This window comes from Streptomyces sp. NPDC058457 (assembly GCF_042720695.1).
Lineage (GTDB): Bacteria > Actinomycetota > Actinomycetes > Streptomycetales > Streptomycetaceae > Streptomyces.
On record NZ_JBHXLU010000003.1, the window covers coordinates 163,512 to 218,412 of the forward strand.

The following is a 54,901-nucleotide window of genomic DNA, read 5'->3' on the forward strand; positions in this document are numbered from 1 at the left end:
GTGGGTGCGGCTGGTGGCGGAGCCGGTGCGCGGAAGGGGGGTGGCGCGGGCAGCCGGTCCGTCAGGCGGTGGGCCAGGAGGGCGGCGGGCCTGTGGAGCGGTTCGGCCGGCAGGTCTGCGGTCAGGGCGTGCCGTACGGCGCTGGGGGCGATGTCGCGTTCCAGCCAGGCGGCGACGCCCGGGGCCAGATGGTCGGCTTCGACGGCCGACAGCAGCAGCCGGGAGTCGTGGCGGCGGAGGTCCGCGAGCAGGTCCAGGGCCTTCTGAAGGAGCGCGGGGGAGGGGCAGGCCGGGCGCGGTACGGGTGGTAGGGCCTTGCGGGCGGGCTTCTGCGGTGGCTTCGGTCGTGCCGCGGCTTCGGGCCGGCGGGCGCCGCTGCTGTGGCCGGGCCGGTTGCAGAAGACCGTGCGGGTGATGATGCGGCCGTCGGGCAGGCGTACGCGTTCGCGGCGCAGGTACCCGACCGCCTCCAGCTCCCGCAACGCGGCCGCGATTCGGGTCCTGCCCTCCTTCAGGCGCTCCGCCAGCGTCTTGATGTCGACCCGGGCGCCGGTCGGAAGCGACTGGATGTGCACGCCGATCCCGACCGCGAGCCCCGACAGGTCGGGGTGCTGGGCGAGGTCGTTGCCGATCACCACGAAGTGCGAGGTGTGGCGGGTGTTCTCGTGAATGAGTCCACCGCCGGACCCCCGGTTCGGGTGCTTCTTCGCGGCAACACGGGGCTTGGCGCACGAGGGCGCGCTAGGGTTTTTCGTATCCATCGGGAAGGGCTGTCTTCCTAGGTGGTCAGGCCCTCGCACTGGGATTGCCGTCCCGGCGGGGGCCGAAGTTTTTCCGCGGTTGTTGCGCTGAGCGTAGGGCACGCAAACCGCCTCAAATCCAGCCCACTTGGGCATATTCACTCGTGGGAGTGACTCTGCGCGACGGGCGGGAGGGGTGGGGCTTGGCGGGGTTCTTTCTCCTCGTTTCGTTCCTTTGGTGGTGACGTCCCTCGCGACCGAAGCCCGCGTTTCCGGGCTACGGCGTCACACCGATCTCCGCCCACACCGTCTTGCGCGGCGACAGCCCCGGTGCCACGCCCCACTTGTCGGCGAGCGCCTCGACGAGGACCAGACCCCGGCCCGACTCGGCATCCGGCGCGAGGAGTCGGGTGTGCGGCAGGCGGTCACCGCGGGTGTCCGTGACCTCGATCCGCAACGTGTCTCCCACGACGTAGAGGAGGAGGCCGAAGTCGCGTCCCGACACCCTCCCGTGCGTCGCCGCGTTCGCCGCCAGCTCGGCCACGATCTGCCTCGCCGGATCCAACGGCAGCCCCCAGGGCGCAGTTGCTCGGTGGCGAGCAGACGGGCCAGGCGGGCGCCACGCGGCGTGGGCGAGAACCGCAGGCTCATGTTGCGGACGGGGGTGGAGATTTCATCGTTCACATCACTCAGCGTGGCCGGGCATGCATACCGTGAACAGTGACGAAGCCCTTGCGTACGGTGACTGTCCGGCGCTTGTCCGGTGCTGTCCTGGCTGTCGGGAGCGTTCGTACGGGTAGGGGCGGGGGCGCGGGTTCGGGCGTACGGCACGAAGGGGCGTGGGATGAGCGTGGACGGCGGCGAGGTGACCGAGCCGGGCTGGGAGGTCGACCCGGACGACGACTGGGGCGTGGCGGTCATCGCGACGGTGGGGCGGCAGCTGAAGCTGCGGCGGGAGGCGGTGGGGATGCGGGCCGCCGAGTTCGGGGAGGCGGTCGGCTACGGGGAGGACATGGTCTACAAGGTGGAGGGCGGCAAGCGGATCCCCCGGCAGGAGTACCTGAACAGGGCGGACGAGGTCCTGGGCGCGGGCGGGCTGATCTCGGCGACCTGGGAGGACGTGAAGAGGGTCCGGTATCCGAAGAAGGTGCGGGAGCTTGCCAAGTTGGAGGGGCAGGCCGTTGAGATCGGGGTGTACGAGGTCGTCAGCATCAACGGCCTGTTACAGACTCCCGAGCATGCGCGAGCGCTGTTCGAGGCTTGGCAACCTGCCTACTCGGAGGATGACTTGGAGCGCGTTCTCGCAGCGCGTATGGCCAGGCGATCCATCTTCGAGCGATCACCAGCCCCTGCGCTCGGCTTCGTCCTGGAAGAGGCAGCGCTTCGGAGGCGGGTCGGCGGCACAATGGTGTGGCGGCAGCAGCTCGAACATCTGCTGGAGGTGGGTCGGTTGCGGAACGTCACCCTTCAGGTGATGCCGACGAACGGCGGGGCTCATCCCGGTCTGGGTGGCAGGGTCGAAATCCTGAAGTTCCCCGACGGGACAGCGGTCGGGCGTTCGGATGGCGCGTTCAACGGCCGGGCCACTTCTGATCCGAAACAGCTCCACATCCTTGAGCTGCGATATGGCACCATCCGGGCGCAGGCTCTACCGCCCCAGGAGTCACTGGCCCTTATCGAGCACATGCTTGGAGAAACATGATCAGCAAGGCCTCTGCCGGAAGCCCCTCCGAGCTGGCGTGGTTCAAGAGCAGCTACAGCAGTGGCCCCGACGGCGACAGCTGCGTCGAAGTGGCCCTGGCCTGGTTCAAAAGCAGCTACAGCAGCGGCAATGACGGCGAATCCTGCCTCGAAATAGCCCCCACCCCCACCACCATCCACATCCGCGACTCCAAGTACACGCCCGCCACCCCCGGCCCCCAGCTCGCCCTGGCCCCCTTTGCCTGGGCGGCCTTCGTGCCGTTCGCGTCGGCGCACTGAGCGAAAACCAGGAGCCCCCGGCGTCACGCCAGGGGCTCCCGCACAGCGCAGCGTGCCGCGTCTGTCAGACGTTGACGCCGAAGTCCTGCGCGATACCCACCAGGCCGGACGCGTAGCCCTGGCCCACCGCGCGGAACTTCCACTCCGCGCCGTTGCGGTACAGCTCGCCGAAGACCATCGCCGTCTCCGTCGCCGCGTCCTCGGAGAGGTCGTAGCGGGCGATCTCGGCGCCGCCGGCCTGGTTGACGATGCGGATGTAGGCGTTGCGGACCTGGCCGAAGTTCTGCGAGCGGGTCTCCGCGTCGTAGATCGAGACCGGGAAGACGATCTTGTCGATGTCGGCGGGGAGGCCCGCCAGGTTGACGTTGATCGCCTCGTCGTCGCCGGCGCCCTCGCCGGTGCGGTTGTCGCCGGTGTGGACGATGGTCTGGTCCGGCGTCTGCTTGTTGTTGAAGAAGACGAAGTGGGCGTCGGAGTAGACCTTGCCCTGGGTGTTGACCGCGATCGCCGAGGCGTCGAGGTCGAAGTCCGTGCCGGTGGTGGTGCGGACGTCCCAGCCGAGGCCCACGGTGACGGCGGTCAGGCCCGGAGCCTCCTTGGTGAGCGAGACGTTGCCACCCTTGGAGAGGCTTACAGCCATGGTCGGGAGTCCTTTCCCTCGTTTCGCGTACGACCGTGCGGTGCGTACGGGCTTGAAGCTACAGCTACCCGTAAGAACGCCACGAGGGGTACCGAAGGTTCCACCACGCTTTACTTTCTTTACCAAACGGGTGATGAACGATATTCACGTGACGTGTGCCGGTCAGCCGCGCGACCATAGGGGCATGTCCGGTCCTTACGTCATCCGCGGCTCCGTCTCGCTCCCCGAGGCCGAGCTCCACTGGCGTTTCTCGCGGTCGTCCGGGCCGGGTGGGCAGCACGTCAACACCAGTGACTCGCAGGTGGAGCTCCGCTTCGACCTCGCGAACACCGAGGCGCTGCCGCCGGTGTGGAAGGAGCGGGCGCTGGAGCGGCTGGCGGGGCGGCTCGTCGACGGCGTGATCGTCGTACGGTCGTCCGAGCACCGTTCGCAGTGGCGCAATCGCGAGACCGCCGCCGTACGCCTTGCCGCGCTTCTCGCGGAGGCCACCGCGCCACCGCCCAAGCCGCGCCGCCCGACCCGCATCCCGCGCGGGATCAACGAACGCCGACTGCGGGAGAAGAAGCAACGCTCGGACACCAAGCGCGGGCGTACCGGCCGCGACTGGTCGTAACGCCGTCCCTGCGGCCTTCCGGCCGATCCTCCCGTCGGTGTATGCAGTCGAGAACGAGGATCTGTTCGTGGCAGTCGGCGACGAGGCCACCGGGCTCGCCCGCGGACCGCTCGCTGCCGGAATCCGGACCCGCGGCGGCGGACGAGACCCCGGACGCCTCGCCGACGGCATCTGAGCTGCTGAAATCCTGCCAGGTGGCTGGTTCATGGCTCCACCGCGACGACTGCCCGGAGAACCGGGCGGGCATCGGGCGGGCATCGGGCGGAGCGTCGCCGCCTTGGGCGCGGCCTCGGCGGTCGTTTTCGGCCGTTCGCAGTCGCGGTCGGACGAGGGTTCCGGACCGGTCGGCCGGGACTTCGCTGCGCCACCCGGCGGATCCGCGGGGTGAAGGCAAAACGCTTACGGGCTTCATTCAATGTGGCTACTATCTGCCACCAGTCGCCGGACTTTGGCGATTTTTTCCTCATGGATGCACCGAACGGTGGGGGGAGTGTCCCTAAGGTGACCGGATTTGGCAGGTTTGGGGGTAGACGGGCCGGAAGTGCGGCCGTCGAGAACCAGCCATCGGACGCTGTGCCGGCGTCAGCTGACCTTCTCTCACAGCCGGTCGGGTCGGGCGGCAGCCCCGGTCGACTGCCCCTGCGTACCGTTCTGATCATCCTCGTGGTCGTACCGAGCCTCGCGCTCGCGCCCCTGTGGGGCCTGAGCACGTACCAGCTGGCCACCCGCTGGCAGGCGGAGAAGACCCAGAGCGACCTGGCCGCCTCGTTGGGCCGGCCGTCGTCCGTCCTCTTCCAGTCCCTCGACGAGGAGCGGCGGCTCACCGCGGAGATGCAGGCCGACCCCGGCACCACCGCCCGCGGCAAGCTGGCCGCCGCGCGCGCGGCGACCGACAAGGCGGTGACCGGCTTCCGCCCGGCGGCGGACCAGAGCACCTCGCACGGACAGCAGGGACTCGGTACGGCCCTGTCCGGCACCGTGCGCGATCTCGACCGGCTCGCCGCGCAGCGCAAGGCGGTGGACACCGGGTCCGTTGGCCAGAAGGCGGCGTTCGACTACTACAGCGGCACCATCGACTCGCTGATCGACGTCTTCACCGCGCTCGGCCGCCGGAGCAACGCCGGTGCGGCCCTGCTGGCGAACACCCTGGTCGACCTCTACGGCGCCATCGACCGGATCGGGCGCGAGGACGCCCTGCTCGGCCGCGACTGGCAGACCGGGCATCTGAAGGTCAATGAGTACGACGTGTTCGTCGATGCCGTCGGCACTCAGGAGTACCTGCTCCAGCGGGTCGCCCTCGGCCTCACCGGTGCCGAACTCGACGCGTACAAGAAGGCGACGTCCGCCAAGTCGTGGGAAACCCAGCACAGCCTGGAGGAGCAGGTCATCGTCGCCGGCCCCCACCACTCGCAGGGTGAGCTGGAGCTCGGCCGGATCCACACCCAGTGGCGCACCTCGCTGGACGCCAACCGCCCGCGGCTGCTGAATCTGGTCCAGGTCCGGGTCGCGCACCTCGACAAGGTCTCCGCCGACGACGTCAGCCGGCTCCAGTGGACCCTGGTCGTCGTCAGCGCCGTCGGCCTGCTCGCCGTGATCCTGGTCATCCTCACCAGTTGGCGTCTCACCGTCCTCCTGCGCCGCCGCATCTACGCCCTGCGCGAGGAGGCCGTGGAACTCCAGCAACGGCTGCCCGACGTGGTGTCCCGGCTGGAGCGTGGCGAGAACGTCGACGTGGACCGCGAGGTCCGGCTGGTCGAGCCCACCCCCGACGAGCTCGGCGAGCTCGGGCGGGCCCTGAACGCGGCCAGCCGCAGCGCCGTGGCCACCGCGGTGCGGCAGGCCGAACAGCACCGCGGCTTCGAGCGGCTGCTCCAGCGGATCGCCCGGCGCACCCAGATCCTCATCGGCCTCCAGCTGCGGAAGCTGGACGAGCTGGAACGCACGCACGAGGATCCCGAGGTGCTGGAGGGCCTGTTCGACCTGGACCACCTCACCGCCCGGCTGCGCCGCTACGAGGAGAACCTGGTCATCCTCGGCGGCGGCCAGCCGCAGCGCCGCTGGCGTAAGCCGGTCCGGCTGCTCGACGTGCTGCGCGCCGCGCAGGGCGAGGTGCAGGACTACCGCCGGATCTCGATCGACGTCGAGGACGAGCCCTGGGTGTCCGAGCGGGCGGTGGGCACGCTGGTGCACATCCTGGCGGAGCTGATGGAGAACGCCGCCGCCTTCTCCAAGCCGCCGACGCCTGTCGAGGTACGGGCCGCGAGGGTCGGCCGGGGCGTCGCGGTCGAGATCGAGGACCGCGGCCTGGGCATGGAGCCCGAGGACTACGCCGCCGCCAACGCCCTGATGGAGGCGCCGCCGCAGCTCGACGTGATGACCCAGGCCGACGACGTACGGCTCGGCCTGTACGTGGTCGCCCGGCTGTCGGCGGGCCTGGGCCTGCGGGTGGAGCTGCGGCCGTCCGCCTTCGGCGGCACCCGGGTGGTCGTGCTGCTGCCGCACCAGGTGGTGGTGGAACAGCCCGGCACGGAGCCCCAGCCGGTCGCGCTCCCTCCGGAAGTCCTGCCGCACCCGCCCGGTCCGCGGCCGCACCCGCACGACGCCGGTATCGGTCTGCGGGAGCCGTACGAGGGCGGGCGGTTGCCCACCCGCGCCAAGGGACACGCGATGGCGAACGTCACCGCCTCCGGTCTCCGGCCGTCGGACGAGGACGAGGCAACCCCGTCCGCGCCGACCGCGGCACGGGCGCTGCCCCAGCGGGTCCGCCAGGCCAGCCTGGCGCCCGAACTCCAGATCCCGGCGGGGCTGGAGGAACCGGATGAGCCGGATCTCTGGACGTTCCCCGACCGGCCCGGCCGGTCCGGGGCCGCGATCGGCGCGTTCCAGCGGCAGTCCCGGCAGTCCCGGCAGTCCCGGCAGTCCCGGCTGGCCCGCAGCGGGGGCGACTCGGACGACGGCACCGCGGGCGGCTTCGGCGACGGCTTCGGCGGCAGCACCAGCGGCGGCGTCAACGGGGCCTTCGCCAACGAGGCCTTCGCCAACGGCACCGGTGACAGCGGCGGTAGCGCCACCGGTTACGACACCGGCCGTAGCCACGACACCGGCCGCAGCCACGACACCGGCCGCAGCCACGGCTACGGCGGCGGCGACAACGACGGCGGCGACAACGACGGCAGCGGTGACGGTACCGGCTTCGGCGAAGGCAGTGGCGAAGGCAGCGGTGCAGGGCCCGCCTCGCCCGACCGGCCCGGCTCTCCTAGGACGGATGATCGAGAATGACGCAGCGTACGACGGCCACCGACGTGGATCTGGACTGGCTTCTTGACGGGCTGGTCGACCAGGTCACGGGCACCCGGCACGCCATCGTGCTGTCGGACGACGGCCTGGTGATGAGCCGTTCGCGGACCATCGACCGCTCGGACGCCGAGCGGCTCGCCGCGATCGCCACCGGCCAGCAGAGCCTGGCCCGCGGCGCCGGGCAGCTGTTCGGCGGCGGCCCGGTGCACCAGGTCATCGTCGAGATGGCCGACCTGTGGCTGTTCGTGATCTCCGCCGGCCGCGGCACCCACCTGGCGGTTACCGCCTCCCAGGAGGTCGACGCCGAGCTGATGAGCGTCGCGATGCACACCCTGGTCCAGCAGGTGGGCCAGCGGCTGGGCACCGACGCGCGTACTCCGCCGTCCGATGACGCGGGGAGAGCCGGATGAGGCACTGGACTGAGGGGTTCGACGACGATGACGCCGACGAGCAACTGGTCCGTCCCTACACGATCACCAGCGGGCGCACCACCCCCGAGCGGGCGGATCTGACGCTGATCACCCTGGTGACGACGCTGCCCGAGGTCACCACGCAGGCGGCGCTCGCGGTGCGCAGGATGCAGCCGGAGCACCGCACGATCCTCGGGCTCTGCCGGGAGTCCAAGGCGGTGGTGGAAGTCGCCGCCAAGCTGGGGCTCCCGGTGTCGTTGACCAAGATCCTCATCGGCGATCTGGTCGACTCCGGTTACATGTGGGCCCGTTCGCCGCAGCCGCTCGCCCGGGCCGGCGGCCTTCCCGACATGAATATCCTCAAGGCGGTGAGAGATGGACTACGCGAGCTCTGACCACACGGCGGGCCTTACGGACACCGCTCCCCTGGCGGCTCCCCTGGCGGTGAAGATCCTGATCGCCGGCGGGTTCGGCGTCGGGAAGACGACCCTGGTCGGCGCGGTGAGCGAGGTCGCCCCGCTGCACACCGAGGAGTACCTGACCCGGGCCAGCGTCGGCGTGGACGACCTGGAGGGCGTGAACGGCAAGTTCACCACCACCGTCGCGCTGGACTTCGGGCGGATCACCATCAGCGGCGACCTCGTGGTCTACCTGTTCGGCACCCCCGGCCAGGAGCGCTTCTGGTTCATGTGGAACGACCTGGTCAACGGGGCGATGGGCGCGGTGGTCCTGGTCGACACCCGGCGACTGGAGGTGAGCTTCGCCTCGATCGACTTCTTCGAGAGCCGCGGCATCCCCTTCGTCGTCGGCGTCAACTGCTTCCACGGGGTCCGCGACCGGACCGCGGAGGAGATCCGCGCGGCACTCGCCCTCGACCCCCAGGTGCCGCTGGTGCTCTGCGACGCCCGCGACCGGGGGGACGGCCGCGACGTGCTGCTGGCGCTCGTCGACCACTTGATGGCCGGTCGGCCCGCCACGTCCGTGTAGGCATGCCCGAGACCTGGTGAGCGGCCACGCCCACCGCCCTGGCCCCACCGCCCTGGCCCCACCGCCCTGGCCCCAGGGCGGTGGGCACTGCTGACGTCGTGACGAAAGGCCGTCAGAAAGCCGACCGTGGGGTCTCCGCCGACGATCAGGCGCGGCCGGGCGACCCACGCCGGACGCGAATGCGGAGTGCCGTTGTCAGATTTGCGGTGGTTATCTTTTCGAGGCGGAGCGGAGAAGGCATCCGTGCGCTGTGGAACGGCCGTTCAGTAACTGTTCGCGGAATTTCCGAAACAGACCGTGCGGTTTCATCCCAGCTGCCGGTAGCGCCCCCGGAAATACATCAGCGGGCCGCCTTCCGTGCTCGGCAGTTCGGCGGTGAGGACGCGGCCGATGACGAGGGTGTGGTCGCCGGCCGGCATCCGCTGTTCGGTGCGGCACTCCAGGGTCGCGAGGGCGCCGCCGACCAGCGGGGCCCCGCTGGCCTCGCCGCGGACGTACGGGATGTCCTCGAAGAGGAGGCGGTCGCTGATGCGGCCCTTCATCGCGAAGCGGCCGGCGATGTGGCGCTGGCTCTCGGTGAGCACGGAGACCGCCCACCGCGGCTGTTCGTCGAGCAGGTCGTCCATCCGGGAGCCCTCACGCAGGCTGACCAGCACCAACGGCGGGTCGAGCGACACCGACATGAACGCGGTGGCGGTCATGCCGACGTCCTCGCCGGCCGGCGCCAGCGGGTCGTCCGGGTCCAGCGACGGCTCCTGCGCGGTCACCAGGACCACACCCGCGGCCAGCCGGGACAGGGCGGCCTTGAACGCTTCGTTGCTCACCCCCACAGCATGCCCGGTGGCTTCTGCGGCGGCGGGGGAGGGAGTCTTCAGCACGCCGGGAACGCTAGTGTCGGACCCGGCACCACCGCATCGGCCATCGGCCCGATCCGGGTCCTAGGACCAAGGGCGGGTGAAAGGCCGTAACGTGCATCATGTGCACACGCCCGCAAAGGCTGTGTTCAGTAAGCACACAGGTAAAACGCAGAAACTCCACTCAATTGTTCACGTTCTCCTGTGACTTGAGTCACAAGGGGGGTGAATTGTTGACCCTGTGTACCGGGTGGGCAGCGCGCTGTGATTCAGTGGCGGGGAAAAGTAGCGCCGAAGCAGACCCTTGATTCGCTGCGAGGTCTCGGGGGGAGGGCGAGCATGGAGACCGAGTCGGAGCCCTACGTCCGTCTTGCGTCCCTGCGACAGCTGCACCAGGTCATGGCCGACATGAACACGGCCCGCAGCCTGGCGGACACACTGCAGACCGTCGCCGACGGCGTGATCACCGCTCTCGGGTACGAGATGGCGTGCGTCAACCTCGTACGCCCCGCCGAGGGCGACCTGGTCGTCGCCGCCTTCTCCGGCAACTCCGCCGCCGAGGCCCTGATCACAGGGCGGGTCGGCTCCCGGGAGTCCTGGGACCGGCGGCTGAACATGGGCGAGAACTGGGGCGACCTCGTCTTCATACCGCACACCGAGGGCTGGGTCCTCGACGACGACGACGTCCCGCAGTGGTACACCGACGGTCCCGCGCCCCGCTTCGAGGACGAGTGGCACCCCTCGGACCGGCTCTTCGCCCCGATGTACACGCCCGGCATATCGGGCAGCTCCTGCGGCGAACTCCTCGGCGTGATCTCCGTCGACCGCCCGCGCAACGGCCGCCACCCGGGCGCCTGGGGCCGCGAGGCCCTGCAGATGTACGCCTTCCAGGCCGCGATCGCGATCAGCAACGCCCGGCTGCGCGCCAACATGCAGCGCGCCCTGGTCCGCCTGGAGCGCGAGCAGCAGGCCCTGCGCGCCAGCGAGGAGAGCTTCCGGCAGGCCTTCGAGTACGCCCCCTCCGGCATGGCGATAGCCGAGATGGGCGGCGACCAGCACGGCCGAATACTGCGCACCAACGACGCCCTCTGTCGCCTCCTGGGCCGTCCCGCCTCCGCGATGCGCCGCTACTCCTTCTCCGACCTGGTCCACCCCGAGGACATCGGCACCCTGCTCCGCACCTCGGCGGAGGGCGGCCGCGCCGAACTCCGCCTCGGCCGCCGTGACGGCACCTACGTCTGGGTCTCGCTCCGGAACTCCGTCGTCGCGGACGCCGCCGACGGCCCCCGCTTCCTCCTCACCCACGTCGAGGACATAGAGGAACGCAAGCGCCGCGAGCTCCAGCTCGCCCACCGCGCCTCCCACGACTCCCTCACCGGCCTCCCGAACTCGGCGGAGCTGCGCTCCCGCCTCTCCTCCCGGCTCTGCCGGCGCGCCGACACCGGCGGCGGCCTGGAATCCCTGGACGCGGCCTACGGCCACCCCGCCTACGACGCCAACGGCCACGGCTTCGACTTCGCGGGCGCGGCGGGCGTCACGCCGTCCTACGAGGGCTACGACCACCACGTGCACACCGTCGCCCCCGAGGAGGGCCGCGACGACGGCGCCAAGGGGCTCGCGGTGCTCTTCTGCGACCTCGACGGCTTCAAGTCCATCAACGACCGGTTCGGGCACAACGCGGGCGACGCGGTCCTCATCGAGGTCGCCCGGCGCCTCGGCAGGGCCGTGCGCGACGGCGACACGGTGGCCCGCCTCGGCGGCGACGAGTTCGTGATCCTCGCCGACGGGCTCGGCAAGGCCGACGCCCAGGACCTCGCCGTACGCCTGCGCAACGAGATCATCCAGCCGATCCGCGCCGAGGGCCGGGCCGTGCGGGTGGGCGCCAGCTTCGGCATCGGATGGGCGCACTGCGGCATGACGGCGGACGAAGTCCTGAAATCCGCCGACGAGCGGATGTACGTAGAGAAACGATCTCGTCCCAAAGCACATCGCCGTGCCGGATGATCCGCAGGTCATCGAGCTGATGCGATCCGAGTCACCCGTTTGGCTCAGCCAGACCGGGTAGGCTCGACACTCAATACCTGTATTGCATCCGCCCGCACCTGTTGAGGAGTACCAAGGGATGACGCCCGGCGACAACGGCGCGAGCACGCCCGAGGACGACGACCCGTTCGGCTACCTGTACGCCGACGGTCAGGCCAGAGGGGCCCAGCCGCCGTCCGGCTCCGGTGGTTACGGCTACCCGAACGCCGTCAGCAGGGTGCGCCCGGTCGGCGAGCGCACGTACGGCGGCCCGCAGCAGGCACCGCAGGCGCAGTACGGCGGCCAGACCATCCCCCAGCAGCAGCCCGGCGGCGGCTACGGCCAGCAGCCGAGCGCGGCCTACCAGGCCCCGGAGACCTTCCCGGGCGGTGCCCCGACCACCCGCCAGGCCCCGCAGAACCCCGGCCGCGGCCGGGGCCCGAACACCAAGGGCCTCCTCATCGGCGCCGTCGCGGTCGTCGCCGCCGTGGTCATCGGCATCAGCGTCGCGATGATGAACGGCAACGGCGACGACAACAAGGCGAGCAGCGGCGCCTCCACGTCCCCGACCCAGTCCCAGAGCGCGTCTGCGAGCCCGTCGAGCACGAGCTCGGTGTCGGCGTCCGGCGATATCGCGCCGGTCGACGCGAAGACCTTCCGCCTGGACGGCGGCGCGAGCACGGCCTCGGACGTCAAGGGCGCGAAGGCCCAGGGCGGCATCTACGTCACCAACTTCAGCCAGACCGGCGCCGGCGTCACCTGGACGGTCAGCGGCATCCCGTCGGACGGTCTCTACACCGTCTTCGCGCACTACAGCGCCGTGCAGGACCAGGCCATGACGCTGTCCATCAACGGCAAGACGTTCGGCAGCAAGTTCCCCCTGAACAACTACACGGGCCAGAGCGACCCGACCAAGGCCTGGACAACCAGCTACACGTACCCCACCCTCACCAAGGGCACCAACGTCATCTCCCTGTCCTGCCAGAGCGGCGACAGTTGCGACATCCTGCTGGACCAGATGTGGCTGAGGCAGGGCAAGCACACGAACAAGGGCTAAGCGGCCGTCGGCCCGCCGGTCACGGTGATCTGGCCGAGCAGTTTCTCGTAGGTCGCGCGGTCGAACTCGCCCGCCGCCGGGGCCCGCACCGTCGCTGCCGACAGGGCTGCCGCGCGGGACAGGCGGTCCGGCCAGGGGAGCTGTTCGACGAGGGCGGAGAGCAGGCCGGCCACTGCCGAGTCGCCGGCGCCGGTGGGGTTGCCGTGTTCCCGGGTCGGGGGGACCGCGCGCCAGCGGCCCTCCTGGGTGTGGGCGAGGAGGCCCTGCGCGCCCAGGGAAGCGACCACCGTGCGTGCCCCGCGCCGCCGGGCGTCCTGGGTGGCGCGCAGCGGGTCGTGGGAGCCGGTCAGTTCCGCCAGTTCGTCGGCGTTCGGCTTGAGCAGGTCCGGGCGGGCCGCCACCCCGCGCCGCAGCGGCTCCCCGCTGGTGTCGAGGAGGACGGGGACACCGGCGGCCCGCGCCGTCTTTATCAGCCCCGCGTACGCGCCCACCGGCACCCCCGGCGGCAGGCTGCCGCACAGCGCCACCGCCGAGGCGCCGCCCAGCAGTTCCTCGTAGTGGTCGAGGAAGGCACCCCACTCGGCCGGGGCTATCTGCGGGCCGGGCTCGTTCAACTGGGTCGTGTCACCCGTCAGTTCGTCCACGACGGCGATCGTGCGCCGGGTCGGCCCGGTGACCGGGAGCAGTGCGTCCCGTACGCCTGGGCTGTCCGCGAGGCGCTCCCGTACCGCCCGCCCGGTCACGCCCCCGACGAAACCGGTCACCGTCGCCTCGTGCCCGAGCGCGGCCAGCACCCGGGCCACGTTCACGCCCTTGCCGCCCGGCCGTTCGGCCATGTCCGAGACGCGGTGCGAGGTGTGCGGGCGCAGGGCACCGACCCGGTAGGTGATGTCCAGAGCGGTGTTCAGCGTGACGGTGAGAATCACCGGGCGACCTCCCTCGCATCTGCCCGTGCCGTCGGTCGGGGGGCCTCGATCATGCCAAAGAGACGGCGACCGGCCTAGGGTCGCCGTCTCTCGACAGGGGGAGGGATCAGGACAGTTCGGGTACGACCACCCAGGCGCCCTGCCGCATCACACCCTTCAGCGTGAAGTCCGCGTCCAGGACGAGCAGGTCGGCGTCCTTGCCGGGTTCCAGGGAGCCGACCCGGTCGTAGAGGCCCAGCAGCCGGGCCGGGTTGACGGACAGGGCGGCGACGGCGTGCTCGACGGGGAGCTTGTCGACGGTCACCGCCCGCCGCAGCGCGCGGTCCAGCGTCAGCGTGGACCCGGCGATGGCACCGCTGTCCGCGAGCCGGGCGACCCCGTCGGTGACCTCCACCTCCAGCGGGCCCAGAAGATAGCGGCCGTCGCCGAAGCCGGCCGCGTCCATCGCGTCCGTGATGAAGGCCACCCGGTCCGGGCCCGCGTGATGGAAGGCCAACTGGAGTGCGGCTGGGTGGAGATGGGTGCCGTCGTTGATGAGCTCGACCGTCACCCGCTCGTCCTCCAGGAGGGCGGCGATCGGGCCGGGGGCGCGGTGGCCGATCTGCGGCATCGCGTTGAAGAGGTGGGTGGCGACCGTGGCGCCCGCGTCGATCGCCTCGACCGTCTGCTCGTACGTCGCGTCCGTGTGGCCGACGGCGGCGATCACGCCGTGCTCCGCGAGGAGCCGTACCGACTCGATACCGCCGGGGAGTTCGGTGGCGAGGGTGACCATCTTGGCGTGCCCGCGCGCCGCGTCGACCAGCTTGCGGACCTCCGCCGGGTCCGGGTCCCGCAGCAGTGCCTCGGAGTGGGCGCCCTTGCGGCACGGGGAGATGAAGGGGCCCTCGAAGTGGATGCCGGCGATCTCGTCCTGCTCGGCGAGCTCGGAGAGGAGACCGGCCTGACGGGCCAGGACGTCCATGTCGTCGGTGACGGTGGAGACGACGAGCGTGGTCGTGCCGTGCAGGCGGTGCGTGTGGACGCCGGTGAGGACCTGGTCCGCGGTGCCGGAGCTGAAGGAGGCTCCGCCGCCGCCGTGGTTGTGCAGGTCGACGAAGCCTGGGAGGAGCCAGTGGCCGGTGAGGTCGATGAGGTGGGCGTTCTCTGGGGCGTCGGCGGCGATTTTCGTGCCGTCCACGGCCAGTCGGCCATTTTCGATCACTCCGGTGGGGAGGACTACCCGGGCACCGGAGAGGACCAGTCCGTGGGCTGCGGGCTGCGGGTCCGTGGGGGCTGGTCGCGCCCGCGCGGCGGTAGCCGCAAATCGGACACTGCCCCGCGCCCCTGAAGGGGCGCTGTTGTGCGGCTCTTTCGCAGCCATCAGGGGGTTACCTCCGGAGTGGTCGTCGTTAGTAGGTCCTGGGCGAGCAGCCCCGCCCCCAAGCAGCCGGCCGTGTCTCCCAACTCGGCCGGGACGATCGCCGGCAGCTTCTGGAACGTCACCCGGCGCTCCACCGCCTCCCGCAGCGGGTCGAACAGGACGTCTCCCGCCTCCGCCAGTCCGCCGCCGATGATCAGGACCCGCGGGTCCAGCAGGGTGAGGGCCGTGACCAGGCCGTCGGCCAGTGCGGCCACCGCCTCCCCCCACACCCGGACGGCGTTCGGGTCGCCGGACGTGACCGCCTTCGCGCAGTCCGCCGCGTCCGCGTCCGGGTCGTCGCCGGCCTTCGCCCAGGCCTCGCTCACCGCGGCCGCCGACGCGTACCGCTCCAGACAGCCCCGCTGCCCGCACGGACAGGGGGCACCCTGCGGTCGTACGACGATGTGGCCGATCTCGCCCGCGAAGCCGTGCGCGCCCGGCTCCACCCGGCCGTCCAGGCCGAAGCCGCCCGCGATGCCGGTGCCGAGGGCCACGAAGAAGAAGCGGTCCGCGCCCCGGCCCGCGCCGAGCCGGCCCTCCGCCAGGGCGCCGGTGCGCACGTCGTGGCCGAGGGCGACCGGGATGCCGAGGCGGTCGGCGAGCAGGGCGCGCAGCGGGACGTCGCGCCAGCCGAGGTTGGCCGCGTAGACCGCGAGGCCGGCCTGCTCGTCCACTATCCCCGGGACGGCGAGACCGGCCGCCGACGCCGGCTCGCCGAGCTGCTGCTCGCCGTACGCCCGCAGCTCGGCCGCGAAGTCGAGGATGGCGGCGACGACGGCGTCGGGGCCGCGGCCCCGGCCGGTCGCGCGGCGGTCCTGGTGGAGCAGCTCGCCGTCCGGGCCGACCAGCGCGGCCTTCATTCCGGTGCCGCCCACGTCCAGGGCGATGACATGTCTCACGGGAACAGTGTGGCCCGCCGACCCACAAGAGGTCTAGTCCACTTGCGTGGTGTAGACCTTATAGGTCAGACATATTGAACGGCGAGACAGTTGGACAGGGGCAGTAGACGTGCGGCGGCGTAGGGCAGGAATGATCGCGGTGGTGTCCGCAACGGGCATGACAGCGGTTCTCGGTGGGTGCGGGACGACGGGATCCTCGGACGTCACCCTCAGACTCGTCGCCGCCGACTACGGGGACTCCGCCGCCAACAGCTCCCAGAAGTACTGGGACAAGCTGGTCAAGGCCTACGAGGCCCAGCACTCCGGCGTGAAGGTCGACGTCACCGTCTACTCGTGGAACGACGTCGACCGCAAGGTCAAGGACATGGTCGCCGCCGGCCAGGCCCCCGACCTGGCGCAGATCGGCTCGTACGCCGACTACGCTGCCGCCGGCAAGCTGTACGAGGCCGGTGACCTGCTCTCCATCCCGGTCCAGGCCGACTTCCCGTCCCAGCTCGCCGAGGCGGGCCAGTGGAACCACGCGCAGTACGGCATACCCTTCGCCGCGTCCACGCGCGTCCTCTTCTACAACAAGACCCTCTTCTCCGAGGCCGGCATCACCACCGCGCCCACCACCTGGAGCGAGCTCGCGGCCGACGCGAAGGCGCTCAGGGCGGACGGCGTGAAGTACCCGTACGCCCTGCCGCTCGGTCCCGAGGAGGCGCAGGCGGAGACCATGCAGTGGCTGCTCAGCGGCGGCAGCGGCTACACCGACGACACCGGCACGTACACGATCGACTCCTCGCAGAACATCGACACCCTCACCTGGCTCAAGGACGAGCTGGTCGGCAAGGGCCTGACGGGCCCGGTGGCCCCCGGCAAGCTGAACCGCGCGACCGCGTTCGCCGCGTTCGCCGACGGCCAGGTCGGCATGCTCAACGGCCACCCCACGCTCATCGAGCAGGCCGAGAAGAAGGGCGTGAAGTTCGGCATGGTCCCGATGCCCGCCCGGGCCGGCCAGAGCACCACCACCGCGTCCATGGGCGTCGCCGACTGGATGGCGGCGTTCAGGCAGAACGGCCACGCCGACCAGGTGGGCGACTTCCTCAACTACGTCTACAGCGAGAAGAACGTCCTCGCCTTCTCCCGCGAGTACGGCTTGCTGCCCGTCACCACGTCCGCGTCCCAGACGATGACCGACTCCACGCAGACCCAGGACAAGCAGCTGCGCCCCTTCCTGGAGCAGCTGCCCACCTCGGAGCTCTACCCCGCGGGCAAGACCTCCTGGGCCGCCATCAGCGCCGACATCAAGAAGCAGATCGGTACGGTGGTGAGCCCGACCGGCAACCCGACCGGCGTCCTCACCCGGCTCCAGGCCGAGGCGGCGACGGCCGACAGCCGTACGGCCGGGACCGGCTGAGCGCTACGGTTCTCGCCATGGACCGGCAAGAACTGGGCGAGCGCGAGCAGGCCGTCCTCGCCCTCGAACGCCGGGGCTTCCCCAGCCCCGGCGCGAAGGAACGCGCGATACGCGAGGAGCTGGACCTGGCGCCGGTGCGCTACTACCAGCTCCTGAACGCCCTGCTGGACGACGAGCGGGCACTGGCCCACGATCCGGTGACGGTGAACAGGCTGCGGAGGGTTCGGGACGCGCGCCGCTCGGAACGCTGAGCCGGGGATCTGCGCCCCCGCCGCCCCTACCCGTCCCGTCCTCCAGGGGGCTGCGCCCCCTTCGACCCCCCCCGTTCACGTGGAGACGGATCTGCGGGCCGGTGGGGGCTTGTCGCGCAGTTCCTCCCCCAGCCTTCGGCCGGGGGTACCCCCAGCGCCCCTTACGGGGCGCTGCTGTACGGGGCGCTGTGCGGGGCGTTGCTCGGATAGTGTCGGCCCATGGGAACCCACATCACGGAACCCCTCCCGACGCCGCGTACCCCGGCCGGTCGTGACGGCCTCGCCGCACTCCTCGCGCAGCCCCGCACGGCCCTCGTCGGCCTCGACTTCGACGGCACGCTCGCGCCGATCGTCGCCGACCCCGAGCAGGCCCGTGCCCACCCGGACGCCGTACCGGTGCTGGCCGCGCTCGCCCCGAAGGTGGCCGCCGTCGCCGTCGTCACCGGGCGCCCGGCCGAGGTGGCCGTCCGCTACGGCGGCTTCGCCGGCGTGCCCGGTCTGGAACACCTCGTCGTCCTCGGCCACTACGGCGCCGAACGCTGGGACGCGGCGACCGGCGAGATCACCGCACCGCCTCCGCACCCCGGCATCGCCGCCGTCCGCGCCGAACTCCCGGCCGTCCTCGACCGCGCCGGAGCCTCACAGGGCACCTGGATCGAGGAGAAGGGCCGGGCGATCGCGGTCCACACCCGCCGCGCCGCCGACCCCCAGGCCACCTTCGAGACCCTCCGAGCCCCCCTCACCGACCTGGCCACCCAGCACGCCCTGATCGTCGAACCGGGCCGTCTGGTCCTGGAACTCCGCCCCCCGGGCATGGACAAGGGCGTGGCCCTCCGCGAGTACGCCCGCCACATCTCGGCCGCCTCGATCCTCTACGCGGGCGACGACCTGGGCGACATCCCCGCCTTCGCCGCCATCGAAAAACTCCGCGAGGAGGGCGTCCCGGGCCTGTTGGTATGCAGCGGCAGCACAGAGGTGACAGAACTGGCGGACCGCGCGGACGTGGTGGCGGAGGGTCCGGAGGGAGTAGTACGCCTGCTGAGAAGCCTGGCCGCCCTGAGCGCCTCATGACTTGTAGCGCCCGTGACTCAAGCGCCCCTTCAGGGGCGCTGGGGGTACCCCCGGCCGAAGGCTGGGGGAGGAACCGCGCGCCAAGCCCCCACCGGCCCGCAGCTACGCCTCTACCCGCCCAACGCCTCAAGCTGCTCAAGAAACCACCGCGCCGGAGGCAACGCCGTAGCCGCCTCGGCCAGCCTCTTGCAGCGCTCCGCCCGCTCCTCCGCCGGCATGGCCAGCGCCCGCGCCAACGCCTCCGCCGTCCCCCCGATGTCGTAAGGGTTCACGACGACCGCGTCCTCGCCCAACTCCTCGTACGCCCCCGCCTCCCGCGACAGGACCAGGACACACCCCTCGTCCGACACCACGGGAATCTCCTTCGCCACCAGGTTCATGCCGTCCCGGATCGGGTTCACCAGGGCCACGTCGGCCAGCCGGTACGCCGCCAGCGACCGTGCGAAGTCGTCCTTGACGTGCAGCACCACCGGCGTCCAACCCGCCGTCCCGTAGGCCGAGTTGATCTCGTCCGCGACCCGCTGCACCTCCGCCGTGTAGTCGCGGTAGACGGACAGGTCCTGCCGCGACGGGTACGCGAACGCGACATGCACCACCCGTTCCCGCCACTCGGGGTGGTCGTCGAGCAGCTGCCGGTACGCCAGCAGCCCCCGCACGATGTTCTTCGACAGCTCCGTCCGGTCGACGCGGACGACGGTCTTCCGCCCGTCGCCGCCGATCTCCTCGCGCAGCGCCCGCATCCGCTCGTCCACGTCCGGCTCGTGCGACCGCTTCCGCAGGAAGTCCGCGTCGGCCCCCAGCCCGTGCACCCCGATCCGGGTCCCGCCGGACGACGGATCGGCGGCCGGGATCCCCGGGCCCAGCACCGTATGACAGCAGTCGACGAACGCGTCCGCCCACCGCCGCGTCAGGAACGCCGCGTGGTCGGCGCCCAGGATCCCGCTCAGCAGCTCCGCCGCGATGTCGTCGGGGAGGAGCCGGAAGTAGTCCGGCGGCGCCCAGGGGGTGTGGGAGAAGTGGCCGATCCGCAGGTCGGGGCGGAGGCGACGGAGCATGCGGGGGGCGAGGGCCAGGTGGTAGTCCTGGATGACCACCACCGCACCCTCGGCCGCCTCCTGCGCCAGCGCTTCCGCGAAGGCGCGGTTGTAGGCCTGGTACGAACCCCACTGCCGCCGGAACTCCGCGTCGAAGACGGGCTCCAGCGGGGTCTGGTAGAGCATGTGGTGGACGAACCAGAGGACCGAGTTCGCGATGCCGTTGTACGCGTCGGAGAACACGTCCGCGTCGATGTCGAGCATCCGGACCTGCTGCCCGCCGGTGTCCCCGGCCGGCAGCCGGCCGCCCGCGGCCCGCCGCACCGCCTCCCGGTCGCCGTCGCCCAGCGCCGCGCACACCCACACCGCGTTCGCGTCCGGCCCGATCGCCGACAGTCCCGAGACCAGTCCGCCACCGCCCCGTCTGGCGTGCAGCGAACCGTCCTCGCGCAGGTCGTAAGAGACCGGGCCGCGGTTGGACGCGACCAGCACCTCGGCACCGCCGGTGGAAGCCATGGGGGAAGTCACACGCGTCAACCTAGCCCGGCCCGTAAACGCTCAAACGTACGGCCGGGCCCGACGCGCCGCCGTATACGGCCGTACGACGAAGTCACGCCACCTTGCGCTCGGCGTACTCGGCGATCTCCACCATCGGCGGCCGTTCCTCCGTGTCCACCGAGTAGGTGCGCGGTTCGAAGCCGTCCTCGCCCCGTTCGAACTGGGTGAGGGAGGGGCGGATCAGGTGGCCGCGGGCCAGCCGCAGCTGGGCCGTGCGGTAGATCGCGGCGGACATCCGGCCGAGGGCCTGGCCGTCCTGGTGGCGGTGTTTGCGGACGCCGACGTCGACCTGCGCCAGCGCGTTGAGCCCCACCAGGTGCAGGGCGTCGACCAGCATGCCCAGCTCCACGCCGTAGCCGACCGGGAAGGGCAGCTGTTCGAGGAGCGAGCGGCGGGCCGCGTACTCGCCGCCCAGCGGCTGCACGAATCCGGCCAGCTGCGGCCAGTGCATGTTCAGCAGCGGGCGGGCCATCAGCTCGGTGACCCGGCCGCCCTGCCCGGCGGCGCCGCCGAGCGGGCGGTCGTACATCGCCTTGACCAGGTCCACGTCCGGGTCGGTGAGGAGAGGGCCGACGATGCCGGTGACGAAGTCGGAGGAGAAGTCGCGCAGGTCGGCGTCGATGAAGCAGACGACGTCCCCGGTGGTGACCAGGAGGGAGCGCCAGAGGACCTCGCCCTTGCCGGGGACGGTCGGGATGCGGGGCAGGATCTCGTCGCGGTGCACGACGCGGGCGCCGGCCGCCGCGGCGACGGCCGCCGTGCGGTCGGTGGAGCCGGAGTCGACGACCACGATCTCGTCGACGAGCGGCACCTGCTGCATGAGGTCGTGGCGGATGATCGCGACGATGTCGCCGACGGTCTCCTCCTCGTTGAGCGCGGGCAGCACGACGCTGACCGTCTGCCCGGAGGACCGTTTCGCGGCCATGATCCGGTGCAGCGGACGATCGGTTACGGACCAGGAGCGGGTGGCCAGCCAGCGCTCGACTTCTTCCAGCACGGTCAGCGGCTCCTCACTGTCACGGTCACACGGCGAGGTGTGATCCATCTCGCGGTTCGGACGACTCACTCAACTGTCCTGGCCTTCGGTTACAGTCTTGAACAACGCCGATGACCATCGCATGTCCTGGGGTCACCCGGTGTTGACAACCACATACCGCTCATCCAGAGGGGCAGAGGGAAACGGCCCGTTGAAGCCCCGGCAACCCTCCAGTCGGTTACTCGTAGATCGCCGATCAGTGTCGATCGCTCGCGAGGCTCCCGGCTAGGGAAGGTGCCAAATCCGTCTCACGGCGAAATGCGTCGTGAGGAAGATGAGGAGAAAGGGCCTCGCCTCACATGGCTGTGCAGACTGTTGCAAGCGCCACCGATTCCACCGTAGACCTCGGCCCCGCCGCCGCCCTGAGCTGCCGCGAGTGCGGTCACCGGGTGCCGCTCGGCCCGTTGTTCGCCTGCGAGGAGTGTTTCGGCCCGCTGGAGATCGCGTACGACTTCTCGGCCTACGACACCGAGGAGCTCCGCAAGCAGATCGAAGCGGGTCCCGCGAACATCTGGCGCTACGCGCCGCTGCTGCCCGTCCCCGCGGACGTGGCGACCAAGCCGAACATCAACCCCGGCTGGACCAAGCTCGTCAAGGCCGACAACCTGGCCCGCGAGCTCGGGGTGACCGGCGGGCTGTACGTGAAGGACGACTCCGGCAACCCGACGCACTCCTTCAAGGACCGCGTCGTCGCCCAGGCCGTCGAGGCCGCCCGCGCCTTCGGCTACACCACCCTCTCCTGCTCCTCCACCGGCAACCTGGCCGGCGCGGTCGGTGCCGCCGCCGCCCGGGCCGGCTTCCGCTCCTGCGTGTTCATCCCGCACGACCTGGAGCAGGGCAAGATCGTCATGGCCGCGATCTACGGCGGCGAGCTCGTCGGCATCGAGGGCAACTACGACGACGTGAACCGTTTCTGCTCCGAGCTGATCGGCGACCCGGCCGGCGAGGGCTGGGGCTTCGTCAACGTCAACCTGCGGCCGTACTACGCGGAGGGCTCCAAGACCCTGGCGTACGAGATCTGCGAGCAGCTCGGCTGGCAGATCCCGGACCAGCTGGTCATCCCGATCGCCTCCGGCTCGCAGCTCACGAAGATCGACAAGGGTCTGCAGGAGCTGATCAAGCTCGGACTCGTCGAGGACAAGCCGTACAAGATCTTCGGTGCCCAGGCCGAGGGATGCTCGCCGGTGTCGGTGGCCTACAAGGAGGGCCACGACGTGGTCCGTCCGCAGAAGCCGAACACCATCGCCAAGTCCCTCGCCATCGGCAACCCGGCCGACGGCCCGTACGTCCTCGACATCGCGCGGCGTACCGGCGGTGCCGTGGAGGACGTGAACGACGAGCAGGTCGTCGACGCGATCAAGCTGCTTGCGCGGACCGAGGGAATCTTCGCGGAAACCGCCGGCGGAGTGACGGTTGGAGTCACCAAGAAGCTCATTGAGAATGGGTTGATTGATCCGGCGAAGACGGTCGTTGTACTCAACACCGGTGATGGACTGAAGACGCTGGACGCGGTTGCGGGTACCGGGCTCACCGCGACCATTCGCCCGAATCTGGAGTCTTTCCGCGAAGCCGGGCTCGCCTGAGTCCCCCGAGAAATTGGGCGTTGCCCAGACCGGAGGTAAAAACGTGAGCGTCACCGTTCGCATCCCCACCATCCTGCGCGCCTACACCGGCGGTCAGGCCGAAGTCGCCGCCGAGGGCGCCACGCTCGGCGAGGTCATCTCCGACCTGGAGAAGAACCACGCCGGGATCTCCGCGCGCGTTCTCGACGACCAGGGCAAGCTGCGCCGGTTCGTCAATGTGTACGTCAATGACGACGACGTGCGGTTCGAGCAGGGCCTGGAGACCGCCACCCCGGACGGGGCCGGTGTCTCCATCATCCCGGCCGTCGCCGGCGGCTGACCTGCTGACCTGCTTGACAGGCTGATCGAATGACCGAACATTACCTTCGGTAACGCCGATCACCGACTGTTCATCCGATTGCCCCCTCCGTGAGAGAAGCGGAGGGGGCAATTCTGTGTGGTTGAGCGCGGTACAGTTGGGGAACGCGGTCCCGATCTCCAGGTCGGGGACCCCGTATTCGATACCGCGAGCCCGGCAAGAAGTAGCCAAAGTGTGCGGGTTATATGCGGCTTTTGAGGCCTTTCTGGGGCCCGACTTGCCCTGAATTCGGCCGAATTCTCGCTACATTCCGGACCGCTCCCGTCCAGAATTCTCGTCCGATTGACCTGTTGCAGACGGCAGTTGGACAGATACATTCAGCCGCGGTCGACGCGTTCCGGCGCACGCCCCCAACCAATGGGGGGTGAGGTCTGACCCGGATCCGCGAAGTGTGGATCTGTGCAAGGGCCAGTAATAGGGGAGTTAGGCATGGCTCAGGGCACCGTCAAGTGGTTCAACGCGGAGAAGGGGTACGGCTTCATCGCGGTCGACGGTGGTGCGGATGTTTTCGTCCACTACAGCGCGATTCAGATGGACGGCTACCGCACCCTGGAAGAGGGTCAGCGGGTCGATTTCGAGATCTCGCAGGGCCAGAAGGGGCCGCAGGCGGACATGGTCCGGCTCGCGACCGGCTGAAGCACGCGCCGACTGACTGCAGCGACGTTCTTCCGTTCTTCTGCTGAAGGGCTCGCACCCGCTGGGTGCGAGCCCTTCAGCGTGCCCGGGGTCCCCCTCCGGCGTGCCCGGGGTCTTGCCCCGGCGTGCCCGGAGGCCAGGCTCCGGCGCGCCCGGAGGTCCTGCCGGAGTGCGAGAGGCGCTTGCACTCGACCATGCCGAGTGCTAATCATTGGCGTTAGCACTCTGAAGGTGAGAGTGACAAAGAAGGACCGGGTCGGTGAGGCCCGCAGGCCGGGTGGGGCAAGGAACCCACGGGTCGGCGAGCCGTCCGTCGCGGGCGCGGGCGCGGTCCTGAAGACTCACCCCCAGTCCTGGAGGGACCACTTCACATGGCCAAGATCATCGCGTTCGACGAGGAGGCGCGGCGCGGCCTTGAGCGCGGTATGAACCAGCTCGCCGACGCCGTCAAGGTCACCCTCGGCCCCAAGGGCCGCAACGTCGTCCTTGAGAAGAAGTGGGGCGCCCCCACGATCACCAACGATGGTGTGTCCATCGCCAAGGAGATCGAGCTGGAGGACCCGTACGAGAAGATCGGCGCCGAGCTGGTCAAGGAAGTCGCCAAGAAGACGGACGACGTCGCCGGTGACGGTACGACCACCGCGACCGTGCTCGCCCAGGCCCTGGTCAAGGAAGGCCTGCGCAACGTCGCCGCCGGTGCCAACCCGATGGCCCTGAAGCGCGGTATCGAGAAGGCCGTCGAGGCCGTCTCCGGTGCCCTCCTTGAGCAGGCGAAGGACGTCGAGACCAAGGAGCAGATCGCCTCCACGGCCTCCATCTCCGCCGCCGACACCCAGATCGGCGAGCTCATCGCCGAGGCCATGGACAAGGTCGGCAAGGAAGGCGTCATCACCGTCGAGGAGTCCCAGACCTTCGGTCTGGAGCTGGAGCTCACCGAGGGTATGCGCTTCGACAAGGGCTACATCTCGGCGTACTTCGCCACCGACATGGAGCGTATGGAGGCGTCCCTCGACGACCCGTACATCCTGATCGCCAACTCGAAGATCGGCTCCGTCAAGGACCTGCTCCCGCTCCTGGAGAAGGTCATGCAGTCGGGCAAGCCGCTGCTGATCATCGCCGAGGACGTCGAGGGCGAGGCCCTGTCGACCCTGGTCGTCAACAAGATCCGCGGCACCTTCAAGTCCGTCGCGGTCAAGGCCCCGGGCTTCGGCGACCGCCGCAAGGCGATGCTGAACGACATCGCCATCCTCACCGGCGGCGAGGTCATCTCCGAGGAGGTCGGTCTCAAGCTGGAGAACACGACCCTCGACCTGCTGGGCAAGGCCCGCAAGGTGGTCATCACCAAGGACGAGACCACCATCGTCGACGGCGCCGGCTCGTCCGACCAGGTCGCCGGCCGGGTCAACCAGATCCGCGCCGAGATCGAGCAGTCCGACTCGGACTACGACCGCGAGAAGCTCCAGGAGCGCCTGGCCAAGCTCGCCGGTGGCGTCGCCGTCATCAAGGCCGGTGCCGCGACCGAGGTCGAGCTCAAGGAGCGCAAGCACCGCATCGAGGACGCCGTGCGCAACGCCAAGGCGGCCGTCGAGGAGGGCATCGTCGCCGGTGGTGGCGTGGCCCTGCTGCAGGCCTCCCAGGTCTTCGAGAAGCTGGAGCTGGAGGGTGACGAGGCGACCGGCGCACAGGCCGTGAAGCTCGCGCTCGAGGCCCCGCTGAAGCAGATCGCCGTCAACGCCGGCCTCGAGGGCGGCGTCGTGGTGGAGAAGGTCCGCAACCTCACCCCGGGTCACGGCCTCAACGCCGCGACCGGCGAGTACGTCGACCTGATCGCCGAGGGCATCATCGACCCGGCGAAGGTGACCCGTTCCGCGCTGCAGAACGCCGCCTCCATCGCCGCGCTGTTCCTCACCACCGAGGCCGTCATCGCCGACAAGCCGGAGAAGGCCGCCGCGGCCGCTCCGGGCGGCATGCCGGGCGGTGACATGGACTTCTGATCCGATCCCGGATCAGCCCGTCCTTTCCGAGGGCGGCACCTCCTGCCAATGGGCGAGGGGTGCCGCCCTCGGGCGTTTCCGGCGCCCGTGTCCGGGTGTCCGGGGTCACACCGCACTCGCGAGCGACCGGGAATGCGCACGAGCGGGCAGGTCGTTGTGCACAGACGTGCACTCGATGCGTGTGCACATACCGTCTGGTATACGACCCGTCCGGTATACGACCTACTCACGAGGAGCCCCCCACGTGACCGTCACCACGCCCCCCGCCTCCCGCGCGGCCGAGATCCTCTCCCGCCCCATCGCCCTGAACGGGCTCACGGTCCCCAACCGGATCGCGATGGCGCCGATGACCCGCCAGTTCAGCCCCGGCGGCGTCCCCGGCGAGGACGTGGTCTCGTACTACTCCCGCCGGGCCGCCGCGGGTGTCGGTCTGATCGTCACCGAGGGGACCTACGTCGGCCACGACTCGGCCGGCAACAGCAGCCGCGTCCCGCGGTTCCACGGCGAGGAGCAGCTGGCGGGCTGGGCGAAGGTCGCCGAGGGGGTGCACGCGGCCGGCGGCACGATCGTCCCGCAGCTCTGGCACATCGGCATGGTCCGCAAGCAGGGCCAGGCGCCGTACGCGGACGCCCCGGCCGTCGGTCCCTCCGGCATCCGCCTGGACGGCACCGAGGGCGAGGGCACGGCGATGACCCGGCAGGACCTGGACGACGTCATCCGCGCGTTCGCCGAGGCCGCGGCCGCCGCCGAGCGCATCGGCTTCGACGGCGTCGAACTGCACGGCGCCCACGGCTACCTGCTCGACCAGTTCCTGTGGGCCGGCACCAACCGCCGCACCGACGGGTACGGCGGCGACCCGGTCGCCCGTACGAAGTTCGCCGCGGAGATCGTGGCCGCCGTACGCGAGGCAGTGTCCCCGGAGTTCCCGGTCATCCTCCGCTACTCGCAGTGGAAGTCCGACAACTACGACGCCCGCCTCGCGGAGACCCCCGAGGAGCTGGAGGCGATCCTCACCCCGCTGGCCGCCGCCGGCGTCGACGTCTTCCATGCCTCCACCCGCCGCTACTGGCTCCCCGAGTTCGAGGGCTCCGACCTGAACCTGGCCGGCTGGACCAAGAAGCTCACCGGCAGGCCCACCATCACCGTCGGCTCGGTCGGCCTCGACGGCGACTTCATCAAGGGCTTCGCGGGCGAGGGCTCCCCGGTCAAGGGCATCGAGGACCTCCTCGACGGCCTGGAGCGCGACGAGTACGACATGGTCGCCGTCGGCCGCGCCCTGCTCCAGGACCCCGAGTGGGCGGCGAAGGTTCTCGCCGGCCGCACGGACGAACTCAAGTCGTACGACGCGGTCGCGCTCAAGACCCTGAGCTGACCCCACCCGTTCGCCCTCGGGTCAGCCGGCGACCCGGCCGAAGAACCCGAGGGCGAACGCGTAGGGCACCACGAGCAGCCGCGCCGGCCGCAGGGCAGGCCGGTGCTGCTCGCCCTCGCGCACCCAGGTGTCGTACGCATGGACGAAGGCACCGGCGACACACCCGCCGATGTACGCCGTCGTCAGAAACCCGAACACCCTGCCCCACCCCCCGACCACGGCGACCGCGGCCAGCGCGTGGCCCGCGACCGCCGCACCCGCCAGGGGGCAGCCCCCTTGCGCCCGCGGCCGGTGAGCCTGGTGAAGAGCGCGTATCCGATCGCGGGCACGCCCGCGAGTGCCAGCAGAGTGGCCCACAGGGCGCCGGTGTCCGCGGAGACGGTCATAGCCACCCCGCGATGCTCATGACCAGGGCGGCCACAAGCTGTACGAACAAGGACAGGACGCCGAAGATCAGGGCGCTGTAGCGCGCGGCGTCCGCGCCCCAGCCCCGGTGCCTCGCCCAGCCCCAGCTCCCGACGGTGGCCAGGAGGGGTATGAGGGCCAGGACGACGTAACCCGCCGCGAACAGCGGGACCACGTCGAGCGCCATCAGCACCCCCACCCCGGCCCGGACGCCCCGCGCCTCGCGCGTCTCCGGCCGGCCGAAGTGCATCGCGCCGTAGATCACCGAATGCACGACGGTGACGAGGGTGCAGATGATGGCCGCGCCCGAAGCCCGGTCGCCCAGAGTCGCGAGGAAGTCCCCCCGTACCAGCCCTTCCAGGAGGGGCCCCGACGCGTTGAAGGCCGACACCCCGAGGGTGATCAGGAGCGAGACGCGCAGCTGCTTGAGCAGGCCGGTCATCGCCGTCCGCCCGGCGTGCGGGTTGCGTGGGTCTCGTGCGTCATCACGGCTCGGCTCTCCGGTCGGCGGCTGATTGAGGCATGGGACGTCAGGAACCTGTGAGGGTGCCTCCCGGGAACGGTCACGAGATGCCCAAGGAGCGAGCCGCGGGTCTTCCCGACTCTTGACCTGGCTGAAAACAGCCGTTCCGGGTCGGCGCATTCTATGTGTCGGCCATGGTTCGCCTGTCGGGCAAACCGGTGCTGAGCTGCCAGAACGTCTCAAGTGGGGTACGGAGTCCGCCCACTTGCCGCACGCACTTCGTTATTGGCTTGTGACGACCACCGAGGTCACCGGTATCGTCCCGTCATGCGGATACTCCATCTCTCGGACACCCACCTGGACCGCACCGACGCCCCCAACAGACGGGGTGTCAACGCCACCGCGTCGCTGCGGCTGATGCTCGACGAACTCCGCCATCTCCAGGGCCTCGACGCGGTCGTCGTCACCGGTGACCTCGCCGACGACGGCTCGGCGGAGGCGTACACGGCCCTGCGCACCCTGATCGGCGCCTACGCCGAGGCCCGGAACATCCCCGTCCTCTGCACCACCGGCAACCACGACGAGCGCGAGGCCTTCGCCAAGGTGCTGGGCAGCGGGCATCTGGACGCCGACGGCACCGATCGCGCCGAGCTGGTGTTCGGCGCCCCGGAGCGGGCCGCCGTGAGCACGGTCGGCGGCTGGCGCTTCGTCACCCTGGACTCGCTCGTGCCGGGCAAGGTCCACGGCCGGCTCGGCGCGCCCCAGCTGGAGTGGCTGCGCGAGGTGCTGCGCACCCCGGCCGGGCACGGCACGGTCCTCGCCTTCCACCATCCGCCGCTCGCCCTGGACATCTCGCTGACCCAGCAGGCCTTCGGGCTGCGCGACCCCGGCGACCTGGCGGCGGTGATCCGGGGCAGTGACGCACGGGTGATCCTCACGGGCCACTACCACCTCCAGCTCTTCGGGGTGCTGGAGTCGGTGCCGGTGTGGGTGACGCCGGGGGTGGTCAACCGGATCGACCTCACCGTGGCGCCCGGCGGTGAGCGGGCGGTGCGCGGGGCGTCGGCGTCGCTGGTGGAGCTGGGCGGGCCCGCGAGCCCGATGTTCCACACCTTCCATGCGCGGGATCCGCGGGCCCATGAGACGGTGTACGAGATCGACGAGGCGGAGGCCAGGGCATTCGTGGCCCGGCACGGCTGACCTGGATTGCCTGGATTCACTCCAACGGGTGAGGGGTGTTCGGCACTCGTGCGAAGCGCCGGACGTTTCATCAGTGACCGGCCGTGAAACGGCGGCGACCAGCCGGAGAGGCGGCTGCGACCGCCGTCGGAGCGGCAGCGGTCAGTCGTCGGAAGTGGCAGCAACCAGCCGTCGAAAGCGAGCGATCATGATCACGAACGAGTCCGCCGAGCCGGCGCCCGCGGCCGAGGGCCCCGTCGTGCGCACCACCGCCGGTGCCGTGCGCGGCCTGCGGGAGGACGGCCTGACGGTCTTCCGGGGGATACCGTTCGCCGAACCCCCGGTGGGAGCGGCCAGGTTCGCGGCGCCCCGCCCGGCGCGGCCCTGGGAGGGGATCCGTGAGGCGTATGCCTTCGGCCCGCCGCCCCCGCAGGACCTGGGCATCCAGGGAGCCCCGGGCGTCCTGGAGGCTCCCGAGGGCGACGACTGGCTCACGGTGAACGTGTGGACACCCGCCCCGGACCCGGCCGCCCGCTGCCCGGTGATGGTGTGGATCTACGGCGGCGCCTACAAGCTGGGCCACTCCGGCAGCCCCGGCTACGACGCCCAGCACATCGCCCGCGACGGCGACGTGGTCGTGGTCTCGCTCAACTACCGCGTCGGCATGGAGGGTTTCGCCCATATCGAGGGGGCGCCCGCCAACCGGGGCCTGCTGGACCAGGTGGCGGCGCTGGAGTGGGTGCGGGAGAACATCGCGGCGTTCGGCGGCGACCCCGACCGGGTCACGGTCTTCGGCGAGTCCGCGGGCGCCGGGTCGGTGGCCTCTCTCCTGGCGATGCCGAGGGCGCGGGGCCTGTTCCGGCGGGCGATCGCGCAGAGCGTCCCGGGCACCTTCTTCTCCGCCGAGCTCGCCGAGGACATCGGCAGGGCCCTCGCGGCCGAGGCCGGCCTGCGTCCCACGGTGGCCGACCTGGCGGCGACCGACCCGCGCCGGCTGACGGAGGCCGGGCAGGCGCTCGGCGCCAAGATGCCCCAGTACGTGGACCGTTGGGGCCAGATCGCGCCGACGGTCACCCCGTTCTCCCCGGTGGTCGACGGCGAGGTGCTCCCCACCACCCCCTGGCAGGCGCTGGCGTCCGGCTCCGCGCGGGACGTGGACCTCCTCGTCGGTCACAACCGTGACGAGTTCCGGCTGTTCCTGGTCATGAGCGGGATGTACGGCAAGATCACGGAGGAGCAGGCGACCGGCGCCCTGCGCCTGTTCGCACCGGGCGGCACGGCAGGCGACCATGCCTACCGCGCCGCCCACCCCGACGCCTCGCCGAGCGAGCTGTACGAACGGGTCCAGACCGACTGGCTGTTCGCCATACCGTCCCTGCGCCTGGCGGAGGCGCAGACCGCGGGCGGCGGCCGGGCCCACCTCTACGAACTGACCTGGGGCGCCCCGGGCAACGGCGGCCTCCTCGGCGCCTGCCACGGCCTGGACATCCCGCTCCTCTTCGGCACGTTCGAGGCGGACCTCGCCAACCTCCTCTGGGCGGGCACCGGCGTCACCCCCGAGGCGAAGGAACTCTCCGCCCGCTTCCGCACCGCGTGGACGTCCTTCGCGGCGACCGGCGACCCGGGCTGGCCCGCCTACGACACCCGGTCCCGCCTCACCCAGGTCCTGGACACGACACCGAAGGCGACGGCGTACCCGGAGGAGAGCAGCAGGCAGCTGTGGGAGGGATACGACTTCGCTCCCTCACCACTGCTCGGCTGACTACGGCTAGGTCTGGCTAGGGCTGGCTAGGGCTGACCCGGCCTGGCTAGGCCTCGTCGGCGGGCCCGTTCAGGTCCGCCGCCTCGGGCAGGATCACCATGTCGATCTCAGGCCGCCCGAGCAGCGGGCCCAGCGCCATTCCGCGCTCCGGCGGCCAGAACTGCGGCTCCTCACCGGGGACGGGGTCGTCCCCGCCCTCCAGCCACAGTCCTTCGCCCCCGCCGGGGGTGAAGAAGGACACCATGCGCACCTGTTCCTCGGTGAGGTTGCGGAACCGGTGCCGGGTGCCCCGCGGGACGAAGACGAAGTCACCGGCGTGCGCCAGGAAGGTCTCCTCGCCGTTCAGGAACTCGACCTCGCCCGATATGACGTAGAAGGACTCGTCGGCGGCCTTGTGCACATGTGCCACCGGGCCGCCGCCCGGCGGCACCCAGCAGTCGGTGAAGCCCAGGATGCCGCCGGTGGAGTCGGCCGGTGCCAGGGTCGAGTAGACGTCGCCCGACATCCACTTGACCACGCCCTTCTCGGCGGGGACATGCATGACGCGCGGACGGAAGTAGTCCGCCGCCTGCGTGTCGTTGTTCGGCGGTGCAGAACTCATGTCTTGTCCTTGGAAAGAGAGGTACCTCGTGCGCCGGGCGAGGGGGCACCGCCCGGAGGTCTGTGGTGGTGCGACGCCGCGGACCGCGCGGCGGGTCAGCGGACGCCGTACTCGCGTGCCAGCCGGGCAGCGGCTCCGATGCCACCGGTGAAGGGCTCACCGTGGCCGGGTAGCAGCACACCCGCCGCGGGCAGTTCGTCGAGGCGGTCGAGGGCGGTGAGCGCGGCGCGGCTGTCGTGGGTGAAGCAGCGGCACACCAGCGTGGGCCCGGTGTGGCCGGAGAACGCGTCGGCGGTGACCAGGGCGTCGCCGGTGAAGAGCAGTCCGCGCTCGCTGAAGAGGTACGCGGTGCTGCCGGGTGTGTGTCCGGCCATCACGACGGCCCGCGGGGCGCCCGGCAGGTCCTTCAGCACTCGGTCGGTGTCGAATACCTTCGCCCCCTGCACGGCAGGCGCGGTGAACGCCCCGGAGCGGGCCAGCTGGAGGGGGAGGGCGAGCGCGGAGGGCCGGCGCAGCAGGTAGGGGAGCATCGAGCGCTCCGGCTTGGCGTGGCGGTTCGCGCTCCGCGGGCCGTCGCGCAGGATGCCGGCGTCCCGCTCGTGGATCCAGATCTCGGCGCCGGCCCGCTGGAGGGTGTGGGCCAGGCCGGTGTGGTCGAGATGGCCGTGGGTCAGGAGCACGGCACGGATGTCGGCCACGGAACGGCCGAGGTCGTCCAGCAGCCCGCCCAGCTGTTCCAGATGCGCGGGTAGCCCCGCGTCGATCAGAACGACGCCCTCGGGGTCCTCGATCAGGTAGAAGTTGACGCCGTGATCACCGAGGCGATGGACGCCGGGTGCCACCTGCACGGTCGCAGGACGGGACATGAGAGCCTCCGGCAACGGAGCGGGATATATTCGATACAGCTGACTGTAACAGATTGAGGGGGTGTGCCGATGGCAGGCGAGACGCCACGCCGGCCCTACAACTCCGAGCGCCGGCGCGAGGCCGCGCGCCGCAACCGGACGGCGGTCCTGGAGGCCTGCCGAGAACTGCTCTTCCGGGACGGCTTCCACGCCACGACCATCCGCGCGGTGGCCGAGCGGGCGGGTGTCTCGGCCGAGACGGTGTACAAGTCGTTCGGCGGCAAACCCGGCATGGTCAAGGCCCTGTGGGACATCACGCTGGCCGGGGACGACGAACCGGTGCCCATGGCGGACCGCCCCCAGACGCGCGAGATCCTGCGGACGGCGGACCCGGTCGCCAAGCTCCGGCTCTACGCCGCGTACGTGCGCGGCATCCATGAGCGCGTGGCCGCGCTGTTCGCCCTGCTGACCCAGGCCGGGCCGGACGTCGGGGAGATCCTGGAGACCGGCGAGCGGGAGCGGCTGACCGGTGTCACCTCCTTCGTCACGCACCTCGACGAGGCAGGTGCGCTGCGGCCGGGGGCGGATCCGGCCCACCTCGCGGACGCCGTCTGGGCGCTGGCCGGACCGCAGCTGTTCACCCAGCTCACCGCGGGACGGGGCTGGCCGCCCGGCACCTACGAGGAATGGCTGGCCGACACGCTCACCGCCACGCTCCTGCCCCGGGAGGGGTGAGCCGCGGGGCCGGGTCGGTCACGGCAGGATGGAGTCGACGTATCCGCCGTCCACCCGGAGGGCGCCCCCGGTGGTGGCCGAGGCCTGGTCGGAGCTGAGGTAGACGACCATGTGGGCGATCTCCTCCGGTTCGATCAGGCGCTGCAGCAGTGACTGCGGCCGGTGCTCGCGCATGAAGACGCGCTGGGCCTCGTCCCAGGGCAGGTCGCGGTCGACGAGTTCGTAGACGAAGTCCTCGACGCCTCCGGTGTGGGTGGGACCCGCGATCACGGAGTTCACCGTGACGCCGGTGCCGGCGGCCTGCTTGGCGAAGCCGCGGCCCACCGCGAGCAGCGCGGTCTTCGACATGCCGTAGTGGATCATCTCCGCGGGGATGACCACCGCCGAGTCGCTGGCGATGTACTGGATGCGCCCCCACCCGCGTTCGGTCATGCCAGGCAGGAAGAGGCGGGTCAGCCGCACGGCGGCCAGGACGTTCACCTCGAAGTAGCGACGCCACTCCTCGTCGGTGATCCGCAGCGGGTCCTCGGCGCCGAAGATCCCCAGGTTGTTGACGAGGATGTCGACGTCCGGCAGGACCTCGGCGGCCCGCCGAGCCCCCTCTTCACCGGTCACGTCCGCCGCGACCGGGACCAGATCGGCGCCGGGGGCCTGCTCCGCCAGCCGGGCGACGCTGTCCTCGACGCGCCGCGCGTCCCGGCCGTTGACCCCCACCCGGGCCCCGGCGCGGGCCAGGCCGACGGCGATCGCCGCGCCGATGCCCTGTGTGGAGCCGGTGACCAGTGCCGTGCGACCCGTCAGATCGATCTTCATTCCGCCGAACCCCTTCCGCGTACGTGTCACGGCTCAGGTACCCGGGCCGGCGTCCCGGCACAGAGGGTTCGGGCGTTCAGCGCCTGGATGGCGGCACCGGCACCGGCACCGGGCGATCCGGTAGGTCACTCCGGCGGCGCCGCGGTGATCCGCTTCTCGAACCAGTGGTGGGCGTACGGCTCGTCGTTGAAGGCGGCGACCTCCTGGAAGCCGAAGGAGTGGTAGAGGTTGATCGCGGCGCTCAGCGTCTTGTTGGTGTCGAGGCGCAGGGTGTCGTGGCCGTGCCGGGCGGCCCGCGTCTCCAGTTCGGTCAGGAACCGGCGGGCGAGGCCGAGCCGGCGGGCTTGCGGGGCGACCCACATGCGCTTGATCTCCGCCGGCGCCCCGGGCGGCAGCTTCACCCCCGCACAGCCGACGGGGTCGCCGTGCAGCCGGGCGACCAGGAACAGGCCGTGGGGCGGCCGGAGTTCACCCGCGTCGGGCAGCAGGCTGCGCGCGGGATCGAAGCCGGTGTCGAAGCGCTCCTGCAACTCGGCGAAGTAGGCCAGCAGGCAGTGCCGGGCGTCGGGGTGGTCGGGGTCGACGACGTCCAGCGTGACCGTTCCGGCGGTCAGCAGGCGGTCGACCTCGGCCATGGCCGCGACCAGCCGGGCACGCTGTGCGGCGTTGAGCGGCTGGAGCAGGGACCCGGCCAGGTCGTTGCTGCGGTCGTCGAGCAGGGCGCGCTCCGCCCGGCCCTTCTCGGTGAGCCGCACGGTACGCACTCGCCTGTCCTGGGGCTGCGGCTCCACCGTCACCAGGCCGGCGGTCTCCAGGGACCGCAGCAGCCGGCTGACGTATCCGGAGTCGAGCCCGAGCCGCTCACGCAGCCGGCGCACGTCATCGCCCCGCTCGCCGATCTCCCAGAGCAGCCGGGCCTCGCCGATCGGCCGGTCGCGGCCCAGGTAGCGGTCGTGGAGCACGCCCACGCGTTCGGTGACGGTCCGGTTGAACCGCCGTACTTCCTCGATCTGTGCCGCATCCATTCTCTGACTTTAGTCAGAGAATGCGGGGTGGCGCCACCAGCCGTTACAGGTTGCCGAGGGGCTCGATGTCCACGTGTACGGGAGTGCCCCATACCCGGAGCACCTCGTAGTCGGTGAACTCGTGGACCAGGCGGTAGGCCATCGCCGGCCGGGAACCGCGCCGCTGGGCGGCCAGGTACAGCTCGGCCTCCTGCCGGTCGCGCCGGGGGGTGCCGCACAGCTCCCACTCCCGGCCGTTCCACGACTCGGGCAGCCAGCGCTGCTGGGGCTGCGGCCGGTCGCCCCGCACGCCGTACCGGGACATGGACGGGCTGACGGCCTCGTCCGGCACCGGCCTGGGCCCACCCGCGTACTCCGACCGCCGCGCGGCCCGCCGCCGTGTCTCGCACAGCAGGCACAGATCAGGGGCGCTCTCGTCCACGGGACCCTGCGGGTGCTCGGCGCACCGGGTCGTGGGCGCGGCGCTGCTGACGCTCTCCTCCAGCAGGTCGAGCGCCCGCCGGAGGTCGTCCTTCACCTCGTGCAGCTTGGCGTCGGTGGTGTCGCCGGTCAGGGCCTCCCCGTGCTCCCCGAGCAGACGAAGGGCCCGGCCCAGGGCGGTGAGCTGGGAGTGGTTCATGGGGACCAGCGTGGCATACGGCGCTGACAACACCGCCGGAACATCGGAAGGTGATGTCAGGTGCTGCGGCCGACTTTGAGCACATAGACCGTGACGGTCTCGCCGTCCGGGCGGTAGAGCACCCGCCAGGTGCCGACGTGCAGGCGGCAGTACCCGGATGTGCCGAGTGCGCGAGCCGCTTCTGGGCGAGGCTCTTCGGCAAGTGCTCGAACCGCTGCGGCAGCCGCCTTGGCACCCACGGGGTCGATGGTCCGCAGCCGCCGGAACTCGTCCATGGCGTGGTGTTCCCACACCACCGCGTGGATCACGAAGCAATCTCTCGGCGGTCTTCTTCCTCCAACTGCGCCATGAACTCGTCGTGCGCCATCGCGGGCCCGGACTGAGCGGCTTCCCGCGTACGCGCTTCGGCGATGTCCGCTTCGTCCCGGAGCCTCTGGAGTTCCTCAAGCTCGCTTATGGGGATGAGCGCGGCGGCGGGCTTGCCGTACTCGGTGATCAGGATGTGCTCCTGCCCGTGCCGGACCCGGCCGACAAGCTGACCGAGCTGGTTCCGGGCCTCCACAAGCGGATACGTCTCCATGAGGAAACTGTACACACCTGCAGGTGCGTGCAGTGTGTGTGCGGGAGTGGTCATGCGGGTGTCCTCTCTCGTCGTTCGTTCATCGCGCCACGGATCTCCGCGACGCGGGACCGGACCTCGGAAGGCGACAGGGGCGTGTTGGGGCACAGCTGCCGCCGTCTCGTGCGCGGACGAAGGTTGCTGTTCAGACGGCGAGTCAGTTGAGGGAGAGTTCGATGTGATGACGGTGGCCGGGTGGCCCTCGAAACCGCCGGGCTGTGAGACCAGGTGCTCGCATCCGGGTAGGCGGTGGGGCGCGATTAGGCTGCCGGATGTGCGATAAAGGCGACTTCCTCGCGATCGTCGTCCAAGGCGATGCTGAGCGAGGCGTCCAGGGCCAGGGCCAGGCGCCGCAGCAAGGGGAGTGTCGGTACGGTGTCGGCGCCTTCCAGGCGGGAGATCTTCGCCTGGGTGAGCCCGGCGCGTTCGGCTAGGTCGGCTTGTGACAACCCCAGCTCCTTGCGGCGTTCGTACACGGCCTGGGCGAAGGCCATGGCCAGTCGGATCTCCGCGCGCTCGGCCGTGACCTCAGGGGACTCGGCGTGCTCCATGGCCAGTTTCTTCTCGCGCGCCAACCTCCAGCGGGAGTGGTTCATCGCGCGTCTCCTTCCTCGGCGTGGCTGTACGTGACGTGGGCCGGCTCGTGCTTTTTCGGCGCGCACCTTACGGGCGGCCACCGCGCGGGCGACCTGGTCCGCCTCATGCATGCGGGTCTTGCGGAAGACGGTGAGGAGCACGACGCGGCGCTCTGGCGCGAACCAGTACGTGATCCGTGTGCTCACCCCGCCCAGCGTGGGGCGCAGCTCGTACACCCCGTCTTCCAGAGGACGAGCGAACGGCATGGGCGTTCTGGGTCCGAGGGCAGAGAGCAGCTCGGCGTACTCCTCCACTTTGCGGTGTTGTTTGTCGGGGAGAAGCTCCAGCCAGGACCGCACCTCGGGCTCCAGCGCGATCACGTACAGGGCATCCATAGGGTGGACCGTATTATGTCGCCAACAGCATATCTCTGTCTGCTGAGCAGCGGTCACCGGAACGAGTGATGCTGAGCTTGAGGCGTCGGTCTTGGTCAGGGGGCCTCGGAGATGAGTGTGTAGAGGTCGACGATGACGCCGTCCTTGCAGTGGGCGATGTCCATGCCGGTCGCGACGGGCGGTTCGCCGGCCGGGCCGTACACCCATCCGAGATGGCCGAGGTCGTCGGTGACGGAGACGGGACCCTCGGGCCGGAAGACCCAGCCCGGCTGCTCCGCGAGCAGCTCCGCGGCGCGCACGGAGAGGGCCTCGCGGCCGCGGACTACGCGGTCGGGCTCGTGCCACACCACGTCCTCCGCGTACGTCTCGGCGATGGCCGCGTTGCGGCGCCCGGCATCCGGTTCGTTGAAGACGCCGAGCAGGTTACGGTGCATCAGGTCGGCGACGGTGCTGGTCATGGGCGGCCCTTCGGGTCGTGGAGGTCACTTCTTGACACTCTCCACGAAGGCCGACCAGACAGCCGACCGGAACACGAGCTTCGGGCCGAGGGGATTCTTGGAGTCTCGGACGGGGGTGAGGGTGGGGTGGGCGACGGCTACTTCGAGGCAATTGCCGCCGCCCTGGCTGTAGCTCGACTTGTGCCAGCTCAGTTCGTAGTCAGGGATGTACCTCATGGGCGTAATCCTGCGCCAACGCCTCGATCAGGGCCAGGGACTTCTGCCGCGAGAGTGCGGAGGCAGCGAGGAGATCAAACAGGAACCTCAGTTGGGTGACGGTGGCAGGGTCATCCTCCAGCCGCCCACTGCGCACCGCTTCGAGGTAGGCCAGCGGTGGGGCATCCTCGAACTCCATCAGCTTGAGGGCTCCGGCCATGCCTGCGTGCGCACCTGCGCTGAGCGGCAGCACCTGCATGATGACCCGGTTCCGGCGGGACAGACCGGCGATGTGGCGCAGGGCTTCAGCCATCACCGCCCGGCCACCGGTCTCCCGGCGCAGCGCCGCCTCGTCAAGCACGGCCCACAACAACGGCTTTGTCGGGTGGTCGAGCAGCCGGGTTCGCTCCATCCGGCCTTCCGTCCACTCCTCGATGACCTCTTCCGGCGCGGTCGGGGCGTAGGCGCGGTTCACGATCCGGGCATACGCGGGTGTCTGAAGCAGGCCGGGGATCAGGAGCGGTACGTATTCCCTGATCGCCGTTGCTTGAGCCTCGATCTCCGCTACATCTGCGAAGTGGTCCTCGTACTTCGACTTGGCCGCCGCCCTGCAGTTCCGCTTGAAGAAGCCGTCGGTCTCCAGGACTTCGTCCAGCAGGCGAACAGGGCGGGACGGCTGTCCTGTTGAAGGCCTCAGGTCTGTTTCCGGTCGGCTGTCCCGGAGAGCAGCCTGGCGGCCTTGCGGCGGTGCCGGCGGCCGAGCGTGGTGTCGTCGAGGAGCACGCGCAGCAGTTTCTGCCCTCGCTGCGGGTCGATCACCGTGAGGTTGTACGCGGCCTCCAGCCGGTCGGCGGACTTCGTCGCGGGGTCCCGGGCGAGCTTCTCGTACAGGTCGACGGCGACGTCGCGGTCGGTGTCGGCCAGCAGCGGCGCGACCGCGATACGGTCGCCGGCCGTCAGGGTCGTGTCATCGGCGAGGAATCGCAGCAGTTCCGCCCGGCCGGGCTGGTCGTCGAACCAGTTCAGCGCTATCACGGCCTTGAGCCGGTCGCGACGGGGCACCTTGCCGTCGCGGACGAGAGCGTGCAGTTCCCGGGTGGCGGCGGCAGGATCGACTTCGGTCAGCGCCAGCACCGCTTTCAACCGATGCGCGCTGTCGTTCGGTCTGCTGTCCCGGCGCGTCTCCTCGACGAGGTCGCCGAGGAAGCGGGTGGATTCCGCTGGAGCGAACATGGCGAACGTCTTTGCCGCACCGATGCGGAACGGTCCGTCCAGTTCGGGGTCCGCGGCGAGTTCTCTCAGCAGTTCGACGCCGTCCGCGAAGCGGATCATGATCAGTATCGTGGCCGCCTGCACGCGGTCGAACGACGTCTGCGACCGGTGCCCGCGGGCGACCTGGCGGAGCACGTTCGCGGTGTTCTCGATCACGTCCGCGGGAAGGCGGGCTTGCAGGACGGCCTGTTCGACCAGGAACCGGCAGCCGTCAAGGCCCGCACGGCCCGAGGACATCAGGGTCAGGAACTCGGTCTTGAGGGGGTGGTCGTCGGGCGTGAGGTCGAGGAGGAAGCCGCCGAACGGCTCGTACCTGGGCGGTGTCCAGTCTCTGCTGAACCGGCGGCGGGACTGGGACCGACGGAAGAAGGTCTCCCGGAAGACGACCTGGAGTCGCTCCTCGTCGTCGGTGACGTGGCGGGCGGCGAAGTACTCCAGGAACGTCTGGTGGGTGAAGGCGAGGCCGTCCGGGCGTCGGATCAGTAGTCCGGTACCGCACAGGACGGACTCCAGGAAGTCCCGCCACCGCTTCTCCGGTACCGATTCAGGCCGTTCGGCGTGTTCGTGGTCTAGAGCGATGTCGAGGGCGACGTCGCGGGTGACGTCGAGGGTGACGTCGAGGGCGGGCCGGTCCTCGTCTTCGGCGAGGAGGAGACGGTGGGCCAGGGCGGCGAGGATGTGCGGGAGGTTCTGCACGGTGTGCTCGGCCCGGGTCTCCGCCTCGGAGCCGTACGGCCGCATGGCGGCGCGGGCCTGTGTCACGGCACCAGCGGCGTACTGGCGTTCGCGCAGCAGGTTCACGAAGCCCTGGTAGATCTCGCCGCGACCGCGCGGGAGCGGCGCTCGGGAGTCGGCTCCGAGCTGGCAGAGCATGGACATGGTCAGGGGAACGCGGGCGAGGTCGATCAGTCCGGCCATGTTGAGCGTGCCGAGAAACTGCCCTGCGGTCTGGTCGGGTTCGGGGACACCGAGGGCGCGGAACCAGCCGCTCGCGACGCGCTCCAGGTCGTCGGTACCGAACGGCTTCAGCTCGTGGCGCGGGATCTGTGGGCCGATGATGCCGGGGTCGCCGGGCTCGATCTCGGGCACGGGGCGGGTGGCGACGATGAACGCGTAGTCGTCGCCGGCGTGCGCCACCATCCTGAGGACGTCCTTCCGGCCGTCGGCACTCGTGATCTCGTCGAGGCCGTCGACCAGCACCAGCCAGCCGTGCCCCGGGGCCGGACGGCTCTCGAAGAAGGTGTCGGGGAGGGGAGAGGTGAGGCCGTACTGGCGGAGCTGGGCGTTGACGGTGTCGACGAGGGCTCTGCTGAGGGGAGCGCCGACCAGGGCGGCGGCGGGGACCAGGACCGGCGCGGAGCCCGTGCCGGGGGTGCCGTCGAGCCACTGGGTGGCGCCGTGGGCGAGGCGGGTGCGCAGCAGGCTCGACTTGCCGCCGCCCGGTCCGCCGACGACCAGGCAGACGCCGTCCCCGGTCAGGACCTCGTCGGCCGGCCGGGGCGGGGAGGCGGGGAGCAGGCTGCCCGTCATGAGTCCGGTGTCCCCGGTTCTCCCCTCGGCGGGCGGCGGCTGGCTCACGACCTGCTGGCGCACGTAGATGTGGGACAACGGCGGCATGGTGCCGGGCACGACTCCGGGGTACGGATGCTCGGTGGCGGCGAGCCGGGCGGCACGCAGGTAGCGTTCCAGGTCGGTGCCGACCTGGCTCAGCCGGGGGCGGCCACCGCCGTGGCGTTCGAGTACGTCGGCGAAGCCCGGGGCGTCCACGAACGACCGGGCCGGACACGCGTGCAGCCGGCGGTTCCCGAACGCCTCGTCGTCGTGGATGACGACCCCGACGAGATGGTCCCGGCAGAAGACCGCGCTGCCGGAGGCGCCGGACCAGGCCCTGCCGCCGTCCCCGTCCCTGTCCCCGTCCCCATTCCCGGAATCGGCTTCCGGCGCGGGGCCTTGGTCGAGGACGTACCGGTCCTGGTCGCCGGTGCCCCCGCCCAGCACGGGCAGTTCGCCGCGCAGGTGCTCGACGCCGTACTGCCCGTTCCTCGTCGTCGCAGCCGGGAAGCCGAGGGCGTCGTAGGGGAGGGGGCCGTTGCCGACCGGGCGCCCCCAGCGCACCGCACCCGGTGCCTCGACGGAGTCGTCGAGCAGGAGCAGGGCGACATCGCCGCCGTCGGGGTGGACCCAGCAGACCCGGGCCGCACAGCGCCGCGTGTCGTCCTGAGGGTGCCCCACCCGTACGTCGATGCGCGGCCAGGAGGCTCCCGGGTCCTCCTCGACGACGTGCCGGGCGGTCAGCACCAGGCGGGGCGCGATCAGGTACCCGCTGCCGATACGGCGGAACCCGGTCTCCTCTCCGCCTCTGACCAGGGCGAGTCGGCGGCGGTCCACCTCAGCCCTCGTCGTCCCACGAGCCGGACCGCTGCCCGCTGATCTCGGGGCTGCCGCCACCGGTCGCCCGGTCCTTGATCTGAAGCTTCAGCGTCAGCTTGTGCGACCGGGCCGACGAGTGTCCGGCGCCCGCGCCCGCCGTGGCCACCCCGAACTGGAGCTTCCCGTCGCCCCTGACGTCGTCGCGAAGTTCCAGCAGCAACTCCAGCTGGGCCTCCTGGATCTCGAAGGCGAACTGTTCGCGCGCGCCCCGGTCCTGGGCCTCGTACAGCTCCTGCCGCAACTCCTCGATGGCTGCGGCCAACCCGATCGTCGCCATGGCAACTCCCCCTGATTGCACGCCTCGTACCCGGAAGTGTGCCCTCACAGTGTCAGGGACCGCTGAAACTGGCCAATTTCTGTGTCCCGGCTGTCCCCTGACCAGGCTGTGTCAACAATCCTGGCGGCAACTCATCGACTTCACAGCAACTCTTCAGCCTGTTCTTGCGAGGAACCCCGGGCGTTTAGGCCAGGGGCGTCGAATCCGGCGGAGCCGGGTGCGTGCGCGGCAACGGGTTCACTCGGTCGGGTGAACAAGGGTGAACGTGCGGCGGGTGTTCGTACGTGTGTGTACGTTGGGTGATCGTGAAGCTGACGGTGCAGGTGAGACTGCTGCCGACGCCCGTGCAGGCGGCGGCGCTGGAGGCGACTCTGCGCGCCTGCAACGAGGCGGCGACCTGGGTCAGTGGTGTGGCGTTCGAGAAGGATGTGAAGCGGAACTTCGCGCTGCGCAAACTCACCTACGACGAGGTCAGGGCCCGGTGGGGGCTGGGAGCGCAGGCTGCTCAGCATGTCGTGAAGAAGACGTGCGACGCCTACGCCACGCTCAAGGCGAACCTGAGGGCCGGGAACCTGGGCAGGCCGGGCTCGAAGCGCTACCGCCGGGCGGTGGAGAAGCCGGTCGCCTTCCGACCGGAGGGCGCGCAGCCCTACGACGACCGGATGCTGTCCTGGCAGATCGACCGGCGCCGGATCTCGATCTGGACTACTGCCGGGCGGGTCAAGGACGTGGCGTTCACCGCCGCGCCGGAGCAGATGGTCACGCTGGCCCTGTACCGCGGGGGCGAGTCCGATCTGCTGCTCCGCGACGGCATGTGGTTCCTGCTGGCTACCTGCGATGTTCCCGAAGCGCCGCTGAACACGGATCCGGTGGACTTCCTCGGTATCGACCTGGGCATCGTCAACATCGCCACCACCTCGGACGGCGAGATCATGGCCGGGCGGGAGCTCAACCGCATCCGCACCCGCGAACGCACGCTGCGCACCAAGCTGCAGAAGAAGAACACCCCTTCCGCCAGGCGCCGTCTGAAGCAGCGGCGGCGCAAGGAAGCACGACGGGCGAGGGACATCAACCATAGGATCGCGAAGCATGTGGTGGCCGAGGCGGAACGCACCGGTCGCGGGATCGCCCTGGAAGACCTGACGGGCATCCGCGAGCGGGTACGGCTTCGCAAGCCTGGGGGTACCTCCCACGCCCTTAAGGCAGTGGGGGAGGGCCACCCACTCCAGCTGGGCCTTCGCCCAGCTGGGGCAGTTCATCGCGTACAAGGCCCGCAAGGCAGGGGTGCCGGTGGTACACGTCGATCCGGCGTACACCTCCCGCACCTGCGCCGAATGCGGGCACATCGGCAGAGCGAACCGGGTCTCACAGGCCTGGTTCGCATGCCGGTCCTGCGGATTCGTTGATCACGCGGACCGGAACGGCTCCCGCAACATCCGTGCCAGAGCGTGGGAGTTGTGGCGACGCGGGGCGCCGTCAACCGCCCCAGAACCACCTCTCGAACCGGGGTGTGGGACAGGACGCAAACGCAGCACCACGGCCAGTGGCGCCCGTTGTGCAAGCCCGGGACTTCATTCCCGTGTAGTTGACTAACCGCTGTTGCACTTGTGCCCGCATGAGCCGTCTGGAGAAGAGACGGAAGTGAAGCGTGTGAAGTGAGTGAAGCGCAGAACTGTGGCCATGGGGTTCACCGCGGTCGCCGCGGTTCCGGCGGTCGGGTTCGCGACAGGCGCAGGCCGCCCTGCGGGCGACGGCGAGCGAGGCGGACGCGGCCACGGACTCGGCCCTGGCCTTCGACTGACTTGAGCGGACGTCACACACCAGGGGCTCAACGTCAGCGTTCCGGTGTCGGTGGCCGGGGTCGCCGTCGACGCGACCCGGGACACTTCATCACCTGGATCGCCGAGGTGACGGGTCACCCGGGCTACCGGCACCGCTGAAGCCGACGTAGGTCGCCAGGAAACCCACGGCGTAACCGGTCAGCAGGCCGCCCGCGTAGATCGCCACCGCCAGGGCCGGGCCCCTGTTCCCCGTGAGCAGGGGGAACAGGGCCCAGCCCGAGGGGCCGATGGCGGTGGCGCCCACGCGGTCGCCGAGCACCGCGAAGAAGCCGACGAAGGCACCGCCCGCCGCCCCGCCCGCACAGGCGGTCAGGAACGGGCGGCCGAGGGGGAGCGAGACGCCGTAGATGAGGGGCTCGCCGACGCCCAGCAGGCCCGCCGGGAGCGCCGACCTGATGGTCGTACGGAGGGCGGTGTCGTGACGGAGGCGGGCGTAGACGGCGATCGCCGCGCCCACCTGGCCGGCGCCTGCCATGGCGAGGAGGGGGAGCAGCACGGTGTAGCCCTGCTGCTGGATGAGGGTGGTGTGGATGGGGATCAGGGCCTGGTGCAGGCCCAGCATGACGAGGGGGAGGAAGAGCCCGCCGAGGATCAGGCCGGCGAGCGGGCCGGTGGTGGCGAGCAGCCAGTTCGCCGCGGTGCCGATGGCGGAGGAGACGAGACCGGCGCCGTACATGAGGCCGTAGAGCGTGGCCAGTCCGGCGACGAGGACGGTCACGGTGGGGGTGACCAGGACGTCGAGGGCGTCGGGGACGCGGCCCCGGCACCACCGTTCGACGTACGTCGCGAGCAGCGCCGCCGCCAGGGCCCCGAGGACCCCGCCCTGACCGGGTGCGAGCGCCACCCCGAAGGCCGTCACCTTCGCGACCCCCGGATAGACCACGATCGCCGCGACCGCCCCGCCGAGCACCGGTGTCCCGCCGAACACCTTCGCCGTGTTGTATCCGACGAAGACGCTGATCAGGGCCATGAAGCCGGAGGCGACGGCGGCCAGGGCGGGGGTCAGCCAGGGCAGCCAACCGGCGTTGACGAGGAGCCCGTTGAGGCCGGCGAGGACTCCGCAGCCGATCAGGGCGGGGATGAGCGGCACGAAGACGTCGGCGATACGGCGGAGGGCGGTCTTGACCGGGGTCGCGTTGCGCCGGGCGCGGTCCGCCCGCAACTCGGCCCCGCGGGCTGCCAACTGCCCGGCGGTGAACGGCTGCCCGGCGGCGAGCAACTGTTCGGCGGCGAGCAACTGTTCGAACTCGGCGGTCACGGCCACCACGGCCCCCGGCCCGATGACGATCTGCAAGGTGTCCCCGTCGGCCACCACCCCCAGCACACCCGGAACGGCCCGCACCGCCTCCGCGTCCACGAGCGAGGGCTCGCCCAGCCCCACCCTGAGCCGGGTCATGCAGTGGGCGACGGAGGTGACGTTCGCGGGGCCGCCGACCAGGGGCAGCAGCGCGGCGGCGGTGTCGTACGACGATCTCTGCACCCCCCGAGCGTGCGCGTCAGCCGCCCGTCGCGGTGAGCGCCGCGCGCAGATGACCCCCGGACTCCTCCAGAAGGCGGGCGGCGGCGGGCCCGTCGACGCCCGCCAGGACCACCAGAACGGCGTTCTTCACCTCGCCGTCGGTGGCGGTGAGGGCCGCCTCGATCTCCTCGTCCGGGGCGCCCGTGGCGAGGGCCACGATCCGCCGTGAACGGGCCCGCAGCTTCTCGTTCGAGGCGCGGACGTCGACCATCAGGTTCCCGTAGGTCTTGCCGAGCCGGATCATCGTGATCGTCGACAGCATGTTGAGGACGAGCTTCTGGGCGGTGCCGGCCTTGAGGCGGGTGGAGCCGGTGAGCAGTTCGGGGCCGACGACGACCTCGATCCCGTGCTCGGCGGCGGCCGCGAGCGCGCTGCCCGCGTTGCAGGAGAGGCCGACGGTCAGGGCGCCCAGGGCACGGGCGTGCTCGACGGCGCCGACGGCGTAGGGGGTGCGGCCGGAGGCGGAGACGCCGACGACGGTGTCGGAGGCGCCGATTCCGAGTTCGTCGAGGTCCGCGTGGGCCAGCTCGGCGGAGTCCTCCGCCCCTTCCACGGACGTGACCATGGCCTCCGGCCCGCCCGCGATGACCCCGACGACCTGACCGGGCCGGGTGTTGAAGGTGGGCGGACATTCCGACGCGTCCAGTATCCCGAGCCGCCCGGCGGTACCGGCCCCGGCGTAGACCAGCCGCCCGCCCTGGGCCATCCGGGCGGCGATGCCGTCGATCGCGGCCGAGATCTGCGGCAGCCGCTCCGCTACGGCGGCTGCCACTCCGGCGTCCTCGCCGTTCATGAGCCGGGCGATGTCGAGGGTAGGGAGGGTGTCGATCTCGGCGAGCTCGGGGCGGAACGCCTCGGTGGTGAGCGACTCCAGCTCGGAGCGGACGCCGCGGTGTTCGGTGGTCATTCGGATACGGCTCTTTCTGACGCGATCCAGTGCACCCCCTAGGGGCGCGGGGCTGTGTTCAATTTGCGGCTACCGCCGCGCGGGCGCGACCAGCCACATCCGGCCCGCAGCCGTCCCACAACAGTCAGCCCTACGTCCTGTCTACCTCGGCGTACTCCGATGCCGATGAGCCAACGCCTCATAAGACGCCGCCAACGCAGGAGCCGCCGCCTCGTACGTCCGCTGCGCCACCCCCACGAACAGACAGTCCACCACCAGCAACTGCCCGGTCCGCGACGACATCGCCGCCGGCCGCAGCTCGCTCTCCCGCGACGTCGACGTCGTCAGCACATGGTCGGCGTACTGCGTCACCGAGGAACCCGGCCGCCCGGTGACGGCGACGGTCGTGGCCCCCCGCTCGAAGGCCACCCGCAACGGCTCTATGACATCCCCGGTCGCCCCGGAGTGCGTGATCGCTATCGCCACGTCCCCGGCCCGCAACTGCACCGCGTTGGTGACCGCGAGATGCGGATCGCTGTGGGCGTGCGCTATCAGCCCTATCCGCAGCAGCTTCTGGGTGAGGTCCTGGGCGACAAGACCCGACGCCCCGATGCCGTACACATCGGTCCGCCGCGCCCCGGCGAGCGCACTCACCGCGGCCCCCAGCTGCACCGTGTCGAGGCCGGCCGCCGTGTCCGCGAGGGTCTGCTGCTCGTCGTGGGCGAGTTTCGCGACGACGTCGGCGATCGGGTCGTCGACGGCGATGTCGGTGGTGATCGCGGGCGCCCGGCCCGACTGCTGCTGCGCGGCGAGCCCGGCGAGGGCGAGCCGCAGGTCGCGGTAGCCGGGGTAACCGAGCAGCCGGGCGGTGCGGACGACGGTCGCCTCGCTGGTGCCGGTGAGCTCCGCGAGGCCGGTGACCGTGAGGGCCGCGCAGCCGGCGGGGTCGCCTGCGACGGCCTCGGCGACCCGCTGCATGGAACGGGTCATGGTGGGCGCGAGGGTCCGCACCTTGGCCGCGAGGGCGGCGGGGGCCGGCGGTGCGGCACCGGGTCCGCGGTTGTCGAAAGTTTCCTTCACGTCCTTGGTCACCCTTGAAAGATATTTTCGTTTCGGTCGCCGGGTCAAGACCGCGCACAATGGGACCATGGACCCCGTAAGCCCCTTGGAACAGGCGCTGCACGCAGCGCGCGCCCTGGTGCTCGCCGATCTCGTCGCCGGCGAGGTCGCCGAGGCGGACGTGGTCTCGCTGGTCGAGGACTCCGTCGTGCAGCGCCGCTGGTGGGTCCAGCAGTGGCCGGACGGCGCGGAGTACGTGGCGGGGCTGGTGGCCCAGGACGTGCAGGACGCGCTCCTCGAGCGGTACGGCCGCTGGCCGCTGTGCCCGGTGTGCGGCTCCGGCGACCCGCACGCGCTCGACGTCGAACCGGAACTCGGCCCGGATCCGCACTGGGTGTGCCACAAGGCGGGCGTGAAGGTCGCCTCCGTCGGTTCCCTGGGCAGCTCCCTGGGCGGGACGCCATCCTCATGACGGTGTTCTCATGACGGTGTACATCGACCCGCCCGACTGGCCGGGCCACGGCCGGATGTGGTCCCACCTGGTCAGCGATGTCTCGTACGCCGAACTGCACACCTTCGCCGAGGGCATGGGCGTACTCCGCCGCGCCTTCGAGCGCGACCACTACGACATCCCCTCCCACCGCTACGCGGACGCGGTGCGCGCGGGCGCCGTGGAGGTCAGCAGCCGCGAGGTGGTGCGGCTGCTCACACGGGCCGGTCTGCGGCGGCGGAAGGGGCGGGCGGCTCCGCCGGCGTGAGGGCGAACCAGGTCTCGGCCTCGTGGCGGATACCGATCGCCGTGGCGGTCTCGGCGACTTCGCGCAGGGACCTCCCGACCCGCATGGCGGTCAGGGCCAGGGCGGGCAGGGACATCGAGGGGCGCTCCGGGAAGACGAGCGTCTGGGCGTCGAACGGCCTGCGGGCGAAGGCGGACAGGATGTCCTCAAGCCGGCGTTCTTCGGTCCACTCCTCGCTGACCGGGGTGACCTGGTAGCCGAGTGCGGTGAGAGCGGCGGTGATCCTCTCGGGCTCCTGGCCGGTGTGGTGCGCGGCGGCGCGGACGGCGTCCGGGGAAACAGGGCCGAAGAGCTCCGGTGCCCGGAACCGCCCGAAGTAGACGACCTGGACATCCTGGTCCCGTAGTGCGGAAACCGCCTCGGGGTCGAAGGCGAAGCGGTAGCCCAGGGCACCCAGCCGGTCCGCGGCCTCGGCCAACGAGACAGCGGCTTGGTCGGCTGCCTCCGCCACGTCCACCAGGGGCAGCGGACGGTTCATGTCGTCCAGTTCAGGGCCTGTGCCGAGAAAGGTGATGTCCTCGCGGGAGGGCAGCCGCTCGTCGTCGGGTATGTCAGCCACCCCGTAGCCGAGCTCCCGGAGTCGCTCGCCGAGGACACTGGCAGGGCTGTTGAGCCGACGGACGGCGGATGCGATGGCGCGGAGATTCACGTCCCGGTCCACAGGACCTACCTCGGCGAGCAGCCCTCGATCGTCGTCGGTCAGTTCGGGCAGGTCGGCCGCGTTCGGCGGAAGGATGAAACCAAGCTCACCGAGGAAGTCCACGACGGTCCGCAGGGGCAGGTCCGTCACGCGCGCCACCCAGGTCAGCTGGGCCAGGGAAACCCGCTCCGCCTCGTCGGGCGAGGGCTTGGTCTCGTACCCAGGCCACAACCAGGCGACAATGCTGCACTCTTCCTCGCTCCACTGTTCCCGGGCGGGGAACTCCGCCGGCACGATGAAGCCCAGCTCAGCCAGTCGCTGGGCGGCCCATGCGGTGCTGCGTTCGACCCTGACGGCACTGACACCGATCTGGGCCGCCGAGAGCGCGGTTCCGGGACTCAGCCAGCCGCTGGGGTCGCCGAGTGGCCGGAGCATCGGCAGATCGGTGAACGCGGCCGCCGCACAGCCGAGCAACGGCTCGACCCTGTAGCCCAGTTCGGTCAGTCGCTCGGAGGTCTCGGCGGGTGAGCGCTCGGTCCGCGAACTCAGTTTGAAGATGTCCGCCGAACGGACCGGAATCGCGGGATCACGCCAGTCCGACAGAGCCATGATGCTGGGCAGACCGGTGCGGGACAGCTGTTGGGAAGGTGTGTTCACGCCGGACAGCGGCCCTCGCAACCAGCTGTCGCAGGCTTGCCGCCAGCCCCTGATGAACACCCGGGAATCGCTGAGCAGCAGTAGATCCGACGGACGCGCCCGTCGCGCCGTATCGGTGTCGTCCAGTACGGCCGGTCCGCCGAGCCCGGCCCGGTAAAGGGTCCGCAGCCGCCAGCGCAGGACAGGCGGCGGCACGGTGAGCAAGAACGAGGCGAGTGCCGCCCGGTCAAGATGTTCGCGGTAGTGGCCGGTCACCAGGGGCAGCAGGTCGGTGTCGGCCGGGAAGCCTCCCACCTGGCCGAAGGGCGCCATGATGTCCTCGTCGAGTGGCCAGGCCAGGTCGGCCCGGTGCGCCTCCTCGGCCACCCGGTCCGCGAAGGCCACGGACCAGTTGCTCAATTCCTCCAGCCAGTCGGGGCCCAGCGGACCGTCCCCACGGGCAATGAGGCTCGGCAGGGCGGCGGTCATGCGGGCCCGTACATGGTCCTTGTCGTAGGAGCGCACCTTTTTGCGGTCCACGGTGAGTTCCGGCGCGTGCTTGTCGGTGAGGTTGACGACCGCCCCGAACACCCGGTCGTTGTAGTCGGTTTCCGCCAGCAGCCCGTCGGCCAGCAGAATGCCCTCGCCCTTGATCCACCACACGTCCGGCTGATGCGACGGGATGCACAGCGCGTGGCCGTTGGGGGCATGGGCTCGGGGGCCGTGGATCTCCAGGCTCTCCGGAGACAACTCGCCCGGCAGCCACTCGCGCGACCGCGCACCATGGGTCGCCGTCGTGAGGTACGGCGCCACCCACAGCACTTCCTCCAGCGCCTCCACGCACGACACCGACCTGCGCCGATTGCTGAGCAGCAGCTGCACGGTGGTGCCGGAGCCGTCGCCCGGTCCCAGGTCCTCCACCCGGAAGAAGTTGCCCGGTCCGGCGATCGTCACCTGCAACAGCCGGCCTGGGTGGCCTTCGCGTCCCATTCGGCAGGTTCGTACGACGATCTCGTCGGCCAGCATGAAGTAACTGAGCACCCCGATGCCGAACCGGGAGTTCGGATACAGCTCCGGTTTGGGATCGGGCAGCTGGGACCAGGCGGCCTGCTCCTCGACGTACTCCGGGAGATCGACGAAGCGGGCGCCGCCCTGGGAGAAGACGGTGCTGAGTTCGGTGATGCCCATGCCGATGCCGTTGTCGCGGCACTCCAGGTAGGCACGGCCGTCGGAACGGACACCCTGCACGAACTCGATCCGGCCCTCCCAGTCCGCGACCGCATGGCCCGTGCGGCGCAGGTACTGGGTGCGGCAGTCCCGGTAGCGGAGGGCGTCCAGTGCGTTCTGGTACAGCTCGCGTACGGCCAGCTCGCTGTTGCCGTAGAGCTCCTCGCCCATGAGGAGCTCCTGGACCCGGTCCTCGGCCAGTTGGAAGCGGATACCGTCGGAGAGCTGGTCGGGGGTGTTGCCGTCCAGGCGGACCCGGCTGCCGTCGGCGTAGGGCGGCAGGGTCCGCAGCGGGGCGAGGGCGGGTAGGTCGCCGCGGTTGATGTCACGCAGCAGTACGTCGACGCGGGCCGCGTGTTCGCGCAGGGCGACCTGGACCGCAGGGTGCGTGCACACGGCGTTCAGCGAGCGGCCGAGACCGGAGACTCGCCAGTCGGAGCGCTGCACGGTGGCCAGCAGGCCCTTCGGATCCACGCTGTCATGGACGCCGATGTGCTCGACGACGATCTCGGGCAGGTCGACCGGATCGACGGCCATCGCATGGGCCGCCTTCACCAGCGCGGCTACCAGGGCGGTGCGCACCTCGTGTTCGTCGCCGGTGGTGGCGGCGATGACGTCGTCGTCGTACGCCTGGAGCCCGCCGGGCCGTGGGGCGGCGGTGGCGCGGCGCATGGTGAAGGGGGCTGTGCGGTGTTCGCGGAGCAACCCCGCCAGTCGCTCCCCGGAGAGGGCGTCGGCGACCCAGGAGGGCTGGTCGCGGCGGGAAGTCACCTCCCCCAGCAGCGACTTGAGGCGTTCGGCTGTGTACAGTTCGGGCTGCTTTATGAGCCAGCGATGGAACAGCCACCATTTGATACGGCGGACCGAGTCACCGGAGTCCTTGCGGTGTTCCAGGGCATCGAGTCGACGCTTGAGGCGGGGGAAGCCTTGGGCGAACTTGTCGAAGCTGTGCTGGTCCGGGCCGTCGTTCACAGTCGCGTCGGGTGCGGCCGGTGCGTTGCGGTGAGGGGATGCGTCCATGGTGAGGACGCCGATCCGCTGCGCCGCTTCCTGGGCCCAGAACGTCTGGGCGACCAGGGGGAAGAGGAAGGCGAGCGCTGCCTCGGTCGGCGACAGTGTCACGTCCTTGGCCAGCTGGCCGACCAGGAACGCCAGCCGTTCATGGGCGCGTTCGGCCAGCACGGGGTCATGCCATGGATCGCCGCCTGCCGCCCGGGTCGCGTCCTGAGTCGTCCTCCGATACGTCTCCGCCAGCTGCCCGGCGAGAGCCCGGCAGACTTCTTTGATGGTCTCCCGGGTCGTGCCCTCCAGGGTGCGGTGCCAGGGGAACTCGTCGATGTCCCGCACCCAGGCGTGCACCTCGGCCCGCCGTTCGGCGCCCGGCAGCAGCGGAAAGTCTCCGCCGTCAGCCCCGGACTCGAAGGTGACCTTGACCTGCTGCGGCTGTCCGGCCTTGCCGTAGGCACGGTGATAGAGGTCGACCCGTTCCTGTACCTGCCCGGACAACTGCCGCAGGGAGAGGGTGTGCGGGTCCATGGCGATCACGTCGGCGACCGCGCGGGAGAAGAGACTGAACGACTCGCCTTGCTGCACCTCCACTTCGAAACCGGGACGGGCCATGTCCGTGTCCCGTACGAACAACGCCGATTGGGGCTTCGCGCAGGCATGCACGTAGGCGACCTTGCGGCGCAGTGTGCCGATGATCTCGGGAGCCCGCCACGGTCGGGTGCCGGGCACCGACTTGGTGTCCGGCACCCGGCCCTCGCGACAGGCGTCGATCAGGAAGACGACGCGTTCGCAGAGGGACTTCTCGACTTCTTTGTGCCAGCCGATCTCGATGCAGCCGTCGGTGAACGGCTCGGCCTCGGGGGCGTCCTCCGGCACCAGGTAGTCCCTGCCCTCGATGTGGATCCCGTGCCCACTCAACATGATGAGCAAGGTGTCGCCGGAGCGAGCATCGGCCAGGAACCGGTGGACGGCGCCGCGCACGGTGTTCTGCGTGATGCCGCGCCGGTTCTCCAGGATGTCGGCCTCGAAACCGCGGCTGGTCAGGACTTCGCGCAGCCGCTGGATGTCGTCGCGGACGAAGGGCAGGTCGCCGTAGCCGGGGATGTCGGAGTAGTCGCTCGCTCCGATCAGCAGGGCCTTGTGCTTGCTCGCCATGGGAGGCGCCGGCTCAGGCAGGCCGCTTGAACGTCAGCGTCAGGCTCCGGGCGCCCTGCATCTGTCCGGAGCCGATGAACTGGACCCCGCCACTCGCGGTGACCTGGAAGGAGAGCTGTGCCTCGGCCAGGGGAAGGGGACCACCTCGGTCGGCGACCTCCTGGAAGACACGCTGAAGGGCGTCGACGGCATCGGCCAGGTTCTTGCGAAGAGGTCCAAGCGGCACCGAACGCAACACGGAGTCGCCGTCACGGCTGAAGAAACTGCCCATGGTGTCGCTGTCCTGCGCTGCGAGGGCGATGTCCTCCTCCGTGGCCACGACCCAGAACGGCAGGGTCCGTGCGTCCTCGGCGTCCTGGACCGTGGTGCTTTCCGTAGCTCCTTCGGCTTCTCCGACCCGGACCAAGGCCTGCTCGCTCATGCCGTCTGGCTCCCCTCAGCCATGTCACACCCGTCGCCAGCTACGCGGGGCAGACAACTCTAGTTCCATCAGGGGAGTTTGTGTTCGGCGATGCTCGACTTCGTCAGCGGTCGGCCGGCTCATCGCAGCAGTTCGAAGGCCATCTCGTTCTCGTCCTCGCTCACCTTGGCGAAGCCGGCGCGGGTGACGACCGCCTGGGACGGGGTGTTGGCCGTGTCTATGGTCGCGAACAGGGAACGTACGTCGTCCCGGGCGAACGCCCAGTCGGCCAGGGTGCGGAGCGCTTCGGTCGCGTAGCCGTTGCCGCGGGCGGCCTCGGTCAGGTCGTAGCCGATCTCCACGCGGCCGTCCTCGTCGGGGGCGGAGTGGAAGCCCATGCCGCCGATCGCCCGGCCGTCCTCCCGGCGGACCAGGGCGAAGACGCCGAACTGGGGCCGGTGCACGCCCCCTTCGTACGCCTTCAGCAGGAAACCGGCGGCGTCCCGGGTGCCCTCGTACGGGCCGCCCTCGATCCACTCGAAGCCGCCGTCGCCGCCCAGGCGCAGGTCGCGGGCCTCGGCGGGGCGGATGCCGACGAGGTCGAGGCGTTCGGCGGGGATGACGAGGTTGTTGTACCAGCGCCAGCCGGTGACCGGGGCGCGGCCGGGCAGCTCGCCGCGGCCGGTGGCCCAGAGCAGGGTCTGCCAGGGCGTGGGACCGGGCTGGACGTGCGGGAAGAGGCGGGTGAGGACGGACTCGGCGAGCTCCTCGGCGGGCCGGTAGGGGAGCTCCAGACCCGTGGTCATGTCGTACGTGTGGAGCAGCACTTCGGCGATCCCCATCGCGGCGAAGCCCACGCGGTCGGCGCTGCGGAAGGGGTACGGGTGGAAGGCGCGGACCGTGCGCGGGGCCGTGCGGACGGTGGCGGCGAGCAGGGCGCCGGTGGTCTCGATGACGTGCAGCAGGCCGGAGTTGTCGGTGCCGTCGTCGAGCTTGAGCTCGAAGGGCACGTACGCGTCCTGGGCACGCCCGGCCAGATTTGCGGCGTACGCGACGAGGTCGTCGGCGACGTGGACCGCCGTCTCGTGGACGTTCCAGTCCAGCCCGCCCGCCGTCACCTCCGTCCAGTTCCGCGCCACCGCGGGCCGCAGCGCCGCGACACAGCCGGCGACGGCCTCTTCTATCTGATCCCCGCCCATTTCACGCATGGGCCGCACCCTAGGACGCCGGATCCCCGGCGGTCGACAGCATTTCCAGCTCCGCGGCGAGGTTGTAGCGGGCGGTCGGCTCCCACTCGGTCCGGCCGTACGGCGTTCTGAACAGCTGGGGCAGGTCGAGGAGTTGACGCAGGATCGCGGAACGGCCCGCGCGGAAGGCGTCGTTGGGCACGAAGTGATACTCCTCGCGCACCTCGGCGGTGTAGGCGGCGTACGCGGAGGGCGGGGCGGCGAGGATCGCGAGGTCGGCGTCGCACAGCACCTCGCCGTTGCGGTCGCCGGTCGCCGGGTCGTGGGTGACGGTGAGCCGGACCAGGCGGGCGACCTCGGCGGTCTGTCTCGCCGGGAGCCCGGCCTCGGGGAGGGCGCGTTCGGCGAGGCGGGCCGAGCGCTCCTCGTTCGTCGACCGGTCAGGCAGGTACACCGCGTCGTGGAACCAGGCGGCGAGCCGGACCAGGTCCGGGTCGTCCGCGTACTCCTCCAGTACGTCGATGCGGTCGAGGACCGCCGTGAGGTGGGCGACCGTGTGGTACCGGCGCTGGGGCTCCTGCCAGCGGCGGAGCAGTTCGTCGGCGTACCGGTGCGGGGAGGGCACGCAGGAGTCGTCGTCCCGTGACCTGAGGAAGGCGGTCAGCCAGCGGGAGCGCAGGGCGTCGAGATCGGCCATGCGCTCATTCTCCCGCCCGCCACCGACATCGCCCTAGCGTGGGGTGCATGACTGCTGCTGCTGA

53 protein-coding genes, 4 pseudogenes and 1 riboswitch (2 of these 58 only partly in view) are annotated in these 54,901 nt (G+C 70.6%); of the genes and pseudogenes, 25 read left to right on the forward strand and 32 right to left on the reverse strand.

Translation table 11 applies throughout. The annotated features are described in order from the left end of the window. Together ACFWPS_RS04305 and ACFWPS_RS04310 are read right to left on the reverse strand one after the other, a co-directional pair. A protein-coding gene (locus tag ACFWPS_RS04305) for a helix-turn-helix domain-containing protein (RefSeq protein ID WP_383700760.1) crosses the window boundary here: on the reverse strand, positions 1 to 761 show its 5' portion. It extends 97 nt beyond the left edge of the window; only the first 761 of its 858 coding nucleotides appear in the window; the start codon lies at positions 759 to 761; its stop codon lies off the left edge, out of view. A 256-nt stretch (positions 762 to 1,017) separates the two neighbouring features. Then, positions 1,018 to 1,391, reverse strand: a pseudogene (locus tag ACFWPS_RS04310) (ATP-binding protein). 193 nt (positions 1,392 to 1,584) lie between these two features. Between ACFWPS_RS04310 and ACFWPS_RS04315 the strand changes: the two are divergent. Further along, positions 1,585 to 2,442, forward strand: a complete 858-nt coding sequence (locus ACFWPS_RS04315; RefSeq protein WP_383700762.1) for a helix-turn-helix domain-containing protein — start codon at positions 1,585 to 1,587, stop codon at positions 2,440 to 2,442. Continuing rightward, the gene (locus ACFWPS_RS04320) at positions 2,439 to 2,720 is read left to right on the forward strand and encodes a DUF397 domain-containing protein (RefSeq protein ID WP_383700764.1); all 282 of its coding nucleotides are present in this window, start codon (positions 2,439 to 2,441) and stop codon (positions 2,718 to 2,720) included. Before ACFWPS_RS04315 ends, ACFWPS_RS04320 begins: the two co-directional genes overlap by 4 nt. Before the next feature lie 64 nt (positions 2,721 to 2,784). On the opposite strand, the gene ACFWPS_RS04325 is transcribed toward ACFWPS_RS04320, so the two are convergent. Continuing rightward, entirely contained in the window at positions 2,785 to 3,360 is a 576-nt protein-coding gene (locus tag ACFWPS_RS04325) for a TerD family protein (protein ID WP_355709085.1), read from the reverse strand. Between the two features lie 184 nt (positions 3,361 to 3,544). On the opposite strand from ACFWPS_RS04325, the gene arfB reads away from it, so the two are divergent. The 6 genes from arfB (at position 3,545) to ACFWPS_RS04355 (ending at position 8,667) form a co-directional block, all read left to right on the forward strand. Further along, complete coding sequence (arfB, locus tag ACFWPS_RS04330) at positions 3,545 to 3,973, forward strand: alternative ribosome rescue aminoacyl-tRNA hydrolase ArfB (protein WP_361295526.1); 429 nt, start codon at positions 3,545 to 3,547, stop codon at positions 3,971 to 3,973. Positions 3,974 to 4,010: 37 nt separating this feature from the next. Then, complete coding sequence (locus ACFWPS_RS04335; protein ID WP_383700766.1) at positions 4,011 to 4,148, forward strand: hypothetical protein; 138 nt, start codon at positions 4,011 to 4,013, stop codon at positions 4,146 to 4,148. A 488-nt stretch (positions 4,149 to 4,636) separates the two neighbouring features. Continuing rightward, complete coding sequence (locus ACFWPS_RS04340) at positions 4,637 to 7,252, forward strand: nitrate- and nitrite sensing domain-containing protein (RefSeq protein WP_383700768.1); 2,616 nt, start codon at positions 4,637 to 4,639, stop codon at positions 7,250 to 7,252. Continuing rightward, a complete protein-coding gene (locus tag ACFWPS_RS04345) occupies positions 7,249 to 7,680 on the forward strand; it encodes a roadblock/LC7 domain-containing protein (protein ID WP_361295532.1) in 432 nt (143 codons plus the stop codon). The genes ACFWPS_RS04340 and ACFWPS_RS04345 overlap by 4 nt, the downstream gene beginning before the upstream one ends. Further along, positions 7,677 to 8,075 carry a DUF742 domain-containing protein gene (locus ACFWPS_RS04350; RefSeq protein ID WP_383700770.1) on the forward strand — a complete coding sequence of 133 codons (399 nt, stop codon included), beginning with the start codon at positions 7,677 to 7,679 and terminating at the stop codon, positions 8,073 to 8,075. Before ACFWPS_RS04345 ends, ACFWPS_RS04350 begins: the two co-directional genes overlap by 4 nt. Further along, a complete protein-coding gene (locus ACFWPS_RS04355; protein ID WP_383700772.1) occupies positions 8,056 to 8,667 on the forward strand; it encodes an ATP/GTP-binding protein in 612 nt (203 codons plus the stop codon). The genes ACFWPS_RS04350 and ACFWPS_RS04355 overlap by 20 nt, the downstream gene beginning before the upstream one ends. A 305-nt stretch (positions 8,668 to 8,972) precedes the next feature. Here the strand turns inward: ACFWPS_RS04355 and ACFWPS_RS04360 are convergent, their stop codons facing one another. After that, a complete protein-coding gene (locus tag ACFWPS_RS04360) occupies positions 8,973 to 9,545 on the reverse strand; it encodes a flavin reductase family protein (RefSeq protein ID WP_383700774.1) in 573 nt (190 codons plus the stop codon). Between the two features lie 315 nt (positions 9,546 to 9,860). On the opposite strand from ACFWPS_RS04360, the gene cdgB reads away from it, so the two are divergent. Beyond that, a complete protein-coding gene (gene cdgB / locus ACFWPS_RS04365) occupies positions 9,861 to 11,525 on the forward strand; it encodes a diguanylate cyclase CdgB (protein ID WP_383700776.1) in 1,665 nt (554 codons plus the stop codon). A gap of 118 nt (positions 11,526 to 11,643) precedes the next feature. Beyond that, positions 11,644 to 12,600 (forward strand): carbohydrate-binding protein, encoded by a 957-nt coding sequence (locus ACFWPS_RS04370; RefSeq protein ID WP_383700778.1) that lies wholly within the window; start codon positions 11,644 to 11,646, stop codon positions 12,598 to 12,600. On the opposite strand, the gene ACFWPS_RS04375 is transcribed toward ACFWPS_RS04370, so the two are convergent. The 3 genes from ACFWPS_RS04375 to ACFWPS_RS04385 form a co-directional block, all read right to left on the reverse strand. Continuing rightward, entirely contained in the window at positions 12,597 to 13,526 is a 930-nt protein-coding gene (locus ACFWPS_RS04375) for a 1-phosphofructokinase family hexose kinase (RefSeq protein WP_383700780.1), read from the reverse strand. The genes ACFWPS_RS04370 and ACFWPS_RS04375 overlap by 4 nt on opposite strands. A 106-nt stretch (positions 13,527 to 13,632) precedes the next feature. Continuing rightward, positions 13,633 to 14,886 (reverse strand): N-acetylglucosamine-6-phosphate deacetylase, encoded by a 1,254-nt coding sequence (nagA, locus tag ACFWPS_RS04380; protein ID WP_383700782.1) that lies wholly within the window; start codon positions 14,884 to 14,886, stop codon positions 13,633 to 13,635. Further along, positions 14,886 to 15,824 (reverse strand): ROK family protein, encoded by a 939-nt coding sequence (locus ACFWPS_RS04385; RefSeq protein WP_383700784.1) that lies wholly within the window; start codon positions 15,822 to 15,824, stop codon positions 14,886 to 14,888. Before ACFWPS_RS04385 ends, nagA begins: the two co-directional genes overlap by 1 nt. A gap of 130 nt (positions 15,825 to 15,954) precedes the next feature. Between ACFWPS_RS04385 and ACFWPS_RS04390 the strand changes: the two genes are divergently transcribed. The 3 genes from ACFWPS_RS04390 (at position 15,955) to otsB (ending at position 18,545) form a co-directional block, all read left to right on the forward strand. Continuing rightward, positions 15,955 to 17,223, forward strand: coding sequence for an extracellular solute-binding protein (locus ACFWPS_RS04390; RefSeq protein WP_383701022.1), 1,269 nt, complete (start codon positions 15,955 to 15,957; stop codon positions 17,221 to 17,223). 17 nt (positions 17,224 to 17,240) lie between these two features. Beyond that, on the forward strand, positions 17,241 to 17,474 hold the full coding sequence (locus ACFWPS_RS04395) for a DUF3263 domain-containing protein (RefSeq protein ID WP_089101831.1): 234 nt from the start codon (positions 17,241 to 17,243) through the stop codon (positions 17,472 to 17,474). Between the two features lie 219 nt (positions 17,475 to 17,693). Continuing rightward, positions 17,694 to 18,545 carry a trehalose-phosphatase gene (gene otsB, locus ACFWPS_RS04400; protein WP_383700786.1) on the forward strand — a complete coding sequence of 284 codons (852 nt, stop codon included), beginning with the start codon at positions 17,694 to 17,696 and terminating at the stop codon, positions 18,543 to 18,545. Between the two features lie 110 nt (positions 18,546 to 18,655). On the opposite strand, the gene ACFWPS_RS04405 is transcribed toward otsB, so the two are convergent. Further along, the gene (locus tag ACFWPS_RS04405; RefSeq protein ID WP_383700788.1) at positions 18,656 to 20,095 is read right to left on the reverse strand and encodes a trehalose-6-phosphate synthase; all 1,440 of its coding nucleotides are present in this window, start codon (positions 20,093 to 20,095) and stop codon (positions 18,656 to 18,658) included. A gap of 94 nt (positions 20,096 to 20,189) precedes the next feature. Continuing rightward, positions 20,190 to 21,134: a glucosyl-3-phosphoglycerate synthase gene (locus ACFWPS_RS04410; RefSeq protein ID WP_383700790.1), complete on the reverse strand. Its 945-nt coding sequence runs from the start codon at positions 21,132 to 21,134 to the stop codon at positions 20,190 to 20,192. A 157-nt stretch (positions 21,135 to 21,291) separates the two neighbouring features. After that, a riboswitch (SAM riboswitch) is annotated at positions 21,292 to 21,454 on the forward strand. Between the two features lie 18 nt (positions 21,455 to 21,472). Between ACFWPS_RS04410 and thrC the strand changes: the two genes are divergently transcribed. From thrC to ACFWPS_RS04435, 5 genes are all read left to right on the forward strand, one after another. Further along, on the forward strand, positions 21,473 to 22,756 hold the full coding sequence (gene thrC / locus ACFWPS_RS04415) for a threonine synthase (RefSeq protein WP_383700792.1): 1,284 nt from the start codon (positions 21,473 to 21,475) through the stop codon (positions 22,754 to 22,756). A gap of 43 nt (positions 22,757 to 22,799) precedes the next feature. Next, positions 22,800 to 23,075 (forward strand): MoaD/ThiS family protein, encoded by a 276-nt coding sequence (locus ACFWPS_RS04420; protein WP_361295575.1) that lies wholly within the window; start codon positions 22,800 to 22,802, stop codon positions 23,073 to 23,075. A gap of 468 nt (positions 23,076 to 23,543) precedes the next feature. After that, positions 23,544 to 23,750, forward strand: coding sequence for a cold-shock protein (locus ACFWPS_RS04425; RefSeq protein WP_007493268.1), 207 nt, complete (start codon positions 23,544 to 23,546; stop codon positions 23,748 to 23,750). Positions 23,751 to 24,121: 371 nt separating this feature from the next. After that, positions 24,122 to 25,744, forward strand: a complete 1,623-nt coding sequence (gene groL / locus ACFWPS_RS04430) for a chaperonin GroEL (RefSeq protein ID WP_189266088.1) — start codon at positions 24,122 to 24,124, stop codon at positions 25,742 to 25,744. A gap of 244 nt (positions 25,745 to 25,988) precedes the next feature. Next, on the forward strand, positions 25,989 to 27,116 hold the full coding sequence (locus tag ACFWPS_RS04435; protein ID WP_383700794.1) for an NADH:flavin oxidoreductase: 1,128 nt from the start codon (positions 25,989 to 25,991) through the stop codon (positions 27,114 to 27,116). Positions 27,117 to 27,137: 21 nt separating this feature from the next. Here ACFWPS_RS04435 and ACFWPS_RS04440 read toward each other — a convergent pair whose 3' ends face one another. Beyond that, complete coding sequence (locus ACFWPS_RS04440; RefSeq protein ID WP_383700796.1) at positions 27,138 to 27,314, reverse strand: hypothetical protein; 177 nt, start codon at positions 27,312 to 27,314, stop codon at positions 27,138 to 27,140. Between the two features lie 184 nt (positions 27,315 to 27,498). Next, complete coding sequence (locus tag ACFWPS_RS04445; protein WP_383700798.1) at positions 27,499 to 27,963, reverse strand: hypothetical protein; 465 nt, start codon at positions 27,961 to 27,963, stop codon at positions 27,499 to 27,501. 348 nt (positions 27,964 to 28,311) lie between these two features. On the opposite strand from ACFWPS_RS04445, the gene ACFWPS_RS04450 reads away from it, so the two are divergent. Continuing rightward, positions 28,312 to 29,184 carry a metallophosphoesterase gene (locus ACFWPS_RS04450; RefSeq protein ID WP_383700800.1) on the forward strand — a complete coding sequence of 291 codons (873 nt, stop codon included), beginning with the start codon at positions 28,312 to 28,314 and terminating at the stop codon, positions 29,182 to 29,184. Positions 29,185 to 29,371: 187 nt separating this feature from the next. Further along, a complete protein-coding gene (locus tag ACFWPS_RS04455; RefSeq protein WP_383700802.1) occupies positions 29,372 to 30,925 on the forward strand; it encodes a carboxylesterase/lipase family protein in 1,554 nt (517 codons plus the stop codon). Between the two features lie 46 nt (positions 30,926 to 30,971). Here ACFWPS_RS04455 and ACFWPS_RS04460 read toward each other — a convergent pair whose 3' ends face one another. Next, positions 30,972 to 31,526, reverse strand: coding sequence for a cupin domain-containing protein (locus ACFWPS_RS04460; protein ID WP_383700804.1), 555 nt, complete (start codon positions 31,524 to 31,526; stop codon positions 30,972 to 30,974). A gap of 95 nt (positions 31,527 to 31,621) precedes the next feature. Then, a complete protein-coding gene (locus ACFWPS_RS04465; protein ID WP_383700806.1) occupies positions 31,622 to 32,392 on the reverse strand; it encodes an MBL fold metallo-hydrolase in 771 nt (256 codons plus the stop codon). Positions 32,393 to 32,461: 69 nt separating this feature from the next. Between ACFWPS_RS04465 and ACFWPS_RS04470 the strand changes: the two genes are divergently transcribed. Then, positions 32,462 to 33,106, forward strand: coding sequence for a TetR/AcrR family transcriptional regulator (locus ACFWPS_RS04470; protein WP_383700808.1), 645 nt, complete (start codon positions 32,462 to 32,464; stop codon positions 33,104 to 33,106). Between the two features lie 18 nt (positions 33,107 to 33,124). Here ACFWPS_RS04470 and ACFWPS_RS04475 read toward each other — a convergent pair whose 3' ends face one another. The 12 genes and pseudogenes from ACFWPS_RS04475 to ACFWPS_RS04530 all read right to left on the reverse strand — a co-directional run bounded on the left by ACFWPS_RS04475 (position 33,125) and on the right by ACFWPS_RS04530 (position 41,785). Further along, positions 33,125 to 33,919, reverse strand: a complete 795-nt coding sequence (locus ACFWPS_RS04475) for an SDR family NAD(P)-dependent oxidoreductase (protein ID WP_383700810.1) — start codon at positions 33,917 to 33,919, stop codon at positions 33,125 to 33,127. Positions 33,920 to 34,044: 125 nt separating this feature from the next. Then, on the reverse strand, positions 34,045 to 34,944 hold the full coding sequence (locus tag ACFWPS_RS04480) for a GNAT family N-acetyltransferase (protein ID WP_383700813.1): 900 nt from the start codon (positions 34,942 to 34,944) through the stop codon (positions 34,045 to 34,047). Positions 34,945 to 34,987: 43 nt separating this feature from the next. Beyond that, positions 34,988 to 35,563 (reverse strand): hypothetical protein, encoded by a 576-nt coding sequence (locus tag ACFWPS_RS04485; RefSeq protein ID WP_383700815.1) that lies wholly within the window; start codon positions 35,561 to 35,563, stop codon positions 34,988 to 34,990. A gap of 56 nt (positions 35,564 to 35,619) precedes the next feature. Then, positions 35,620 to 35,871, reverse strand: coding sequence for a type II toxin-antitoxin system RelE/ParE family toxin (locus tag ACFWPS_RS04490; protein WP_383700817.1), 252 nt, complete (start codon positions 35,869 to 35,871; stop codon positions 35,620 to 35,622). After that, positions 35,868 to 36,143: a type II toxin-antitoxin system Phd/YefM family antitoxin gene (locus ACFWPS_RS04495; RefSeq protein WP_383700819.1), complete on the reverse strand. Its 276-nt coding sequence runs from the start codon at positions 36,141 to 36,143 to the stop codon at positions 35,868 to 35,870. The genes ACFWPS_RS04490 and ACFWPS_RS04495 overlap by 4 nt, the downstream gene beginning before the upstream one ends. A gap of 299 nt (positions 36,144 to 36,442) precedes the next feature. Further along, positions 36,443 to 36,778 carry a helix-turn-helix domain-containing protein gene (locus ACFWPS_RS04500; RefSeq protein WP_383701025.1) on the reverse strand — a complete coding sequence of 112 codons (336 nt, stop codon included), beginning with the start codon at positions 36,776 to 36,778 and terminating at the stop codon, positions 36,443 to 36,445. A 156-nt stretch (positions 36,779 to 36,934) separates the two neighbouring features. Beyond that, positions 36,935 to 37,360: pseudogene (locus ACFWPS_RS04505) on the reverse strand (type II toxin-antitoxin system RelE/ParE family toxin); the annotation flags it as partial. Further along, positions 37,249 to 37,611, reverse strand: a complete 363-nt coding sequence (locus ACFWPS_RS04510; protein ID WP_383700821.1) for a nuclear transport factor 2 family protein — start codon at positions 37,609 to 37,611, stop codon at positions 37,249 to 37,251. The gene ACFWPS_RS04510 and the pseudogene ACFWPS_RS04505, both read right to left, overlap by 112 nt. 24 nt (positions 37,612 to 37,635) lie before the next feature. After that, positions 37,636 to 37,827, reverse strand: coding sequence for a DUF397 domain-containing protein (locus ACFWPS_RS04515; protein WP_383700824.1), 192 nt, complete (start codon positions 37,825 to 37,827; stop codon positions 37,636 to 37,638). Then, a pseudogene (locus ACFWPS_RS04520) lies at positions 37,811 to 38,467 on the reverse strand (DUF5753 domain-containing protein); the annotation flags it as partial. The pseudogene ACFWPS_RS04520 and the gene ACFWPS_RS04515, both read right to left, overlap by 17 nt. Before the next feature lie 32 nt (positions 38,468 to 38,499). After that, a complete protein-coding gene (locus tag ACFWPS_RS04525; RefSeq protein ID WP_383700826.1) occupies positions 38,500 to 41,466 on the reverse strand; it encodes a trypsin-like peptidase domain-containing protein in 2,967 nt (988 codons plus the stop codon). Position 41,467: 1 nt separating this feature from the next. Continuing rightward, positions 41,468 to 41,785, reverse strand: coding sequence for a trypco2 family protein (locus ACFWPS_RS04530; RefSeq protein WP_383700828.1), 318 nt, complete (start codon positions 41,783 to 41,785; stop codon positions 41,468 to 41,470). Between the two features lie 305 nt (positions 41,786 to 42,090). Between ACFWPS_RS04530 and ACFWPS_RS04535 the strand changes: the two are divergent. Further along, positions 42,091 to 43,378, forward strand: a pseudogene (locus ACFWPS_RS04535) (RNA-guided endonuclease InsQ/TnpB family protein). 297 nt (positions 43,379 to 43,675) lie between these two features. Here the strand turns inward: ACFWPS_RS04535 and ACFWPS_RS04540 are convergent. From ACFWPS_RS04540 to ACFWPS_RS04550, 3 genes are all read right to left on the reverse strand, one after another. Continuing rightward, positions 43,676 to 45,106 carry a PTS transporter subunit EIIC gene (locus ACFWPS_RS04540; RefSeq protein ID WP_383700830.1) on the reverse strand — a complete coding sequence of 477 codons (1,431 nt, stop codon included), beginning with the start codon at positions 45,104 to 45,106 and terminating at the stop codon, positions 43,676 to 43,678. 16 nt (positions 45,107 to 45,122) lie between these two features. Further along, positions 45,123 to 46,052 (reverse strand): N-acetylmuramic acid 6-phosphate etherase, encoded by a 930-nt coding sequence (gene murQ / locus ACFWPS_RS04545; RefSeq protein ID WP_383700832.1) that lies wholly within the window; start codon positions 46,050 to 46,052, stop codon positions 45,123 to 45,125. Positions 46,053 to 46,193: 141 nt separating this feature from the next. Next, complete coding sequence (locus ACFWPS_RS04550; protein WP_383700834.1) at positions 46,194 to 47,123, reverse strand: MurR/RpiR family transcriptional regulator; 930 nt, start codon at positions 47,121 to 47,123, stop codon at positions 46,194 to 46,196. 55 nt (positions 47,124 to 47,178) lie between these two features. Here ACFWPS_RS04550 and ACFWPS_RS04555 point away from each other — a divergent pair, with 55 nt between their 5' ends. Beyond that, entirely contained in the window at positions 47,179 to 47,562 is a 384-nt protein-coding gene (locus ACFWPS_RS04555; RefSeq protein ID WP_383700836.1) for a hypothetical protein, read from the forward strand. Positions 47,563 to 47,572: 10 nt separating this feature from the next. After that, entirely contained in the window at positions 47,573 to 47,848 is a 276-nt protein-coding gene (locus ACFWPS_RS04560; RefSeq protein WP_383700838.1) for a DUF4031 domain-containing protein, read from the forward strand. Here ACFWPS_RS04560 and ACFWPS_RS04565 read toward each other — a convergent pair. From ACFWPS_RS04565 to ACFWPS_RS04580, 4 genes are all read right to left on the reverse strand, one after another. Next, positions 47,796 to 52,553, reverse strand: a complete 4,758-nt coding sequence (locus tag ACFWPS_RS04565; protein WP_383700840.1) for a caspase family protein — start codon at positions 52,551 to 52,553, stop codon at positions 47,796 to 47,798. The two genes, ACFWPS_RS04560 and ACFWPS_RS04565, sit on opposite strands and share 53 nt — an antisense overlap. A 13-nt stretch (positions 52,554 to 52,566) precedes the next feature. Continuing rightward, positions 52,567 to 52,974, reverse strand: coding sequence for a hypothetical protein (locus ACFWPS_RS04570; protein ID WP_383700843.1), 408 nt, complete (start codon positions 52,972 to 52,974; stop codon positions 52,567 to 52,569). Between the two features lie 119 nt (positions 52,975 to 53,093). Then, positions 53,094 to 54,161, reverse strand: coding sequence for a GNAT family N-acetyltransferase (locus tag ACFWPS_RS04575; protein ID WP_383700845.1), 1,068 nt, complete (start codon positions 54,159 to 54,161; stop codon positions 53,094 to 53,096). A gap of 10 nt (positions 54,162 to 54,171) precedes the next feature. Continuing rightward, entirely contained in the window at positions 54,172 to 54,837 is a 666-nt protein-coding gene (locus tag ACFWPS_RS04580) for a hypothetical protein (protein WP_383700847.1), read from the reverse strand. 47 nt (positions 54,838 to 54,884) lie between these two features. On the opposite strand from ACFWPS_RS04580, the gene ACFWPS_RS04585 reads away from it, so the two are divergent. After that, a protein-coding gene (locus ACFWPS_RS04585) for a maleylpyruvate isomerase family mycothiol-dependent enzyme (protein ID WP_383700849.1) crosses the window boundary here: on the forward strand, positions 54,885 to 54,901 show its 5' portion. Its footprint extends 658 nt past the window's final position; 17 of the gene's 675 nt are visible here — the first part of the coding sequence; the start codon lies at positions 54,885 to 54,887; its stop codon lies beyond the right edge, outside the window.

Coding starts and splice junctions, on each gene's coding strand:
- murQ (WP_383700832.1), bottom strand. CDS start 46,052: ATGACCACCGAACACCGCGGCGTCCGCTCCGAGCTGGAGTCGCTCACC.
- ACFWPS_RS04455 (WP_383700802.1), top strand. CDS start 29,372: ATGATCACGAACGAGTCCGCCGAGCCGGCGCCCGCGGCCGAGGGCCCC.
- ACFWPS_RS04460 (WP_383700804.1), bottom strand. CDS start 31,526: ATGAGTTCTGCACCGCCGAACAACGACACGCAGGCGGCGGACTACTTC.
- ACFWPS_RS04390 (WP_383701022.1), top strand. CDS start 15,955: ATGATCGCGGTGGTGTCCGCAACGGGCATGACAGCGGTTCTCGGTGGG.
- ACFWPS_RS04355 (WP_383700772.1), top strand. CDS start 8,056: ATGGACTACGCGAGCTCTGACCACACGGCGGGCCTTACGGACACCGCT.
- ACFWPS_RS04325 (WP_355709085.1), bottom strand. CDS start 3,360: ATGGCTGTAAGCCTCTCCAAGGGTGGCAACGTCTCGCTCACCAAGGAG.
- ACFWPS_RS04315 (WP_383700762.1), top strand. CDS start 1,585: ATGAGCGTGGACGGCGGCGAGGTGACCGAGCCGGGCTGGGAGGTCGAC.
- ACFWPS_RS04530 (WP_383700828.1), bottom strand. CDS start 41,785: ATGGCGACGATCGGGTTGGCCGCAGCCATCGAGGAGTTGCGGCAGGAG.
- ACFWPS_RS04485 (WP_383700815.1), bottom strand. CDS start 35,563: ATGAACCACTCCCAGCTCACCGCCCTGGGCCGGGCCCTTCGTCTGCTC.
- ACFWPS_RS04320 (WP_383700764.1), top strand. CDS start 2,439: ATGATCAGCAAGGCCTCTGCCGGAAGCCCCTCCGAGCTGGCGTGGTTC.
- ACFWPS_RS04575 (WP_383700845.1), bottom strand. CDS start 54,161: ATGCGTGAAATGGGCGGGGATCAGATAGAAGAGGCCGTCGCCGGCTGT.
- ACFWPS_RS04345 (WP_361295532.1), top strand. CDS start 7,249: ATGACGCAGCGTACGACGGCCACCGACGTGGATCTGGACTGGCTTCTT.
- otsB (WP_383700786.1), top strand. CDS start 17,694: ATGGGAACCCACATCACGGAACCCCTCCCGACGCCGCGTACCCCGGCC.
- ACFWPS_RS04395 (WP_089101831.1), top strand. CDS start 17,241: ATGGACCGGCAAGAACTGGGCGAGCGCGAGCAGGCCGTCCTCGCCCTC.
- nagA (WP_383700782.1), bottom strand. CDS start 14,886: ATGGCTGCGAAAGAGCCGCACAACAGCGCCCCTTCAGGGGCGCGGGGC.
- groL (WP_189266088.1), top strand. CDS start 24,122: ATGGCCAAGATCATCGCGTTCGACGAGGAGGCGCGGCGCGGCCTTGAG.
- ACFWPS_RS04510 (WP_383700821.1), bottom strand. CDS start 37,611: ATGACCAGCACCGTCGCCGACCTGATGCACCGTAACCTGCTCGGCGTC.
- ACFWPS_RS04555 (WP_383700836.1), top strand. CDS start 47,179: ATGGACCCCGTAAGCCCCTTGGAACAGGCGCTGCACGCAGCGCGCGCC.
- ACFWPS_RS04350 (WP_383700770.1), top strand. CDS start 7,677: ATGAGGCACTGGACTGAGGGGTTCGACGACGATGACGCCGACGAGCAA.
- ACFWPS_RS04475 (WP_383700810.1), bottom strand. CDS start 33,919: ATGAAGATCGATCTGACGGGTCGCACGGCACTGGTCACCGGCTCCACA.
- ACFWPS_RS04565 (WP_383700840.1), bottom strand. CDS start 52,553: ATGGCGAGCAAGCACAAGGCCCTGCTGATCGGAGCGAGCGACTACTCC.
- ACFWPS_RS04580 (WP_383700847.1), bottom strand. CDS start 54,837: ATGGCCGATCTCGACGCCCTGCGCTCCCGCTGGCTGACCGCCTTCCTC.
- ACFWPS_RS04495 (WP_383700819.1), bottom strand. CDS start 36,143: ATGGAGACGTATCCGCTTGTGGAGGCCCGGAACCAGCTCGGTCAGCTT.
- ACFWPS_RS04500 (WP_383701025.1), bottom strand. CDS start 36,778: ATGAACCACTCCCGCTGGAGGTTGGCGCGCGAGAAGAAACTGGCCATG.
- ACFWPS_RS04560 (WP_383700838.1), top strand. CDS start 47,573: ATGACGGTGTACATCGACCCGCCCGACTGGCCGGGCCACGGCCGGATG.
- ACFWPS_RS04570 (WP_383700843.1), bottom strand. CDS start 52,974: ATGAGCGAGCAGGCCTTGGTCCGGGTCGGAGAAGCCGAAGGAGCTACG.
- ACFWPS_RS04405 (WP_383700788.1), bottom strand. CDS start 20,095: ATGGCTTCCACCGGCGGTGCCGAGGTGCTGGTCGCGTCCAACCGCGGC.
- thrC (WP_383700792.1), top strand. CDS start 21,473: ATGGCTGTGCAGACTGTTGCAAGCGCCACCGATTCCACCGTAGACCTC.
- ACFWPS_RS04480 (WP_383700813.1), bottom strand. CDS start 34,944: ATGGATGCGGCACAGATCGAGGAAGTACGGCGGTTCAACCGGACCGTC.
- ACFWPS_RS04465 (WP_383700806.1), bottom strand. CDS start 32,392: ATGTCCCGTCCTGCGACCGTGCAGGTGGCACCCGGCGTCCATCGCCTC.
- arfB (WP_361295526.1), top strand. CDS start 3,545: ATGTCCGGTCCTTACGTCATCCGCGGCTCCGTCTCGCTCCCCGAGGCC.
- ACFWPS_RS04425 (WP_007493268.1), top strand. CDS start 23,544: ATGGCTCAGGGCACCGTCAAGTGGTTCAACGCGGAGAAGGGGTACGGC.
- ACFWPS_RS04445 (WP_383700798.1), bottom strand. CDS start 27,963: ATGACCGGCCTGCTCAAGCAGCTGCGCGTCTCGCTCCTGATCACCCTC.
- cdgB (WP_383700776.1), top strand. CDS start 9,861: ATGGAGACCGAGTCGGAGCCCTACGTCCGTCTTGCGTCCCTGCGACAG.
- ACFWPS_RS04470 (WP_383700808.1), top strand. CDS start 32,462: ATGGCAGGCGAGACGCCACGCCGGCCCTACAACTCCGAGCGCCGGCGC.
- ACFWPS_RS04515 (WP_383700824.1), bottom strand. CDS start 37,827: ATGAGGTACATCCCTGACTACGAACTGAGCTGGCACAAGTCGAGCTAC.
- ACFWPS_RS04370 (WP_383700778.1), top strand. CDS start 11,644: ATGACGCCCGGCGACAACGGCGCGAGCACGCCCGAGGACGACGACCCG.
- ACFWPS_RS04450 (WP_383700800.1), top strand. CDS start 28,312: ATGCGGATACTCCATCTCTCGGACACCCACCTGGACCGCACCGACGCC.